This is a genomic window from Streptomyces sp. NPDC003011 (assembly GCF_053591515.1).
This window is the reverse complement of the sequence record NZ_JBSFTY010000003.1, coordinates 114742-172412: the sequence shown is the minus strand read 5'-3', so window position 1 is coordinate 172412 and position 57671 is coordinate 114742. Positions and strand designations below refer to the sequence as shown.

41 protein-coding genes and 1 pseudogene (2 of these 42 only partly in view) are annotated in these 57671 nt (G+C 72.8%); 17 read left to right on the top strand and 25 right to left on the bottom strand.

The genetic code is table 11. From position 1 onward, the window contains the following. The 12 genes from asnB to ACWD0J_RS02930 all read right to left on the bottom strand — a co-directional run. On the bottom strand, positions 1-227 hold the 5' end (the start) of the coding sequence (asnB, locus tag ACWD0J_RS02985) for an asparagine synthase (glutamine-hydrolyzing) (RefSeq protein WP_451493952.1). The gene continues 2026 nt to the left of window position 1, outside the view; only the first 227 of its 2253 coding nucleotides appear in the window; it begins with the start codon at positions 225-227; its stop codon lies off the left edge, out of view. Positions 228-609: 382 nt separating this feature from the next. After that, the gene (locus tag ACWD0J_RS02980) at positions 610-891 is read right to left on the bottom strand and encodes a PqqD family protein (RefSeq protein WP_451493951.1); all 282 of its coding nucleotides are present in this window, start codon (positions 889-891) and stop codon (positions 610-612) included. Continuing rightward, a complete protein-coding gene (locus ACWD0J_RS02975; protein WP_451493950.1) occupies positions 891-1688 on the bottom strand; it encodes a hypothetical protein in 798 nt (265 codons plus the stop codon). The genes ACWD0J_RS02980 and ACWD0J_RS02975 overlap by 1 nt, the downstream gene beginning before the upstream one ends. 55 nt (positions 1689-1743) lie before the next feature. Continuing rightward, entirely contained in the window at positions 1744-2769 is a 1026-nt protein-coding gene (locus ACWD0J_RS02970; RefSeq protein ID WP_451493949.1) for a diiron oxygenase, read from the bottom strand. Beyond that, a complete protein-coding gene (locus ACWD0J_RS02965; RefSeq protein ID WP_451493948.1) occupies positions 2687-3358 on the bottom strand; it encodes a pyridoxamine 5'-phosphate oxidase family protein in 672 nt (223 codons plus the stop codon). The genes ACWD0J_RS02970 and ACWD0J_RS02965 overlap by 83 nt, the downstream gene beginning before the upstream one ends. Further along, positions 3355-4104 carry an SDR family NAD(P)-dependent oxidoreductase gene (locus tag ACWD0J_RS02960; RefSeq protein WP_451493947.1) on the bottom strand — a complete coding sequence of 250 codons (750 nt, stop codon included), beginning with the start codon at positions 4102-4104 and terminating at the stop codon, positions 3355-3357. The genes ACWD0J_RS02965 and ACWD0J_RS02960 overlap by 4 nt, the downstream gene beginning before the upstream one ends. Next, positions 4101-5135 carry a Gfo/Idh/MocA family oxidoreductase gene (locus tag ACWD0J_RS02955; protein WP_451493946.1) on the bottom strand — a complete coding sequence of 345 codons (1035 nt, stop codon included), beginning with the start codon at positions 5133-5135 and terminating at the stop codon, positions 4101-4103. The genes ACWD0J_RS02960 and ACWD0J_RS02955 overlap by 4 nt, the downstream gene beginning before the upstream one ends. Beyond that, a complete protein-coding gene (locus ACWD0J_RS02950) occupies positions 5136-5921 on the bottom strand; it encodes a hypothetical protein (RefSeq protein ID WP_451493945.1) in 786 nt (261 codons plus the stop codon). It lies immediately after the preceding gene. A 67-nt stretch (positions 5922-5988) separates the two neighbouring features. Beyond that, positions 5989-6948: a hypothetical protein gene (locus ACWD0J_RS02945; RefSeq protein ID WP_451493944.1), complete on the bottom strand. Its 960-nt coding sequence runs from the start codon at positions 6946-6948 to the stop codon at positions 5989-5991. Next, positions 6945-7580 (bottom strand): dTMP kinase, encoded by a 636-nt coding sequence (locus tag ACWD0J_RS02940; RefSeq protein WP_451493970.1) that lies wholly within the window; start codon positions 7578-7580, stop codon positions 6945-6947. The genes ACWD0J_RS02945 and ACWD0J_RS02940 overlap by 4 nt, the downstream gene beginning before the upstream one ends. A gap of 14 nt (positions 7581-7594) precedes the next feature. Beyond that, positions 7595-8455: an HAD family hydrolase gene (locus tag ACWD0J_RS02935; RefSeq protein WP_451493943.1), complete on the bottom strand. Its 861-nt coding sequence runs from the start codon at positions 8453-8455 to the stop codon at positions 7595-7597. Further along, positions 8452-9132 carry an HAD-IA family hydrolase gene (locus ACWD0J_RS02930; RefSeq protein ID WP_451493942.1) on the bottom strand — a complete coding sequence of 227 codons (681 nt, stop codon included), beginning with the start codon at positions 9130-9132 and terminating at the stop codon, positions 8452-8454. Before ACWD0J_RS02930 ends, ACWD0J_RS02935 begins: the two co-directional genes overlap by 4 nt. A 258-nt stretch (positions 9133-9390) precedes the next feature. On the opposite strand from ACWD0J_RS02930, the gene ACWD0J_RS02925 reads away from it, so the two are divergent. The 12 genes and pseudogenes from ACWD0J_RS02925 (at position 9391) to ACWD0J_RS02870 (ending at position 19500) form a co-directional block, all read left to right on the top strand. Then, positions 9391-10572, top strand: a complete 1182-nt coding sequence (locus tag ACWD0J_RS02925; protein ID WP_451493941.1) for a hypothetical protein — start codon at positions 9391-9393, stop codon at positions 10570-10572. Between the two features lie 35 nt (positions 10573-10607). Then, on the top strand, positions 10608-11510 hold the full coding sequence (locus tag ACWD0J_RS02920) for a formyltransferase family protein (RefSeq protein WP_451493940.1): 903 nt from the start codon (positions 10608-10610) through the stop codon (positions 11508-11510). A gap of 5 nt (positions 11511-11515) precedes the next feature. Further along, a complete protein-coding gene (locus tag ACWD0J_RS02915; protein WP_451493939.1) occupies positions 11516-12484 on the top strand; it encodes a nucleoside-diphosphate kinase in 969 nt (322 codons plus the stop codon). Further along, complete coding sequence (locus ACWD0J_RS02910) at positions 12481-13809, top strand: aminotransferase class III-fold pyridoxal phosphate-dependent enzyme (protein ID WP_451493938.1); 1329 nt, start codon at positions 12481-12483, stop codon at positions 13807-13809. The genes ACWD0J_RS02915 and ACWD0J_RS02910 overlap by 4 nt, the downstream gene beginning before the upstream one ends. Next, the gene (locus ACWD0J_RS02905; protein WP_451493937.1) at positions 13806-13982 is read left to right on the top strand and encodes a (2Fe-2S)-binding protein; all 177 of its coding nucleotides are present in this window, start codon (positions 13806-13808) and stop codon (positions 13980-13982) included. Before ACWD0J_RS02910 ends, ACWD0J_RS02905 begins: the two co-directional genes overlap by 4 nt. Positions 13983-14137: 155 nt before the next feature. Beyond that, positions 14138-14515, top strand: coding sequence for a 6-pyruvoyl trahydropterin synthase family protein (locus ACWD0J_RS02900; RefSeq protein WP_451493936.1), 378 nt, complete (start codon positions 14138-14140; stop codon positions 14513-14515). A 208-nt stretch (positions 14516-14723) separates the two neighbouring features. After that, a pseudogene (locus ACWD0J_RS02895) lies at positions 14724-15335 on the top strand (7-carboxy-7-deazaguanine synthase QueE); the annotation flags it as partial. Then, on the top strand, positions 15336-15935 hold the full coding sequence (gene folE, locus ACWD0J_RS02890) for a GTP cyclohydrolase I (protein ID WP_451493935.1): 600 nt from the start codon (positions 15336-15338) through the stop codon (positions 15933-15935). 14 nt (positions 15936-15949) lie between these two features. Beyond that, complete coding sequence (locus ACWD0J_RS02885) at positions 15950-17107, top strand: IMP dehydrogenase (protein ID WP_451493934.1); 1158 nt, start codon at positions 15950-15952, stop codon at positions 17105-17107. Further along, the gene (locus ACWD0J_RS02880) at positions 17104-17688 is read left to right on the top strand and encodes a phosphoribosyltransferase (protein ID WP_451493933.1); all 585 of its coding nucleotides are present in this window, start codon (positions 17104-17106) and stop codon (positions 17686-17688) included. The genes ACWD0J_RS02885 and ACWD0J_RS02880 overlap by 4 nt, the downstream gene beginning before the upstream one ends. Next, positions 17685-18953: a UbiD family decarboxylase gene (locus ACWD0J_RS02875; RefSeq protein WP_451493932.1), complete on the top strand. Its 1269-nt coding sequence runs from the start codon at positions 17685-17687 to the stop codon at positions 18951-18953. Before ACWD0J_RS02880 ends, ACWD0J_RS02875 begins: the two co-directional genes overlap by 4 nt. A gap of 40 nt (positions 18954-18993) precedes the next feature. Continuing rightward, complete coding sequence (locus tag ACWD0J_RS02870; RefSeq protein ID WP_451493931.1) at positions 18994-19500, top strand: NUDIX domain-containing protein; 507 nt, start codon at positions 18994-18996, stop codon at positions 19498-19500. On the opposite strand, the gene ACWD0J_RS02865 is transcribed toward ACWD0J_RS02870, so the two are convergent. Further along, positions 19448-20374: a PfkB family carbohydrate kinase gene (locus tag ACWD0J_RS02865; RefSeq protein ID WP_451493930.1), complete on the bottom strand. Its 927-nt coding sequence runs from the start codon at positions 20372-20374 to the stop codon at positions 19448-19450. The genes ACWD0J_RS02870 and ACWD0J_RS02865 overlap by 53 nt on opposite strands. A 52-nt stretch (positions 20375-20426) precedes the next feature. On the opposite strand from ACWD0J_RS02865, the gene ACWD0J_RS02860 reads away from it, so the two are divergent. After that, positions 20427-21707: an MFS transporter gene (locus ACWD0J_RS02860; RefSeq protein WP_451493929.1), complete on the top strand. Its 1281-nt coding sequence runs from the start codon at positions 20427-20429 to the stop codon at positions 21705-21707. Then, positions 21704-22420: an HAD family hydrolase gene (locus ACWD0J_RS02855; RefSeq protein ID WP_451493928.1), complete on the top strand. Its 717-nt coding sequence runs from the start codon at positions 21704-21706 to the stop codon at positions 22418-22420. Before ACWD0J_RS02860 ends, ACWD0J_RS02855 begins: the two co-directional genes overlap by 4 nt. Before the next feature lie 70 nt (positions 22421-22490). On the opposite strand, the gene ACWD0J_RS02850 is transcribed toward ACWD0J_RS02855, so the two are convergent. The 12 genes from ACWD0J_RS02850 to ACWD0J_RS02795 all read right to left on the bottom strand — a co-directional run bounded on the left by ACWD0J_RS02850 (position 22491) and on the right by ACWD0J_RS02795 (position 55290). Further along, positions 22491-23078 carry an LOG family protein gene (locus ACWD0J_RS02850; protein ID WP_451493927.1) on the bottom strand — a complete coding sequence of 196 codons (588 nt, stop codon included), beginning with the start codon at positions 23076-23078 and terminating at the stop codon, positions 22491-22493. A gap of 83 nt (positions 23079-23161) precedes the next feature. After that, a complete protein-coding gene (locus ACWD0J_RS02845; protein ID WP_451493926.1) occupies positions 23162-24439 on the bottom strand; it encodes an allantoate amidohydrolase in 1278 nt (425 codons plus the stop codon). After that, a complete protein-coding gene (locus tag ACWD0J_RS02840) occupies positions 24436-27729 on the bottom strand; it encodes a non-ribosomal peptide synthetase (RefSeq protein ID WP_451493925.1) in 3294 nt (1097 codons plus the stop codon). Before ACWD0J_RS02840 ends, ACWD0J_RS02845 begins: the two co-directional genes overlap by 4 nt. An 83-nt stretch (positions 27730-27812) precedes the next feature. After that, the gene (locus ACWD0J_RS02835; protein ID WP_451493924.1) at positions 27813-28028 is read right to left on the bottom strand and encodes an MbtH family protein; all 216 of its coding nucleotides are present in this window, start codon (positions 28026-28028) and stop codon (positions 27813-27815) included. Beyond that, positions 28025-28834, bottom strand: a complete 810-nt coding sequence (locus tag ACWD0J_RS02830) for a thioesterase II family protein (RefSeq protein WP_451493923.1) — start codon at positions 28832-28834, stop codon at positions 28025-28027. The genes ACWD0J_RS02835 and ACWD0J_RS02830 overlap by 4 nt, the downstream gene beginning before the upstream one ends. An 82-nt stretch (positions 28835-28916) precedes the next feature. Further along, entirely contained in the window at positions 28917-36152 is a 7236-nt protein-coding gene (locus tag ACWD0J_RS02825) for a hybrid non-ribosomal peptide synthetase/type I polyketide synthase (protein ID WP_451493922.1), read from the bottom strand. Beyond that, positions 36149-41800, bottom strand: coding sequence for an amino acid adenylation domain-containing protein (locus ACWD0J_RS02820; protein WP_451493921.1), 5652 nt, complete (start codon positions 41798-41800; stop codon positions 36149-36151). The genes ACWD0J_RS02825 and ACWD0J_RS02820 overlap by 4 nt, the downstream gene beginning before the upstream one ends. Further along, positions 41797-45441 carry an ATP-binding cassette domain-containing protein gene (locus ACWD0J_RS02815; protein WP_451493920.1) on the bottom strand — a complete coding sequence of 1215 codons (3645 nt, stop codon included), beginning with the start codon at positions 45439-45441 and terminating at the stop codon, positions 41797-41799. Before ACWD0J_RS02815 ends, ACWD0J_RS02820 begins: the two co-directional genes overlap by 4 nt. Positions 45442-45453: 12 nt before the next feature. Beyond that, positions 45454-46992 (bottom strand): TauD/TfdA family dioxygenase, encoded by a 1539-nt coding sequence (locus ACWD0J_RS02810; RefSeq protein WP_451493919.1) that lies wholly within the window; start codon positions 46990-46992, stop codon positions 45454-45456. A 105-nt stretch (positions 46993-47097) separates the two neighbouring features. Then, entirely contained in the window at positions 47098-54840 is a 7743-nt protein-coding gene (locus tag ACWD0J_RS02805) for an amino acid adenylation domain-containing protein (protein WP_451493918.1), read from the bottom strand. Next, the gene (locus ACWD0J_RS02800; protein WP_451493969.1) at positions 54837-55076 is read right to left on the bottom strand and encodes an MbtH family protein; all 240 of its coding nucleotides are present in this window, start codon (positions 55074-55076) and stop codon (positions 54837-54839) included. The genes ACWD0J_RS02805 and ACWD0J_RS02800 overlap by 4 nt, the downstream gene beginning before the upstream one ends. A gap of 88 nt (positions 55077-55164) precedes the next feature. Then, a complete protein-coding gene (locus ACWD0J_RS02795; protein ID WP_451493917.1) occupies positions 55165-55290 on the bottom strand; it encodes a hypothetical protein in 126 nt (41 codons plus the stop codon). Positions 55291-55728: 438 nt separating this feature from the next. Here ACWD0J_RS02795 and ACWD0J_RS02790 point away from each other — a divergent pair, with 438 nt between their 5' ends. The 3 genes in view from ACWD0J_RS02790 to ACWD0J_RS02780 are tightly spaced (at most 14 nt apart) and all read left to right on the top strand, a layout consistent with a single transcriptional unit that may run on beyond the window. Then, positions 55729-55983, top strand: a complete 255-nt coding sequence (locus tag ACWD0J_RS02790; protein WP_451493916.1) for an acyl carrier protein — start codon at positions 55729-55731, stop codon at positions 55981-55983. A 14-nt stretch (positions 55984-55997) separates the two neighbouring features. After that, positions 55998-57551, top strand: a complete 1554-nt coding sequence (locus ACWD0J_RS02785; protein WP_451493915.1) for an amino acid adenylation domain-containing protein — start codon at positions 55998-56000, stop codon at positions 57549-57551. After that, positions 57551-57671, top strand: partial view of a non-ribosomal peptide synthetase gene (locus ACWD0J_RS02780; RefSeq protein ID WP_451493914.1) — the 5' end (the start) only. 4226 nt of this gene lie beyond the right edge of the window; 121 of the gene's 4347 nt are visible here — the first part of the coding sequence; it begins with the start codon at positions 57551-57553; its stop codon lies off the right edge, out of view. Before ACWD0J_RS02785 ends, ACWD0J_RS02780 begins: the two co-directional genes overlap by 1 nt.

The window sequence follows — 57671 nt, the reverse complement described above, 5'->3', positions numbered from 1 at the left end:
GCGATGAGGACGACCGACCGGTCCTCGCTGTAGAGGGGCTGTCCGCCGTTCTCCGGGTCCACCAGGGACAGCCGCGTGAACGCCATGCCGACCGGCCCCTGACGCAGGAGTTCCTCCGCGTCGGGTCCGCGGTGCGCGAGCGTGCGGGCCATGGTCGTGAGGATTGCGTCGGCTTCGACACCGAGGTCGTGCGCGTCGATGCGGGCCAGACCGCCGAGTCCGCACATGCTCCCGTTCCTTTCCGGATGGGTTCTGTTTCTGGGAATGGGGAAGGGCGCCCCTCGACAAGTGGAGGAGAGGCGCCCTTGGTCCGCTTGTGGTTAGCGGACGACCATCATGACGCGGCCGAAATCGATCTTCTTGGCCTCGGGCTTGTTGTACTGCTTCATATTGATACACCTCTTCATTGGTCAATTCACCGCTCCGGCTCGTCCGGCCCGGCGTGCTGAATTGATAGTAGGGACACCGCGAACCATTCCGCAAGCTCCGGCGGTACATTCGAAGAAATCCCTCGGGAAGCATTTTCGATAAACGCCTCCAAGCCGTCCGCGAATTGCGCGAACGGCTTTCCGGCATGCCATAAGGAGGCCGGATTTAAGGAGAAAGAATTCAGGCGGCCAAATTCACCAGCTTCTCCTCGAGAAGCCACCCGAGCATTTCCGCGGTGTCGTCGAGTGCCGTGCCGGCGTCGATTCCGTACTCCTCGGCCACCGAGACGGCGATGTCGTCGACGGTGTCGGTGCCGTTGATGCGCCGCCAGATGAACGCCGCCACCTCGGGCAGTTCGTAGGCCTGGTCGTAGCGGGCGAGCAGGATCGCGCCCCCGGAGGTCCTGATGCGGACCTCCAGACTGTGCCTGGGGACGCTGCGCGCCCCGATGTTCGTGGGCATCAGACCTCCGCCTCCATCGAGATGCGCCGGACGCAGCCGATGACGTCCTCGATCCACCGGCCGGGATCGGCCGGGTCGTAGTCGCGCATGGTCTCGATCGCCCAGTACCGCTCGAAGGGCAGCACCACGGGCGCGGCGGCCCGGTACTTCCTGGACCGCCACTTGGCGGTGGTGCCGAACTCCCCGTGGTGCGCCAGCAGCGCGTCCGCCGCGTATCCGAAGGCGAGCTTCGCCGTGAGCAGCGCGCTCTCGGCGTCGCCCGAGCCGAGCTGGCCCAGGGCGTCCTCGGCGAAGGTGTCCGCGAGGTCGAGGCTGTGCGCGGTGATCGTCCGGCCGAAGGCGGACACCCGCAGCCGGCGCTGCTGCTCCGCCAGCCAGTCCGCGCCGTCGAGGGCGACGGCGTGCCCCAGCTTGACCAGGCAGTCGCGCTCGAACTGGCTCACGGTGGCCCCGATGTCCCGCTCGCTGCGGTACGCCTCCCAGGAGACCTTCTCGCCGAGTTGCGCGTACTGGCCGGTCAGCCAGTACTCGACGTCCCCGCGCCGTCCGTCCAGGGTGGGGACCGCCACCGGGACACGGTCCGGGACCAGACCCACCGGGTGGAAGTCGCCCGCGTCGTGGGCCGGGAAGGGCTCGTCGGTGACCACGTAGAGGTCCAGGTCGCTCGTTTCGTTGCCCCACCCGCGCACCAGGGAGCCGGCCGCGTACACACACCGGTACGCGTCCGGCAGGAGGCCCTGCTCCCGGAGGTGGCCCAGGAGACGCGGGCCGTCCTCTGCGGTGATCGTCTGCATCATGGATATGTCCTTCGGTCCGTGCTGTCTGAGGGCGTGCATCACATGCGTGCGTGCTTCACATCAGTCCGTGCGTCGTGAATTCCGCACGCACCTGTTCGTCGTCCAGCGCCCCGACCGAGGCGAAATGCCGGACAGTCTGCTGCGCGACGCCCTTCGCGTACGCCGAGACGGCCGCGTCCGGAAACAGCTCGGCCACAATGCGTTTCGCGTCGTCGCGGGAGAGTCCGTAACCGGTGATCTCCCTTTCCACCGACGGCACGTCGGGGTCGGTGAAGATACGGATCAGCCGGGGCACCTGAAGTGCGGCGCGCCGTCGGGTGGCGGGGGTCAGCTGTCCCCACAGGTGACGCAGCAGAATGGCGAAATAGGCGTGGTGGCGGCCCTCGTCCTGGGCATGGTCGCGGACGGTCTCGCGGACCGCCGGAGCCACACTCCGGTCGTTCCACAGGTCCGACAGCTGCGCCGTGATGAGCGTCTCCGACACGATGACGAAAAGGACTTCGGTGAGTGCCGCCAGGTCGTCCGGCGTCTCCTCCAGGAAGCGCTCCAGACGCGTGATGAAGTAGGGGACCTGCAGCAGCTGCGGTCCCACGTCGGTCAGGTCGCGGACCTGTCGCGCGAGGTCCGCCGAGAACAGCGCGTGGTACGCCTCGTCGCAGTAGATCCTGAAGGCGTCCAGCCGCATCGCGTCCGGCAGCCGGACGCCGATGGTGCCGTGTGCGATGCCGAGCACGGTGCGGTTGACCACCAGGTGCTCCAGCTTCGCGGTGAAGTCCAGGTAGCGGTACAGATGCTGGATCAGCACATCGCGGTAGACGTCGGGCCGCTCGTCGCGCAGCGCCGCGATCAGCGGGTGGGAGGCGAGCGGCACCAGCTCGGGTGCGAAGAAGCCCTGTCCGGCCGTGAGGGGGGCGAGTGTGCGGCGCTCGGCGACACGAACGGTGGCGCGCTCGTCCCAGTTGCGGAACGGGCTGACGTAGTCGCTCCGTGCGTCCTGGTCAGCCCGGTGGTCGAACAGCGCCTGCTTGGGGCACAGGCTCACTGCCGAGCACCCCATGAACAGGCCGACTGTGCCGCACATGCTTCTCCCCCACTCCTGTTGCGGCCGGCCTCTTGGGCAACGGCGGGTCCGACTGATGGCGGTTGATCCGGCTGGTGTCCCACAGATCGGCGAAGCGGCCTGCGCGCCCGCAGTGGTAGTACGCCTCCTCGACGTGCACGAGCGACCCCCACAGCAGCCGCTCCCGCTCCTCCTCGTCGAGCGGGAGCGCCGGCCAGCGCGGATCACTGCGCGACACCGGTTCGGCGCGCCCGTTGACCCGGGCGGTCTCCCGCATGCCGGGGATGAGGAAGAGCAGGCCGACACCGGGGCTCTCCTCCAGGTTGTGCAGGGTCTGCAGGAGCCTGTTGCCGGATTCCTCCGGCACGAACAGCGTCCGCTCGTCGAGAATCCGTACGAAGCCGGGAGCGCCGCCGCGGGGCGAGGCGTCACAGCGCCCCTGCCCGTCGGCGCTCGCCAGCACCACGTACGGGGACAGCGAGATGAACTCGCGCAGCCACGCGTGCACCACCGGCGAGAGCTTGGCCTCCACCCGGGCGAGCGGGCGGCCCCACCGCTGTGCCAGCTCCTCGCGCAGCGAGCCGTCGGCCGGAACGCCGGACGGGCTCACGGCACCATCACCGCGCCTCCGTTGACGCCCAGCGTCTGCCCGGTCAGATAGCCGCCCAGGTCGCCGACGAGGAAGGCCACCGTGTTCGCCACGTCCTGCGGCCGCGCGACCCTGCCCAGCGGGATCTTCAGGCCCTCAGCCGCGAACCCCTCGTCGTCCAGGCCCGGTTGGGCGGTCCGTGTCACGCCTGGGGCGACCGTGTTCACGGTGATGCCGTGCCCGGCCAGGGCGCGGGCCAGCGACTTGCCCAGGGCGACGAGGCCGGCCTTGCTCGCGGCGTAGTGCGCCCCCTTCGGCGAGCCGGTGAACGCCGCGCTCGACGACACGTTCACGATCCGTCCGCCACCCTGCGGGATCATCAGCGCGGCCGCCTGCTGGGCGCAGAGGAACGCGCCCTTCAGGTTGGTGTCGAGGACGAGGTCCCACAGGGCCTCGTCGAGGTCCAGGACCTGCGCGCGCGGGAACACGCCGGCGTTGTTGACGAGGACGTCGAGCCGGCCGAACCTGCGGCCGACCGTCTCGAACATGGCGGCGACCTGCTGCCGGTCACGGACGTCCGCCGCCACCGGGAAGCAGCCCTCGGGCAGCTGCCCGCCGTCTCCCTCCGGCGGCGTGCCGGGCGGGTGGTTGACCGCGACCCGTGCGCCCAGCGCGGCGAGTGTCTCCACCACGGCGCGGCCGATGCCGCTGCCGCCGCCCGTGACGAGCACCGTGCGCCCCTCCAGGGACACCGACACGGCGTTCACGGCCGTGCTCCCGTCTGCCGCCGCACCTCGTCGAGGACGCGGTAGACCTCCAGGCACGCCGACAGCGGCGAGCCGCTGGGCTCACCGTTCCGGACGCTGCTCTGGAAGCTCTCCAGTTCGGTCGAGTAGCCGGTGCGGCCGTAACCGCCCCGGCGGCCCGGCCAGTCGTGGCGCAGCGTCTCCTTGCCGTCGAGGACACCCGCGCCGGGCGCGCTCGCCGGACGGCTCAGGGTCAGCGTGTCGAAGTGGTCCAGGACTCCGACGACGGCCTCGTCGGTGACCAGCTCGCACCGGTACTCCAGGCGGTTGGACCAGTTGCCCAGCAGCAGGGTGGCCAGCCGGCCGTCGGCGTACTCCAGGAAGATCCGCAGCGCCAGGCGCTGTGCGTCGATGCCGGCGCGCCGGGCCGTGATCCGGTCCGGGACGCCGAGTTCACGCAGCGCCATGTCGACCGCGTGGGTGCCGAGTCCCTGGATCAGGCTGTCCTGCACCGTGGCGCAGCCCCACACCGGTGACGTCGGCTTGGCCGAGACCATGCGGAGGTCGAAGGTGCGCAGCGTGCCGTGGGAGCGCAGGGTGTCCCGGAGTGTGCGGTACGGCTGTCCGTGGGGGAAGTTGAAGCCGACGAACGCCACCGTGCCGGGCGGCGCGTCGCGTTCGTCCACGACGAGCTTGTCGAGCGTCTCGGTGTCGGGGGCGGGGGGCTTCTCGACGAAGACGCTGATGCCGCGGGCCAGGGCCCGCCGTACGACCTCGGCGTGCAGTTGAGGGGAACCGGCGACGACCAGGGCGTCGATCTCGGCCGCGCCCTCACCGTCGACCAGTTCCGTCCAGTCGTCGGTCCACAGATCCGCGCCCCAGCGTCGTGCCGCCTCCTCGGCGGCCTCGGGCCGGCGGGCGGCGACGGCGGTCAGCCGGGCACCGTCCAGCGCCGACAGGGCGGGCAGCAGATTCTCCTGAGCGTGCGTGCCGGGGCCGATGAGCCCGTAGCGCAGTGCTGCTCGCCCGCGCGTGATCCGTCGGATGGACATTCAGATGATCCCTATTTCTTCCAGCCGGCGGCACCAGAAGTGGTACTTCTCCTTGGTCATCTGCCGCTCGGCGCGGCGCTCGGCGGACTCGCGGTCCTCGCCGACCCGCCAGAACATGGTGCCGACGGCCGCCTCCTCCGGCTCCACCTCGGACAGCTCGCCGGGAGTGTCCTGCCGGCCCTGCCGCAGTCGGCCCAGGGCCTCCTCGCGGCCCCGGGACTCCTTGAACATGACGGGCGCCCGCTCCTTGACCGGGTTGCCGCGCAGCACCAGGGAGATGGTGCCCAATTCGGTGAACGGCGTGGAGTGCAGGGCGTTGTGGTGGATGGTGAAGCACTCGTCGGCTCGGTCCACGTGCAGCATCACCGGCCGCACGTCGTCCGGCAGGGTGTTCTCGTCGAAGCCGTTGCGCGCCACGTAGTTGCGGTGCAGGTAGGTGCCGCGCAGCACGAGGTTGGTGAAGGAGAAGCGGTGGTTGTGGGCGAGCTGCTGCTGGTGGTCGGTGGACATGCGGAGCCTGATGCGCAGGCCCTTCTCCACGTCGTCCCAGAGCACGATCTTGTCCTCGACCACGTCCTCCTCGCACTTGGCCCACAGATAGGGGTCGTGCTCGACGGCGAACAGCAGTCGGCGGAAGAGGGCCTTGTCGGCGGCGAACTCGCGGATGAGCCGCTGCGTCAGCTCGGCCGCCGCGGGCAGGTCGTCCCAGTCGATGGGCCCGACGTCCTCGAAGAGTGCGACTGCGGTGTTGTTGACGTGTACCCGGTCTGCCGTCTCGATGCTCATGTCGGGGTGTTCTCCTCAGAAGGGCACCGGTGGACCGGTGCGGAACGGAACGGGACCGCGCGGGCGGTCAGACGACACCGAGCCGCTCCAGGCGCTCGCGGATCTGCCGGTAGGCGTCGAGGCCCATGACCTTCTGCCGACGGCGCTCCTCGGGCTCGTCCTGGTGACCGAAGCGCCACCAGAGGGTGTCCTCCTGCTTGTCCATGATCACGGAGCGGTCCTTCTCGGCCGGCCCGCGCAGGAAGAGGGAGACGGTGTCGGGGGTGGTGAACGTGGTGTGGATGGCGCTGTGGTGCAGCGTGTAGCAGCTGCCCGGCGCCTCCCAGCGGACGATGTGCGGCGTCAGCTTCTCCAGCTTGCCCCGGGCCCGTGGGTCCGGGTGGTGACGGTCGAGGTACTGGCGCGCCTCCGGGTCGGGGCCGTCGCCGTAGATGTCGTCGCCCATGTGGTACAAGGTGTGCGTGTAACCGCCCGTCACGATGCGGCTGGAGAAGGAGAACCGGTGGTCGTGCGGGCGGTCGAAGTGATCGTCGGTGGAGATGTGCAGGCGCAGCCGGACGCCCCGGTCGAGCGCGTCGTACAGGACGATGTAGTCGAGCAGCTGATGGCGCTCGCACATGGCGAGGAGCTCCGGCTTGTTCTCCACGTCGTAGACGAGTTTGCGCAGGGACTCCTTGTCGTCCGCGAGGCGCTGGACGAGGTCGCGGGTGATTTCACCCGCCGCTTCGAAGTCGGTCCAGTCGACAGTGAGCCGGTCGAGTTGGTCGATCACGGTTTCTCCTTGGGGCGGCAGCGGGTCGGGCAGCGGCCCGCCGTGGGGGGCCGGCGGTTCCTGGGCGGTCCGGGCGGTCGGTGCCGTGGCGGGTGTCTTCTCGTACGCGCTGCGGATCCGCCGGGCCACCGGTGAGCCGGCGGCCGGCAGCCGGTTGAGTTCGTCCTGCGGGCACCGCCCGGCCATGACGTCGGCGAGCGTGTCGGCGAAGACATCGAGGTCGGAGGTGCCGACCACATCGCGGGTGGGGCTCACGGTGTTCTCCTCAGCGTGCGCACCGCCGCCACCACGGCGGCCGCGGTGCGCTCCGGCGGATCGGCCGGGTCCGGGGTCAGTACGAGCCAGCCGCGGGCCTTCGCCATGTGCAGCAGCTCGCGGCGTACGAGCGTCTGGTAACCGCAGAAGGACGCGCGGGGCGGGCCGGTGAACCCGTCCCAGCGGCCGATCTCGGTGTCCTTGAAGCCGTCGCGACGCGACCAGGCGATCTCGGGCGCGACGTCCAGCAGGACCGTCAGGGCGGGTTCGGGGACGGGGGCGAAGAGCGACTCGACCCAGCGCGCGTCCAGGGGTTCGCGGATCAGCGTCTTGGCGATGTTCCGGTAGTACCAGCCGTCCATCACGACCAGCGTGCCGGAGTCCGCCAGTTCGGGGCGCAGCCGGGCCAGTCCCGCGTACCAGGAGGCGATGAGCAGGATCCAGTGCGCGGCCCCGTAGGTGTCGCCCTGCTTCTCGGGCGAGGACCAGATGAGCTCGCGCAGCAGGGCGGCCCGCGCCTCGGTTCCCGGGTCGGCCGCCGCGATGTCCTTCTTGCCCGCGGGGATGGTGCCGCCCGGGTCGAGCTCCCGTGCGACGAGGCGCGCGACCGTGGACTTCCCGCTGCCGTCGATGCCCTCCGTGACGATCAGCAGGGCCCGGCCCCGTCCAGCAGGTGACGGACGATGCCGTCCTCGTCGTTGGCGGCCGTGACGGCGGTGGCCCGCGCGAGGACCTCCGGGTGGGCGTTGGCGGGGGCGACGGCTCGGTCGGCGACGGCGAACATGGGCAGGTCGTTGAGGTGGTCGCCGTACACGGTCAGAGGCAGGTGTCCGAGGCCCGCGGTGCGCGCCAGCTCGCACACGGCCAGGCCCTTCTCGGCCTCGGGGTGCGCGACCTGGACCTCGGTCCAGCCGGGTACGTAGCGGTTGGCGGCGGCCAGGACGGCGGCCGTGGCGCCGAGGGCCTGCTCGAGAAACGTGACGGCGGCCTTCGCCTCCTCGTCGGGGACGAAGGCGATCACCGCGGCGGTGTGCGTGGAGGCGACCGCGGCGTACGGGTCCTGGTAGGCGCCGAGCCGTGGATCGCCGTACGCGCGCTTCTCCTGCGTGTACCAGGCGGTGGCCGGGTTGGAGCAGGGTCCGTGCAGGACGCGGTCGTGGCTGCCGTCCCAGGTGGTCAGCACGGGTTCGGCGGCGAGGTGCGCGAGCGCGTCCAGCGCGGTGGCCGCCGTCTCGGGGCCGAGGGTGCGGTGGGTTAGGTGCCGGTTGGATGCGAGGTCGGTGAGGAACGCGCCGTTGAGCTCGATGACGGGCAGTGTCAGCCGCACGCCGGCGAGCAGACTGCGCATGGCGACGGCGCTGCGCGCGCTGGCCACGGTCAGCGAAGTGCCCGCGTCCAGCAGCGCGTTGAGTCCGTCGCGGGCGTACGCGCTGAGTGTGGCGTCGGAACGCAGCAGCGTTCCGTCGAGATCGAGGACGTGCAGTCCGGGGCGTCGGTCGTCGGTCATCGGCGGGTCTCCTCCAGGAGCCGGTCGGGAAAGAGCGCGGGAATCAGTTCACGCAACTCCCCCATACAACCGAGGACACGGTGGGCGGCGCCGAGCCGGGTGCGCGGTGTGAGTGTCGCGAGGCCGAACACGGTCATGCCGGCCGCCCTGGCGGCGGCGACTCCCCGTGCGCTGTCCTCGACGACCAGGCAGGCCCGGGGGTCCACGCCGAGGCTGCGTGCCGCGTGGAGGAAGAGGTCGGGGGCGGGCTTGGGGCGGTCGACCTGGTCGGCGCCGAAGATCCGGCCGTGCAGCCGGACGGCGAGGCCGGTCAGGCCCAGTGAGACGGCGACCCGCTCGGCGGTGTCGTTGGAGGCGACGCAGTAGGGGATGGAGCGGGCGTCGAGGTCGTCCAGCACCTCACGCACTCCGTCCACCGCCGTGAGTTCCTGCGCGAAGGTGTCGAAGAGCCGGGCGTGGAAGCGGGGTTGGAAGTCGTCGGGGACCGTCGTGCCGGTTCGCCGGCAAACGGTTTCGGCCATGTCCGCGAAGGACTTCCCCAGGTAGTGCTCGACGGCCTCGGCGAACGTCGTCGGCGCCACCTCGTCCGTGAGCATCGAGGCCAGCAGACGGTTGCCCAGGGCCTCGCTGTCCACGAGGACACCGCTGTTGTCGAAGACGACCAGTTCGTGGCCCACCTGCCGCCCCCTTGGCTCGTCTGACGGTGATCTCGGATCAACCTAGGACCGTCTTGACAGTTGAGTCAAGCCCGGGAGGTCATAACTTGACAGCTCTTGGCAACGCCCAGCCCACCGGGACCCGGGCGCCTACCTCTTCAACTGCCTCTTGATTCAGGCGCTTCCGGTGGTAGGGTCAACGACCGCCGACCCCATCTGTCAAGTATTGTCAAACCGATGTTGACAACAATCAGCAGGAATCGCGAAGAGGGATGAATGATGGAGAACCTGTCTGGCCCGGCCGAGCAGACCCATGACCCGCTGCTTCCGGTGGAGGTCCACTGCCACGGCTTTGCCGGCGTGGACTTCTCCGAGTTCTCCCTGCTCGACCTCGAACTCCTCGAGCACGTCTGCGCACGGGAAGGGGTCCTCAGCATCCCGACCCTGTACCTGCACCACCACCGGCTGGGCGAGTTCGAGACGTTCATGCGCCGCTACGACGCCATGAGGCGCGCCGGACGCATCCCGCACGTCGTCGGCGTCGCCCTGGAGGGCCCGCTGCTCTCCAGCCACGGCGGCACGCCGGCCGACACCGTGTGGGCGCCGACGCGTGCGGAGTGGGAGCGGCTGGCCCGCCTCGGTGACCACGGCCTGTGCTACATGGTCCTCTCCCCCGACGCCTTCTCCCCCGCCTCGGACTTCCACGGCCAGACCTTCGACCGCCACCCCGGCTTCGACTGGATCGTCCCGATGCTGCTCGGCCACGGAGTGCGGCCCGCCCTGGGGCACTTCACGCGCTCCGACCCCGGGCTCAGCGCCCGGCTGGTCAAGGACATCGTCGACATCGCCTGGGCCACGGAGTGGAACGGCGAGGGCGCCCGTGTGGTGACCGACCACCTGTTCAACGACATGCCGCTGACCATCCGGCACGCCTTCCGCACCACCCGGGCCCGCGCGACCCGTGACGCGACGCTGGCCTCGTACGACCTGCCGGGGTGGACGCTGGACGCCATGGACGAGATCGCCGGCCCGGTGCCGGCGGCCATCATGCGCGAGGCCGCCACGGGCCGGATCGCCGCGTGCATCAACTTCGACGGCGAGCACGTCGACCTGGCCATCGCCGGCCGCGCGGTCAGCCTCATGGGCCTGGAGAACTCAATGATGATGACCGACCGCTGCGACTCCGCGCGGCTCGGCGGCCAGGACCTGACCCAGGGCGCGGAGAACGGCCTGTGGTACCAGGCCGGCGGCGTCGTCGCCGCCGGATCCCAGCCGCTGGCCCAGCAGATGCGCAACGCGATGGGCCGTGACATCAAGGGCCCCCAGCTGTGGGACCTGGCCGCCGGCACGGCCCACCGCGCCTTCGGGCTCACCGCCCTGGAGTCGGGCCAGCTCCCCGACGGCATGCTCGCGGCGACCCACGAGCGGTGGGCGTCCCTCGACGTCGCGGACGCCGCCTGATGACCGGCACCGGCCTCATGAAGGACACCAGTCGCGTGACGGACGCCGCTTACGTGCCGGACGCCGCTCACGTGACGGACACCGCTTACGTGACGGACACCAACGTCACGAAGGACACCGGCCCCGCTCCGCTTCCCCTGGGCCGGGCCGGCTCCGGCGCACCGCTGCGGATCGGTGTCCTCGTCTCGGCCACCGGCGCCAATCTGCGCACACTGATCGACATGCGGCGCGCGGAGCCGGCCCGCTACGAGGTCGCCCTCGTCGCCTCGCACGGCACCCGGTCCGCAGCACTGGACGTGGCCCGGGAGCACGGAATCGAAGCCTGGCCGGGCGACTTCGACGCACACTGCGGAACGGCCTCACGGGCGACCGGCCCCGCCGAACGTGCCGCGTACCGGCGCCGTGCCCGGCAGTGGCACGACGGGCTCGACGCCCGGATCGCCGCCTGGGAGACGGACAACGGTCCACTGGACCTCGTCGTGCTGGCGTACCACCGCTGGATCGAGGGCGACCTGCTCACCCGCTACCACGGCCGGATGATCAATCAGCACCCCGGGGACCTCGCGGTGCTCGACGACACGCACCGCCGGGCGCTGACCGGCAACGACCCGGTGGCCGTGGCGATGGACCTCGGGCACAGCACCACCCGGACCTCCTGCTTCCTCGTCGACGAGAGCCACGACGGCGGAGCCGTGCTGTGCCAGGGCCCGCCCGTCCCCGTTCGGGCCGGCACGGGCCCCGCGGCACAGGAACGGGAACAGAAGCGCCTCAGCGACCGCCCCTGCCTGGAGTGGACCGTACGCGCCTTCGCCTCCGGCTCACTCGCCCTGTCCGCGAGCACGCACCCCGACGGCAGCCGGGTCGTCCTGGTCGACGGCGTCGCCACGCCGCTGGGCGGCAGACGACTGACCGCGGCCGACACACGCGAGGGGATGTGAAGCAGGTGACGTACACCGCGATCGACGCCCGAGCCCTGGATCCGCTGACACGCGATGCCGACAAGGCCGAGGCCTACCGCCGCGACCCCTACATGCGCGAAGCGCTCACCTCGCTGGCCCCGATGCGCGACCCGCAGGTGCCCGACCGTCACACCTTCGTCGTGCTGAAGCCCGACGCCGTGGCCGGACGGCGCGGCGAACGGATCCTCGGCCTCCTGCGGTCGCGGGGCTGGCATCCGGTCGCGGCGACCACCGTGCGCTTCGACCCGCTGCTCGTCCGCGAACTGTGGCGCTACCAGTTCAACGCCGCCTCCGCGCAGCGCATCGCCGTGGTGGACCCGTTGCTGTCCTCGGGCCGCAGCCTGCTCGTGCTGCTCGAGGACCGCGACCGGCCGGCGTGGCTGCCCGCCAGCGTCCGGCTGACCGCGGCCAAGGGTTCGGCGGATCCCTCGGCCGCACGCGGCACCGACCTGCGCACCAGGATCGGCCGGGTCAACGGCCTGTTCAACTTCATGCACACCGCCGACGAACCCGCGGACGTGATGCGGGAGTTGCAGCTCTTCTCGTACCAGACGGGCTGGGACTGGTGCGCGGGTCCGCTGTTCGGCACCGCGGCGGACAGCGGCGCCGACCCTGAGAGGACAGTGACGACGCTGCTCGCAGAGCTGGCGGCCGAGATCCCCGCGCACGACCTGGACGTCGCCGCCAGCATCCGCCGCCTGGCCGGGCGGAGCGGACCGTGGGGCGACTGCGCCCGCGACCGGCCGCAGCCCGGACGCGTCGAGGACTGGCTCGGCGTGCTGCGTCACGCCCCCCTTCCCGACGGCGGCGGCCGCTGGGACGTCCTGACCGTCCTCACCAGCTGGATCGACTGCAACGAAGCGGGGGTCCTGCCGATCATCGCCACCGCGACCGCCGAGGCCTGGCGCCCCGCGCCGGCGGACGAGGCGACCAGAGAGGTGACCTACGCATGAGCACCGCCGTCCCCCCGTTCGCCGGAGCGGGCAACCTCATCTACCGCGCCGAGCACGTGCCGCGCTTCGTACGCGCCGAGGGGTGCTACCTCCAGGCCGCCGACGGGCGCCGCTATCTCGACGCCGAGGCCGCCAACGGCACCGTCGCCTGGGGCTACGACAAGCAGATCCTGCGTGACGCCCTCGCCTACTGCGAGGACCTGCCGGCGCTGCCGTCCTTCTGCGAGTCCGACCTGCGGCTGGACGTGCTGCGGCGGCTGGAGCGGCTCTTCGGTGACGCCGTCGGGGCCCCGGGCCGCGTCGAGTTGGACCTCGGCGGCGCCCAGGGCATGGAGACCGCCCTGCGCATCGCGTTCAGCGCCGTCGGGCCGGGCACGGTCGTGGTGTTCGAGGGCGCGTTCCACGGCAGGTCCGGAGTGACCAGCATGCTCAGTTCCAGTCCCCGGTACCGCGAACTGCTCGCGGCGTGGGGGCTCGAAGTGGTCCGGCTGCCCAGCCCCGACTGCAGCCGCTGCCCGCACGCCGCGGTGTCGGCCCCGGCCTGCGGGAAGGGATGCGTCGCCGCGGCCACCCGGTGGGGCTCCGAGCTCTCCGGCGTCGGTGGCGCGGGCTTCTCCCGCAAGGTGAGTGCCTTCGTCTTCGAGTCCGTGCAGAACGTGGGCGGCATGGCCGAGCCCGATCACACGCTGCTGCGGGCGGCGGTGGACCATGCGCGCGCCAACGGTGCGGTGGTCATCGCCGACGAGATATTCACCGGCATGCACAGGACCGGCCCGCGCTGGGGCTTCCAGCGCTCGGGGGTCACCCCCGACGTGGTCGTCGCCAGCAAGGCCCTCACCAACGGCGCGGCGGCCCTGAGTGCCGTGTGGGCACGTGAACCGCTCGCGGCTCCCCAGACGTACCGGCCCGGCAGCCACTCCTCGACCTACATCGGCATCCCGCACGCCCTGGGGGTCACGCGGGCGGTCCTGGACCGCTGGGACGCCTGGGCGGAGCCGGCCGCGGACATGGCGGGGCTCGCGGCCCGGCTGACGGACCGACTGAAGCGGCTCCAGGCCGCCCATCCGGACCTGGTGAGGGACTGCCAGGCCTTCGGCGGCACCGCCCGCCTCGTGCTGACCGGTGACCACGCTCCCGCGCTGCGGCGGCTGTGCCTGTCGGCCGACCCGCGGACCGGGCTCGTCGTCGCCTCGACCGGAATGGCCCCGGACGTGATCAACATCCATCCCCCGCTGGTCATCGCGGACAGTGATCTGGACGTCATGACGGACGTCCTCGACCGCGCCCTGACCCTGCTGGGCGAGACCGCGGGGAGCGACGCATGATGTCGCGCCTGCCCGAGGACCCGCTGGTCTGCCTGTGCGCACGCGTCCCGGAGAGCGTCATCCTGGCCGCCCGGGCCTCGGGCATCCGCGACGTGCCCGCCCTGCGACAGGCCACCGCCGCCAACACGGGCTGCGGAGACTGCCTGACCGACCTCGAGGAACTCCTGGAGTGACCGGCCCGCGCGAGCGGCCCGCCGGTCGCGTCTGGCCACTGGCGGTCATGGCCGCCAGCGGCCACCGGCACCTCATGACACCGGACCCTCGCAGCCCTCAGGATCTGTGCAGGCACTCGACACCATCCGAGCACCACGGGAGAGAGGACCGGACCGTGCTGTCCATCACCAAGGAGTTCCACTTCTCCGCGAGCCACCGACTGGCCGGCCTTCCACCGGACCACCAGTGCGGCCGACTGCACGGCCACAACTACGTGGTGCTGCTCGAACTGAGCGGACACCCCGACCGGTTGGCCGAAGCCGGCTTCGTACGCGACTACGGCGAACTGGGCGTCGTCAAGAAGTGGCTCGACGACACCGTCGATCACCGGCATCTCAACGACGTGCTGCCCGACGTGAATCCGACGGCCGAGCACCTTGCCATGTGGATCTACCGGACGTGGGCTGCGGACTTCCCGGAGCTGACCGCCGTACGGGTCTCCGAAACGCCCAGGACCTGGGCGACGTACCGGCCCGCCGGCCCCGCCGACTGACCGCGTACGCGACCGGGTCACCGCACGAGTTCCCAGACGATCACCCGGACACCGTTCCGGTCGACGAGCCCGGTCGGGCTCAAGGGGGTGGTGAAGATGGCGGTTCCGAAACTCGTGGTGAACGAGATGTTCGGACCCACCTAGCGCCGTACAGGGCGAAGGGCCTTCCACCGGAAGGTCGTGTGCGTTCCTCCGTCTCGGCGGCTGCAATCTGACCTGCCGCTGGTGCGACACACCGTACACGTGGGACTGGAAGGGCGAGTCGGACACCGGCATCGCCTACCGTGCGGCGGACGAGCTGCACGCGCTGACCGTCACCGAGGTCACCGAGCGGCTGCTCGGCTTCGGTGTCGACCTGATCGTGATCTCGGGCGGTGAACCGCTCAGCCAGCAGGACCGGGTACTGCCCGTGATCCAAGCCCTCGGGGAACACCGGGTGGCGGTCGAGTTCGAGACCAACGGCACCGTGGAGCCGCGCGACGCGCTGGTGGCGGCCGGGGCCCGGTTCAACGTGTCTCCGAAGCTCGCGCACTCGGGGGTCGCCGAGGACCGGCGCATCGTTCCGCAGGCTCTGCGGCGGTTCGCCCAACTACGCGGCGTCTCCTTCAAGTTCGTGTGCGGCGACACCGCCGATCTGGCGGAGGTCGATGAACTGGTGCGCCGGTTCGATCTCAAGAACGTGTGGGTCATGCCCAGGGGGCAGTCCCCCGAGGAGATCGACTCGGGCATGCGCGCGCTCGTCGAGGAAGTGACGGCACGCAAGTGGAATCTGTCCGGACGACTGCATGTCAACGTGTGGGGAAACAAGCGGGGTGTCTGAGTGAGCAGCAGCATCGAAGTGTTGACCGAGGACCTGGCACTGCTGGAAGGGGAGGACAGAGACCCGTTGGAGTTGATCGCCCGCCAACTGCTGGTGGCGATCGGCGAGGATCCGGACCGTGAGGGGCTCCAGGAGACGCCGGCCCGATACGCGCGCTGGTGGCGCGAGTTCACCGGGTACGACCCCGGGACCGTGGACACCCTCTTCGAGACCACGGCGACCGGCAGCCTGGTCGCCGTCTCCGGCATCAACGTGTGGTCGCTGTGCGAGCACCACCTGCTGCCGTTCTCCTGCCGGATCACCATCGGCTACCTGCCGCGGCAGAAGATGCTGGGCCTCAGCAAGTTCGCCCGGATCGCGCACCAGCACGCCCACAAGCTGCAGTCGCAGGAGCAGCTGTCGCAGCAGATCGCCGACGACATCGAGCGGCTCACCGGCTCCCCCGACGTGGCGGTCGTCGGCCGCGGCGAGCACCTGTGCATGGCGATGCGCGGCATCCGTACGCCCGCCACCATGACGACCGCCGTGTGGCGGGGCGCGCTCCAGGACGCCGCGCTGCGCAGCGAGCTCATCGCGCTCACCAACGACCGCACCTGCTGAGGAGAGGACACGGCATGCGGATCTCCGAACCCCGGCGGACCGGACTGAGCTTCGACGACGTCCTGTTCGTGCCCCGGCGCACCTCGCTGACCAGCAGGCGGCAGGCCGACACCCGCAGCGAGCTGCTGCCCGGGCTGACCCTGAGGGTGCCCGTCGTCTCGGCCAACACCCAGTGGTGCACCGGCGACCGGATGGCGGCGGCGATGGCGCGGCGGGGCGGCCTCGGCATCCTGCACCGGATGCAGACCGTCGAGCAGCAGGTCGCCCAGCTGGACGCGGTCAAGGCCGTACAGGTGGACGGCGAGCAGGGCGACAGTGCCACCCTCGACGCCGCGGGGCGGCTGCTGGCCGGTGCGGCCGTCGGCGTCACCGGCGACTGGCGTGAGCGCGCGGCCCAACTGGTCGCGCACGGCGCGGACATCCTGCTGGTGGATGTCGCGCACGGGCACAGCGACCCGGTCATCGACACCGTCAAGGAACTGCGCTCCGCGTACCCCGGCACCCCGCTCATCGCGGGCAACGTGGCCACGGCGGAGGGCGTGCGGGACCTGGCGGCGGCCGGTGCCCAGTCGGTGAAGGTGGGGATCGGGCCGGGCGGTGTGTGCACCACCCGGCTGGTCGCGGGCACCGGCGTGCCGCAGCTGACCGCCGTCATGGACTGTGCCGACGCGGCCGCGGAGGCCGGGGTGACGATCATCGCCGACGGCGGCATCCGGCAGGCCGGTGACATCGCCAAGGCCCTCGCGGCCGGGGCGCACGCGGTGATGCTGGGCTCGGCGCTCGCGGGCGCCGACGAGAGCGAGGCCACCCCGGTGGAGCGGGACGGCCGCCACTACCGGGTCAGCAACGGCTTCGTCTCGCTCGGCATGGAGCTCACCCTGCGCAGGGCGGCCGGTGGCACGGTCACCCGGGAGGAGCTGGACGACTACGTGCCGGAGGGCGTCGAGGCGACCTTCCCGGCCTCCGGGTCACTGGCCCGTACGCTGCGGCAGCTGGTCGGCGGCGTGCAGTCCGCGATGAGCTACTCGGGCGCCCGCGACCTGGACGCCTTCCGCGCGCAGGCCGAGTTCATCCGGGTGACCGCCGCGGGCCGCGCGGAGAACGTGCCGCATGCACGCGAACGCTCGGTGCAGATCGACACCGACCATGCCGCGAAGGCGGTGGCGGGATGAGCGGGACACAGGCCGCCGCTGAGGACGCCGTGGCGGGCGAGCGGCCCGGTATGTGGACCCGGCAGGGTCCCTACCTGCTCGACATGGCGACCTTCGGGCAACTGCTGGAGGACATCGCGGACGAGGTGCGGGCCGCCGGCTTCGTGCCGGACGCCGTGCTCGCCGTGGCCCGCGGCGGCCTCGCGGCGGGCGGGTATCTGACCTGCGCGCTGGATGTGCCGGTGATGCACACCGTGCGGGTGCGCCGAACGGCCGACGACAGCCGGTACGCCGCCAAGCAGCGGCCCGTCGTCGACGGCTCGGCGCCCGTCGGACTGGGCCCCGGCGACAAGGTGCTGGTCGTCGACGACATCGTGGGCACGGGCGCCACCGCCGACACGGTCCTGGCGTTCCTGGCCGACGCCGGGGTCGCCCGGCAGGACGTGCGGTTCGCCGCGGTCGTACGCAACCACCGCAGCGGCTACGAGCCCGATCACTGCCCGGCGGTCGTCGACGACTGGATCGTCTTCCCGTGGGAGACGGCCCGGGAGGCCACGGACGACTGCCGTCCGTTCCCGGCCACGGCACGGGTGCGCCGGTGAGCCGCCGACCGGGCGGCGGCTTCCCGGGCAGTGGGCTGGCCCGGGCGGCGGACGCCGCCACGCTCGGGCTGCCCGGCTGCTACGACGCCGTCGACCTGTACACGTACGGCCGGCGGATCAGCAGCCGCGTCGAGGTGGCGCAGACGCTCGCCGGGATCGAGAAGGAGCACGGGGCCCGGCCGACGGTGGTGTTCACGGACATCGCCGAGCGGCCGGGGTCCCGGGTGCTGTGCCACCCGTATCCGAGGGAGGTGCTCCTGGCCGCGCTGGACACGACGGAGGAGAAGCACCTCGCGGAGATGTCCCGGCGGCTCGCCGGGCCCGTCCCGCCACCCGGCACCGCCGCCCGGCCCGCCGTGGCGCGGCGGGAGTCGCCCGGACTGCTGGACGACCTGCCGATCCTCCAGCACCGGCCCGCCGACGCGGGGCCGTACATCACGGCCGGGGTCGGCGTGACCACGCGGCCCGACGGCAGCGGCGTCAACCTGGGCTTCTACCGCACCCAGGTGGTCGGCCCCGACGAGGCGCGGATCTTCCTGGACCCGCGCACCGACGGGCACCGCAATCTGCTCGCCTGGCTGGAGACCGGCCGTCCCATGCCGATCTCGCTGTTCCTCGGCGCCGACCCGGCGCTGACCGTGGTGGCCGCCTCGCGGCTGCCGGCCGAGGGCGACGACTACGAGATCGCGGCGCGGCTCCTCGGCCGCTCGCTGGGCGTGGGCGGATTTCCGCCGGTGCCGGACGACGCCACCCACGTCGTGACCGGGTTCGTCGAGGAGCGGGACGAGGTCGAGGGGCCGTTCGGCGAGTTCAAGGGCTACTACGCCGAGGCGCGGCGCAGCAACGTCCTCACCGTCACCGGGGTGTCCGCCACACCGGGCGCGCCGTGGCCGACGATCGTGGCAGGAGCCCGGTCGGGGCTGACCCTGATGAGCTTCCAGAACGAGTACCTGATGTACGCCCATCTGCAGGGCCTCGGGTATCCGATCAGGTCGGTGCACTACTCGGTCAGGGCGCGGGGCGAGTTCGTGGCGTACATCGAGACGGACGCGCCGAGCCAGGAACTGGTACGCGAGGCGATGGCCTTCGACGTACGCTCCAAGGTGGTCATCTGCGGTCCCGACCTCGCCAACCCGGGTCAGGCACTGGCCACTTACGGCTTCACCACCCGGACCGAGCCCTACTATCGCAAGGGCCGGGTGGAGGGGGAACGGATCGGGCTGGCCCTGGTGATCCCGCCGGACGGCTGGCCGACCGAGTACTGAACCACGCACCGACACCGCACCGAGCGAGGACTGCACGACGATGGACCGATTCGCACGAGCGCTGCCCGCCGCCCTGATGGTGATCCCGGGGCCGGACGCCACCGTGACCTTCATCCGCCAGCTCAAGGGGCCGTACGCGAACAACTGGCTGCTGCCCGGGGGCGGCATCGAGCCGGGCGAGCCGGCGGAGGCGGCGGCGCTGCGGGAGGCGCGCGAGGAGACCGGGATCGCCGTGCGGTCCTGTTCGCTGTTCGCCGTCTACGAGTTCACCGGCGTCTGGGAGCAGGGGGGCTATCACCTGCTGATGTTCGCCTTCCTGGCCGACGGCGCCTACGCGCTGCGGCCCGGATTCGCCGGGGACAACGTGGGCGCGATCCGGCAGGCCCGGATCGGTGAGATCGACATGCACTCCACGGATCTGCAGATCCTCACCGACGCCGGGCTGGCCTCCTACGACGAGCAGACCATTGCCCGGGCGCTGGCCGCGGACGGCATCACGATGCACGCGCACCGGGTGGCGTCCACCGCCCGGTGCGGTGCGCCGTGAGCGCCGGATCCGCAGCCAGGGTCCGGCAGGTGCTCTGTCGGCAGCCGATCGTCAGCCGCGCCGCACGCAGCCCCAGGGCCAATGCCGCCCTGGGGCTCGCACCCCGTACGAGGTGGACGACGAACGCGGACGCCAGGGCGTCGCCGGCCCCGGTGTCGTCGGCGCAGGTCCCGGCCTCGGCGGGCAGGGTCAGCGGCGCGGGCTGCCCGGCGGAGGCGACGGTGGCGCCGGCCGCGCCCGCGGTCACCACGACGACGCGGGGCCCGAGCCCGAGCAGGTGCTGCGCCTGCTCGGCCGGGGTGGCCCGCCGTCCGGTGAGAGCCTCGGCCTCACGGACGTTGAGCAGCAGCACGTCGTACAGCGGCAGCAGATGGGCGCGCGGGCCGAAGTCCTGTTGCCGGGTGGGCAGACAGCACATCGGTGTCCCGTTGTTCCTGGCCTCCCGCGACACCCAGGTGAGCAGGTCCTCGTCGAGCCCGCCCTCGGCGACCACGGCCTTCGCCGCCGCGACGGTCCCGGCCAGGGCGGGTCCGGCCAGGGCCTTGGCGGCGGCCGGGTCGGGCAGCGCTATGCGGGAGGTGATCTGCCCTCCCTCCGCGTCGAGCAGGACGTCGAAGCGGCCTGTCCCGTCGGCGGTGCGCAGCACATGGAGTCCGACGCCGAGGCCGGTCAGCTCCGCCTCGATGTCCGCGGCGTCCTGCCCGAACCCGGACAGGCCGGCGAAGACCGCACGGGCGCCGAGCCGGGCCGCGTTGACCCCGACGTTGCGGCCGACGCCGCCGTAGTGCCGCTGCAGGCCCCAGAGTTCGGCCCCGCCCAGCGTGCCGGCGGCGAAGTACTTGCGGTCCATCACGAGCGAGCCCAGCACGAGCACGTCGCACTCCACGGAATGACCCCCGGAGATCGAAGAGAGAGGAAAGCAACTGATGGCAGAGGAGACCGAAGTCGCCAGTGGAGGCGAGGGATTCGAATCGGGCTCGGAAGAACTCACTCAGAGGCGCGAGAGTCGCGCGTTCCGGTGGAAGTTCTGCCTAATTTATCTGGCCGGTGTCTTCGCCGCCACAAGTATGGGGAAAATGACGCCGATATCTGTGGCGCTGCGCGCGGACCTCTCTCTTTCCCTGGCCCAGGTGGCGCTGCTCACCTCGCTGGTCACCGCGGTCGCCGCCGTACTGGGTCTGTTCGTCAGCTATCTGCTCCGGCCGCTGCCGCCGCACCACATGCTGGTCGCCGGGCTCGTGGTGATGGGTCTCGCCGGACTGTTCTGCGCCCGGACCGACAGCTTCGGCGCGATGCTGGGCGGCCGGCTGGCGGAGAGCGTGGGGTACGTCGTCGTGGTGATCGTCGCCCCGGTCATGCTGTTCGCGCTGGGCGACGGGAGGCGGCTGACCGGCGCGCTGGCGATCTGGGGGACGTTCATGCCGGTGGGTCTGGCGCTCGGCTCCTTCGCGGGCGGGGTGCTGTCCGCGTGGCTCGACTGGCGGGGGTGGCTGACGGTGGCCGCGGCGGCGACGCTGGTGGTCGCGGCGGGTGCCACTCGGCTGCCGGCGGTGCCGGCGGCGGCGCGGACGGACGCGACGGGACCGGGGAGCCCGGACCGGGCGGCGCGGGTGCGCCGGCTCGCGCCTCCCTTCTCGCTGGCCGCCGGGTTCGCGACGATCAGCGGGTCGATCGTCGCCTGCGTCACCCTCTACCCCACGTATCTGCACGAGGAGTTCGGCCTGTCCACCGAGTCGGCCGGCACGCTCACCGGGGTGGTGTCGCTGGCCGGGGTGGCGGGTGGGTTCCTGGCGAGCTGGCTGCTGGTGCGGGGCGTCGGGGTGACGTATCTGTTCCTGGTCGCGCTGCTGATGCCGGCGGGGGCGTTCGCCGCCTTCGCCGGGACGGGGGGACTCGGGCTGTCGCTGGGCAGCGCGCTGGTCGTCGCGCTCGCCAACGAACTGGTGGTGGCCACGGTGTTCGCGGCGGTGCCGCTGGCCGTGCGTGCCACCTCCGACCTCGGTGCCGCCAACGGCCTGGTGGCGCAGCTGGGAAGTATCGGCGCACTGGCCACACCGCCTCTGGTGGGGCTCGCGGTGACGGCGGTCGACGGCTGGTGGGTCGTGGGCCCCTGTCTGCTGGCGGTGTGCGTGGCGGGCCTGGTGCTGTTGCAGATCGCCGTGCGGCAGCCGGCGCACGGGAACACGAACGTGAAGGAGGCGGTATGACCGTCGAGTACGTGATCTTCGACTGGGCGGGCACCCTCACGCCGTGGCACACGGTGGACCTGCCGGGCATCTGGCAGCAGACCGCGGCCTCGCTGGACGGGGTCGGCGCGCGGGAGGCGCCCGAGGTGGGCGAGAGGCTGCTGCGGGCGGAGGGGGAGCTGATGGCGCGCTGCCGCGAGACGCAGTACTCGGCCCGGCTCGACGAGGTCTTCGAACGCGCCGGGGTGACGCCCACACCACGGGCCCTGTCGGCCTACCGGCGGGCCTGGGAGGCACACACCCTGATCGACCCGCAGGCCCCGGAGATGCTGCAGGGGCTGCGCGAGCGGGGCCTGGGCATCGGCGTCCTCTCCAACACCCTGTGGCCGGCCGGCTGGCACGACGAGATCTTCGAGCGGGACGGTGTGCTCGGCCATGTCGACGCCACCGTCTACTCCAGCGAGGTGGCGTGGACCAAGCCGCACCCGGACATCTTCGCGGCGATGATGGCGAAGCTGGGCGCGGCGTCGGCGAGGGCCTGCGCATTCGTCGGGGACCGGGCCTTCGAGGACGTGTACGGGGCGCAGCAGGCCGGGATGCGGACCATTCTGGTGCCGCACAGCAGCATTCCGAAACAGGAATGGGGCACGCGGGACGCGGTCCCGGACGCGGTGGTCACAACGCTGAAGGACGTATTGACCGTGGTGGACGAATGGAACCGGTCCGAGCGGTGAATGCGGGAATTCTCTGAAGCCGGTCGATGTCCGTCGCGGTCCCGTCCGGACCGCGACGGACATCACCGTGTCAGACGCCGGCCGGCACCTCCATGCGCGTCGGCACACCGACCGCGTCCAGCGCGGTGCGCGCGTCGGGGACCACCCGGATCAGGGCGCGGTCGCGGGCCGAGAGGAAACCCTCTTCCAGCATCCGGTCGAACAGGGCGACCAACGGGTCGAAGAAGCCCCGGACGTCGACGAGGGCGATGGGCTTGTCGTGGTAGCCGAGCTGGTTCCAGGTGGCCACCTCCATCAGCTCGTCGAGCGTGCCGTATCCGCCGGGCAGCACGACGAAGGCGTCCGACATCCGGTACATCAGGGCCTTGCGCTCGTGCATGCCGCCCACCACGAAGATCTCGCCGCAGGCGCTGTCGAGCCGCTCCCGCTCGTGCAGCGCGTGCGGGATCACTCCGGTCACCGTCGCACCGCCCGCCAGGGCCGCGCTCGACACGCCTCCCATGATGCCGGCACCACCGGCGCCGTAGACCAGCCCGGCGTCCCGGGCGGCCAGTTCACGGCCCAGCTCGGTGGCCGCCTGCGTGTGTTCCGGGTGGCGGCCGGAGCGCGAGCCGCAGAACACGCCGATGTTCTTGCGTGCGGAAGGTGCAGGGGTCACTGGTCTTCTCCTGGAGGGGGACGGTTCCGTCGTATCCGGACAGGCGTGGGTCCCTGGCCGCCGCGTGGCGGCGTCTTCGCCGGTCACAGGCGCAGCGCGGTGCGCAGCAGCACGTCCGCTCCGGCGACGAGGTCGCCGCTCTTCGTGTCCTCCTCGGGCACATGGCTCACCCCGCCGATGCTCGGGACGAAGATCATGCCCATCGGGGCGATGTCCGCCACGATCTGCGCGTCGTGGCCGGCGCCGCTGGGCAGCAGCTGGTAGCGGTGGCCGAGTTCGGCGGCGCTGTCGGCGATCGCGTCCCGCAGGGTGCGGTCCGCCTGCGCCGGTTCGGTCCTGGTGCCCACCTCCACGTCGATCTCCAGGCGGCGCTCCTGGGCGACCGTGGCCACCAGATTGCGCACGGCCTGCTCCGCCAGTTCCAGCCGGACCGGGTTGCCGTCCCGCAGATCGACCGTCAGCTGCACCTCCTTGGCGATGGTGTTGGGCGAGTTCGGGCGGATGTCGAGCCGCCCGACCGTCGCCACGCGGCACAGCTGCTGCTCCTTGGCCAGCCCTTCGACCGCCAGCAGGATGCGGGCCGCGGCGGCCAGCGGGTCGCGCCGCATCTCCATGGGGGTGGTGCCGGCGTGTCCCGCCTCGCCGCGCACCACGACCGTCAGCACGGTGCGCCCGGTGATGCCGGTCACCACGCCGATGGGGTCGCCGCTGCTCTCCAGCACCGGCCCCTGCTCCACGTGGAGTTCGAGGTACGCGGCGACGGATCCCTTCGGCCAGACGGCGGTTTCGAGCGCGTCGAGGTCGCCGCCGGCCCGGGCGAGCGCGTCCCGCAGGGGCGTTCCGTCGTGGGCCAGCGGCTCGTCGGGCAGCTCGGCCAGGCGGCCGGCCAGCACCTTCGAGCCCCAGAACGGCTGCGGGAAGCGGGCGCCCTCCTCGTTGGCGAAGGCGACGGCGACCGGCTCGTGGGCCGGATCGACACCCGCCTCGAACACGGTCTGCAGTACTTCCAGCGCGGCGAGCACGCCGTATGTGCCGTCCAGGCGGCCGCCGTTGACCACGGTGTCGAGGTGCGAACCGATGAGCAGCGTCGGCCGCTCGGTACACGCGGCCCCCTCGGGCCTGCGCATCAGGATGTTCCCGGCGGCGTCCACGCCGGCGGTGAGGCCGGCGGCCTCGGCCTCACGGATCAGTTCGGCCCGCGCCTCGCGGTCCGCGTCGCTGAACCCCTCGCGGTCGATGCCTCCGGCGGCGACGCGGCCGATGCTCGCGAACTTCTCGATCCGGCCCAGCAGCCGGGCCGCGTCGATCGCAAGGACCGGCAGGCCGGGGGCGGGCGGCGAGGCAACCAGGTTCCTGGTCATCGCTTTCCCTCACTCTCAGAGCCGTCGTGACTGACCGAGCCATTCGGTCCGTCGGGGCCGTCGGGGCCGTTGAAGCCGTTGGAGCCGTCGTGCGTGGCGGGGTGCGCCAGGGCGGCGCCCGCCGCCAGGTCCGCGAGTGTCACCGGGCGCATGACGTCGGCGAGACTCACCTCGACGCCCTGCCGGCGCAGCCGGAAGACCACCTGCAGGGCCAGCAGCGAGTTGCCGCCCAGCGACACGAAGTCGTCGGTGCGCCAGACCCGGTCGAGGTAGAGCAGGTCCTGCCAGGCGGCGGCGATGGTCCGTTCCCGTTCGCCGCGCGGCATCGCACGGTCGTCGTACGCGTCCGCGGCGAGGGCGCGCGGGGTGGGCAGGGCCTTGCGGTCGACCTTGCCGTTGGCGTTGAGCGGCAGTGTGGCGATGCGCGTCACGATGCTTGGCACCATGTACGCCGGCAGCCGCTCGGCGAGGTGGGCGAGCACCTCCTGCTCGGGAATGTCCTCGTCGGACATGTAGTAGCCGACCAGGCGCGGGACCTTCTGGTCCCGGCCGATCACCGCCGCGACGGACTGCTTGACCGCCGGGTGCGCGACGAGAGCGGCCTCGATCTCTCCGAGTTCGACGCGGTATCCGTTCACCTTCAGCTGGTCGTCGTCGCGTCCCAGGAATTCCAGGGCGCCGCCGGGCAGCCAGCGGCCCAGGTCCCCGGTGCGGTACATGCGGGCGCCCGGAGCCGCGCCGAACGGGTCCGGCATGAAACGGTCGGCGGTCAGCCGGGGCCGGTTCGCGTAGCCGCGGACCACGCAGTCGCCGCCGATGTAGAGCTCGCCGGTGACGCCCAGTGGCACCGGGTTCAGGGCGTGGTCCAGCACGTACATGGTCGTGTTGGGGATGGCCCGGCCGATGGGCACCTGCTCCGCGGTGACCGGTCCGTCGACGACGTGGACCGTGTTGCCCACCGACGCCTCGGTGGGACCGTACTCGTTGAGGACCACGCTCTCGCGGTCCTTGCGCCGCCAGGAGTCGAGGATCCGGGTGGGGAAGGCGTCCGCGCCCACCGCGAGCGTGGTGGCCAGGCGCCGGGCCCGCTCGGGCGGCAGCAGCTGGTCCAGCAGGTCGAGGTGGCCGGGTGTCATCTTGATGAAGGTGAACGGGGCCAGCTCGTCCAGCCGGTCGGCCAGCGCCACCGAGTCCAGCGAGTCGTCCAGCATGCACAGCCGCTCGCCGGTCAGCAGCGGCGTGTACAGATTGGGGACGATCATGTCGAAGGCGATGGAGGAGAAGACCGGTGCTCCGCCGTGACCGCGCGCGGCGTAGCCCTCCTTGCACCAGCCCAGGTAGTTGACGACGCCGAAGTGCGGCACCAGGACGCCCTTGGGCAGCCCCGTGGAGCCCGAGGTGTAGATGACGTACATCAAGTTGTCCGGGGCGCTGGTGGGGCCGAGGTCGCCGTCGGGCAGGGCGGCTGCTTCCTCGGCCGCCCGCGCGGTGTGCCACACCGTCCACGGCCCCTCCGGGAGGCGCTGCGCGAACCGCTCCTCGGCCAGTACCAGTCGGGCGCCGGAGTCCTCCAGGAGGTACCGCAGTCGCTCGGCCGGGTACTGCGGCTCCAGCGGCAGGTAGGCGCCGCCGGCCTTGAGGACGGCCAGCAGGAGCACGACGAGTTCGGTGGTGCGTCCGGCCAGTACGGCGACCACGGTCTCCGGGCCGACGCCCTGCCGCACGAGCCGCCGGGCGAGACGGTTGGCCCGCCGGTTCAGCTCCGCGTAGCTCAGCTCGGTGGTGCCGTCGGTCACCGCGAGGGCGTCCGGGACCCGGCGCACCTGCTCCTCGAACAGCTCGTGCACGCAGCGGTCCACCGGGTAGGGGCGGTCCGGTCCGTTCCACTCCTTCAGCATCCGCCGGTAGGCGGGTCCGGTCAGCGGGCAGAGGTGCTCGTGGCGGGCGTCGGTGTCGGGCAGTGCGCCGAGGACCGTGAGGTAGCCGTCGCGGATGTCCTCGGCCTGCTCCCGGCAGAGCCGGTCGGTGGCGTGGTCGAGGCGGAGCCGCAGGCCCCCCTGCCGGGTGTGCAGGAAGGTGGTCGACAGGGCGTGGCTGGTCGGTTCGGACCGCAGTACGGTGTCCGGCTCGTACGGGGCGAAGTCGACGACGTGGTCGAAGAGTTCGCCGGCCTCCAGGTCCCACTGGATGCCGGCCAGCGGGTAGCGGCGGTGCGGCCGGGCCGCCTCCTCGGTGTCGTGCACCTGGCGCACCAGCCGGCCCCAGGTGGAGCCGGTCAGGTCCGCCCGCAGCGGGGTGACGTTGGCGTACATGCCGAGCGCGCCGGTGCCGTCCGTGCCCTCGGGGCGACCGTCGGTGACGACGCCGGTGATGACGGCCGCGCGGCCGGTGGCGACGCCGATGGCCTTGGCGTGGGCCGCCAGGAGGAGGCTGCGCAGCGGTACGCCCAGCTGCCCGGCGGTGGCGCGCAGGCGCTCGACGGTCTCCTCGGGGACCTCGCACTCGATCGTGCCGTGCGGGGCCGCGGGGTGCTGCTCGGGGCGGTGCGGCAGGGTGCAGGGCTCGCAGCCGGCGAGGGCGTCGGCCCAGAAGCGCTGGACCTCCTCGCAGGCGTCGGTGTGGCGTTCGAGGTCGACGAACTCCCGGAAGGCGGCGGTGAGGGCGGGCTCCTTCGGCGCCCGCGGGTCGTCGAGCAGACGGTGGTAGCGGTCGAGCACCTCGGTGCGGAAGGCGGTCCGGCCCGGGCCGTCGAGGAGCGCGTGGTGCTCGGTCTGCGTCCAGCGGAAGGTGTCGGCGGTGAGCCGGTGGACGAACAGGCGCACCAGCGGCGGACGTGTGACGTCGAAGGGCCGACCGCGCTCCGCCGCCGCCAGCTCGCGCAGCACGCGCTCCTGCCTCTCGGGCGCGATGCCGCGCAGGTCCGCGTATCGCAGGGGCAGTTCGACATCCTTGTGGACCAGTTGCTGCGGCTCCTCGCGGTCGCTGAGGTCGAAGCCGGTGCGCAGCACCGGGTGCCGCTCGGCGACGTCCTGGACGGCGCGGCGCAGCAGGGCCGGGTCGAGGGGCGCGTGGACGACGAGGCTGTGGACATTGTGGTAGGGCAGGGCCCGCGGATCGAGCTCCTGGTGGAAGACCATGCCGGTCTGCAGGACGGTCAGAGGGTAGGCGTCCACGACGGCGGCCTCGTCCTCGTCGCAGCCGGGGCGGTCTCCGGGCGCGGGGCCGGTCTCCGGGGCCGGGGGCCCCGTGCGATCCCGGGCGCCGTCCGGCGCGAGGGTCCAGTTGTTCATGACGGAAGTCGCTGACCTTTCGTGTTCGCTTGGACTGCTGCGGAGGGCGTGCCGGGCCGGCCCGGCACCGCGGGCGGGTCCGCTCACGCCACGGCGGCGGAGGCCCGCCGGCGGACGCCGCGAGGCCGCAGGTCCGTCCACACGGCCTCGATGCGGTCGAGGCACTCCTCACGCGTGCCGGTGGTGCCCTCGTCGCGCCACCCGGACGGGTTGGCGCGCGGCAGGGGCCAGATGGAGTACTGCTCCTCGTCGTTGAGGACGACCTTGTAGGAGGCCGCAGGGGTGGTGTGGGCGCTCATCGGTGCTCCCGTCGGGCGTGCGGGGTCGGGCAGGGGGTCAGGGCGGCGCGGACGGTGTCCAGCAGCGCGGTCTGAGCGGGGCGCAGGAAGAAGTGGTCGCCGGGCAGCACGTACCGGACGAACGGGCCGGTGGTCTCCTCGGCCCAAGGCGCCATGCGCTCGGCCGGCACCTCGCGGTCCTCGGTTCCGGCGAAGGCGACGACCGGGCAGGTCAGCGGGGCTTCGGGGCGGTACGTGTACGTCTCGCAGACGCCGAAGTCGGCGCGGATGGCGGGCATCAGCAGATCGAGGAGTTCCGGCTCGTCGTAGACCTCGTCGGGCAGGCCGCCCAGGCGGCGCAGCCGGTCGGTCACGGCCTCGTCCGGCTGGTCGTGGATCCGCGGCTGCTCGTGGCGCAGCCGGGGTGCCCGCCCGCCGGAGACGAACAGCGCGTGCGGTTCGCCCGCACCGCGCCGGCGCAGCTCCCGGGCCAGCTCGAAGGCGACGAGCGAGCCCATGCTGTGGCCGAACAGCGCGTAGGGGACGTCGAGTTCGCCGGTCAGCGCCGAGGACAGCGCGTCCACGAGCGGTGCCAGTCGCGTGTGCGGGCTCTCCCGCCAGCGGGTCTGGCGGCCGGGGTACTCGACCGGGCAGACCTCGATCTGCTCGCCGAGGGTGCCGCACCAGCCGGCGTAGACCGAGGCGGCTCCGGCCGCGTACGGGAGGCAGAACAGCCGGAGTGCGGGCACCGTCCGCCGCGGCGGCGCGACGATCCAGCCGCCGGCGCGCACGGCGGGCGCCGACCGGGATACAGCGGTTTCGTTCACGTGTGGGGCTCCGTGGTTCGTGGCTCGGTGGGCTGAGGGGCGTGGGGCCGCGTGGGCCGCTACGCCCGGACGGTCCGTCCGCTCAGTGGGACAGGAGCGCCTCGGCTTCGGCCTCGGACATGTCCTCCAGTTCCGCGAGGAGCTGGTCCTCGACGACCGCGGCGACATCGCGCAGGGTGGGGCTGTCGAACAGGACCCGGATCGGGATCTCGACGTCGAGTTCCTTGCGCAGGCGGATCACCGAGCGCATCGCGAGAAGCGAATCGCCGCCGAGGGTGAAGAAGTTGTCGCGCAGCCCGACGCGCTCGGCGCCCAGCATGCTCGCCCACACCCGCGCGACGGTCTGCTCGACCGGCGTCTCGGGTGCTTCGTAGCGCGGCCCGTCGTCGTCGGCCAGGTCCTCCGGCACGACGAGCGCCCGCCGGTCGACCTTGCCGTTCGCGGTGAGGGGCAGGCAGTCCAGTTCGAGGTAGACCCCGGGCACCATGTAGGCGGGGAGCTTGGCCCCGAGGAACTCGATGACGTCCTCGGGCACCCGGCTGCCCTCCTGCGGGACGACGAACGCGATCAACCGCTTCGCGCCGCGCTGTTCCCCCTGGACGACGACCACCGCGGCCCGCACCCGCGGGTGCTGCGTGAGCGCCGCCTCGATCTCACCGAGTTCGATGCGGTAACCCTGCACCTTGACCTGGAAGTCCTCACGGCCCAGGAACTCGATCTCGCCGCTGGGCAGGAAGCGCCCGAGGTCTCCGGTGCGGTAGAGGCGCCGGCCGGTCCGCGGGTGGACGATGAAGCTCGCGTCGGTCTTCACCTGGTCCCCCAGGTATCCGCAGGCCAGGCCGGCACCGCCGATGTACAGCTGTCCGGGGACGTTCGTGGGGCGCGGCCGCAGCGCCTCGTCGAGCACGTGGAAGGTCTGGTTGCGCATCGGCCGGCCGTACGGGACGCTCGCCCATTCCTCGGGCACCTCGCCGATCGGGTAGAGGATCGACCAGATCGACGCCTCCGTCGCCCCGCCGAGGCTGATGACCTCGGGCGAGCCGAGCGTGCGCCGGATGCGGTCGGGCAGCGTGACCGGGATCCAGTCGCCGCTGAGCATCACCGTCCGCAGCGGGCTGCCGGTGACCTCCTTGACGCTCATGTGCTCCACGAGCAGCTCCATCAGCGCCGGCACCGAGTTCCACAGGGTGACTTCGGCCCTGGTCACGAGGTCGAGCCAGGCCGCCGGGTCGCGGTGCGCGCCGGCGTCCGGCACGACGACCGCGCCGCCGACGGCGAGCGGGCCGAAGACGTCGTACACCGACAGGTCGAAGCTGAGCGAGGAGAGCGCGAGGACGCGGTCCTCGGCCCCCACCGAGAAGCGCTCGTTGATGTCGACGACGGTGTTGAGCGCCCCCCGGTGGTTGATCATCACGCCCTTGGGCAGACCGGTGGAGCCCGAGGTGAAGATGACGTACGCGAGGTCCTCCGCGGTGGTGTCGGTCCCGGGCAGCGGCAGGGCCGCGGCGGAGGCGTCGTACGGCAGCTCGTCCACGTGCAGGACCGTGCTCACGCCGGCGAACCGGTCCTCGCCGCTGGCCGCGACGTGTGCCTGGGTCAGGACGGCGCGCGCCCGGCTGTGTTCGAGAAGGAGACGAATCCGCTCGTCGGGCAGTTCGGGGTCGATCGGCAGATACGCGGCGCCCGCGGCGAGGATGCCCAGGACGGCGGCGGACTGCTCCCAGCCCTTCTCCATGACGACGGCGACCAGGTCGTTCGGCCGCGGGCCGAGCACGGCGAGGCGGCCGGCGATGTCCCGGGCGCGGGCGGCCAGTTCACCGTAGCTCAGCTCCCGGCCGGGGGTGATGACGGCGGGACGCTCGGGCGTGCGGGCCGCGTGCGCGAAGAACGGCTCGTGCAGGAGACCGGCCGGCTGCGGTCCCGCGGTGCCGTTGTACTCGTCCTGCGCGGCCAGCTCGGCCGCCGGGACGAGCAGCGGCGCGGGACGGCCCCAGTTGGCCTCGTCCTCGGCGAGCCCGCGCAGCAGGCGCAGGGTCGCGGCGTGGATCGCGGCCACCATGCCGTCGGGGAACAGGTCCTCGACGGCGTCGATGTCCAGCACGAGGGCGCCGTCCAGCTCGTAGACCTGCGCGTCGATCCACACCTGCGGGGTCTGCGAGATGCTGTACGCCACCTCGCCGAGCCGGCCCTCCTCGGCGTCGTTGGCGAGGAGGCTGGTGAACACGGCGGGCATGGCCGCCGCCGACTCGCCGCGCACCTTCTTCATCTCGCGCAGCACCCGGACGCCGCTGAACAGCCGGTGGTCCAGGTCGGTCACGAGCCGGTCGCGCACCGCGGCCACCCGCTCCTGGAACGGGACCGGGACGGTGGTGTCCAGTTCCAGCAGCGTCAGCGAGGTGAAGTCGCCGATGACGGCGTCGACCTCGGGGTGCAGCGGGAGCCGGTTGGCCAGCGGGAGGTTGAGGGTGAAGCGGCGGTTCTTCGACCAGGTGCCGAGCGCCTCGGCGTACGCCGCGAGCAGCAGGGCGGTGGGCGTGACGGCGCGCCGCGAGGCCGCCGTCTTCACCGACTCCCACAGGTCGCGCGGCAGCGCGCCGGCGGTGCGGGCGAAGCGCGGGGTGTCGATGGTGCGCGGGTCACGGGCGAGCGGCAGTCCGGGGGCGAGGGCGAGCTCCGGGACGCGCTCCTGCCAGTACCGCTCGGCGCGGCGGAAACGGTCGGTCCTCTCCAGGCTCCGCTCGGCCAGCACGTAGTCGCGGAAGGAGAGTGCGAGCTCGGGCAGTTCCGCGTCCGGGTCGGTGTAGAGGTGGGCGAGCTCGCTCATCAGCAGGTTGTACGCCCAGGCGTCGGTGATCAGTCCGTCGACGCTGAGGTGCAGCCGGCCGACGTCACCGGGCATGACGGTGGCCCGCAGCTCGAACAGCGGCCAGATGTCCGGTGTGAAGACCTGGTGGGACATCGCCTCGCGGGTGGTGTCCAGCGCGGTGCCCACCTCGTCGTCGGTCAGTCCGCGCAGGTCCTCGGTCGCGATGACGTAGTCGGGGACCTCGGCGAGGATCTGCTGCTCGCCGTGCTGGTGGACGACCGCCCGGAGCATGCCGTGCCGCTGGATGAGCCGGCGGAACGCCCGCTGCATGCGCGGCACGTCCAGGCCGGGGACGTCGAACTCCTCGTAGGCGTGCATGCCGACGTTGCCGAGCTCGAAGACGCCGGTGCGGCCGACGAGGTACGCCTGCTGGACGTCGGTCAGCGGGAAGGGGGCGCCGGCGTGGTCCGGGTCGGGGACGGCGACGGGCAGCGCCTCGGGGGCGGACCCGGCGGTGCCTTCGGCGCGGGCCGCGCGGACGGCGGCGGCGATGCCCCGGACGGTCGGATCGGCGACGAAGGTGCGCAGCGGCAGCTCGACGTCGCAGACCTTTCGGATCCGGCCGATGACCTGGGCGGCCAGCAGGGAGTGGCCGCCGAGTTCGAAGAAGCCCGCGGTGGGGTCGATGCCGGGCACGCCGAGCAGGTCGGACAGGACAGCGGCCACCTGGCGCTCGATGTCGTCCCGGTAGCGGGGGGCGTCCTCGGCGGCGGGCGGCTCGGCGGGCGTGTCGTCCTCGGGCGGGTCCAGCGGTGCGACCACGGCGTGGCAGCCGCCGGGTGCGGCACCGACGACACGGGGGACCGCCGCCTCCACGGCGGCGGGGCCGGTGTCGGCGGGCCAGCCGATGGTGGTCAGGGGCGTCGTGGACTGCCGTGCGTGGAGGGCGGCATGGGACTCGACGACGCGGGCGGCCGGCGCGTCACCCAGCAGGTGCACCTCGCAGGCGCGCACGCCGGGCGTCCGGTCGGCATGGGCGACGGCCGCGGCCAGCCGCTCGAGGACGCCGGCCTGCGGCGCGGTGGTGTCGAGCACGACGAGTGCGGTGGCCGGGCCGTCGGGCTGCTCCACGACGGTGGCTCCGGCGCGGGTCAGGGCCCGGCGGAACGCGCCGGTGAGCCGCTCGTCGCCGAGAAGCGTGTAGCGCGCGTCGCGGTGCCGGTCCGCAGTGGTGGCCGGGTGGAGGGGTTCGAGGGTCGGCAGGTAGCGGTGGCGGCCGCGGATCGCGACCACGGACTCCGGCGCCGGTCCCGTGAGCTCGGCGTGGAGGGCGGCGGTCAGGTGCCGCAGGGTCTGCGGGGACGAGGGCGTGGTGATGTCGAGCAGGGTCCGGGATCCGGGCCGGCCCGCGGCCGCCCAGTCGGTCAGCACAGCGAGCCGGGGCGTGAGGTGTTCCTCGCCGGTGACGTCGAGGACACCGCCGGCGACGACGGTCACGCGCGGTGCGTGCTCTGCTCGCCGCGCGAGCTCCTCGCACAGCGTGTCCAGCGCCGCCAGGGCGTCCGTGCCGCCGCCGGGCAGCCCGAAGAGCACCCCGGCGACGCTCTCCTCGCCGGCCGGCAGCGCGGCGGCGCACTCCTCGGGTGCGGCCAGGGCGCCGACCGGTATCTCCGTCACCTGCCCCCGCTCCGCGCGCAGTCGCTCCACGAGGCCGTCCAGCACCTCGCACGGCCCGTCGGTGACGACGAGCCAGCGGCCGGCGCCGTCCGGTCCCGGGGTGGCCGGTGCGGACCGGCGGACGCCGCGCACCGACAGCCCGTCCGCGCCGGACCGTGCCACCCGGCGGCCGCGCGGGGCGTCGACCCAGTGGCGGCGGCGCTCGAAGGGGTACGTCGGCAGGACGGTGCGGCGCGGGACGGCCCCGCCGTGCGGCACGGGCCGGTCGGCGGACACGCCCCGGCACCACAGCTCGCCCCGTGCGGTGAGGACGTCCCGGCGGGCGTCGCCGTCCTCGCCGGCCGTCGGCAGCGAGGCGACGGCGTCCCGGCCCTCGGAGCCGACCCGGGCGAGACCGGTGAGGACCTGGCCGGGGCCGATCTCCAGCAGGACGGCGGCACGCTCGCGGACGGTGCGCAGGCAGTCGTCGAAGCGGACGGTGGACGTCAGCTGACGGGACCAGTAGGCCGGGCTGGTGGCCTCCTCGTCGGTGATCCAGGTGCCGGTGACGTTGGAGAGGAACGGGATGCCCGGTGCCGACAGCGGCACCTCGGCGACCGCGCGCTCGAACGCGGTGGCCGCGTCCGCCATCATCGTGGAGTGGAAGGCGTGCGAGGTCCGCAGCCGCTTGGTGCGCACCTCGCGCCCGGTGAGCAGCGCCGTGAAGTCCTCGATCGCGGTGACGGGCCCGGACACCACGCACTCACGCGGCCCGTTGACCGCCGCCAGGGCCAGGCCGCCGGGGAGCAGCGGCAGCAGTTCGGCCTCCGGCAGGGGCACCGCCAGCATCGCGCCGGGCGGCGCCTCCTGCATCAGGCGCCCGCGCTCGGCGACCAGCCGCAGCGCGTCCTCAAGCGTCAGCACCCCGGCGAGGCACGCGGCGACCAGCTCCCCAAGGCTGTGCCCGAGCATGGCCGACGGCCGCACGCCCCAGGACATCCACAGCTTGGCCAGCGCGAACTCGACGACGAACAGTGCCGGTTGGGCGTAGCGGGTGGTGCCGATCGCCTCGCGTGCGGCGTCGCGCTCCGCGTCGGCCGGGTGGAGCAGCTCACGGAGGTCGCGGCCGAGGCACGGCAGCAGGATCTCGGCGGCACGGTCGACCTCGGTGCGGAACACCGGCTCGCACGCGTACAGGGCGTGGCCCATGCGGATGCGCTGGGTGCCCTGCCCGGAGAAGGCGAAGACGGTCTCGCGGCCGGTGTCGGTGACGTGCGCGCCGGGCCCGGGCAGCAGGGCCGCCGCGGCCTCGGCGACGCTGTCGGCGACGACGAACCGCCGGTACGGCAGCGCGCGACGGCCGCTCCGCAGCGTGTGGGCGACGTCGCCGAGCCGCTCTTCGGGGTGGGCGCGCAGGTGCGCGGCAAGGCCGGCCGCGAGGGCGTCCAGCGCGGTGGGGGTGGCGGCGGACAGCGGCAGCAGCCGCGGACCGTCCTCGGGGGTGGCGTCGGCCGCGCGCTCCGGTGCCCGCTCCAGCACGACGTGGGCGTTGGTGCCGCCGATGCCGAAGGAGCTCACCCCGGCGCGCAGCACGTCGCCCTGCCACGGCGTCAGGGCCGTGTTCACGTGGAACGGGCCGTCGTCCAGGGCGAGCCGGGGGTTCGGCGCGGTGTGGTGCAGCGTCGGCGGAAGCTCGCGGGCCTTCAGGGCGAGCACCGTCTTGATCAGCCCGACCACGCCGGCGGCGGTGTCCAGGTGACCGATGTTGGTCTTCACCGAACCCAGCGCGCAGCGGTGGCCCTGGCCCGCGGAGGCGAACACGCTCCGCAGCGCGGTCACCTCGATGGGGTCGCCGAGCGTGGTGCCGGTGCCGTGCGCCTCGACGTACGAGACGGTGACCGGGTCGGTTTCCGACACCGCGAGCGCCTCCGCGACGACGTCGGCCTGTCCGTCGACGCTCGGCGCGGTGAAGCCGACCTTCCGGGCGCCGTCGTTGTTGACGGCCGATCCGCGGATCACCGCGTGGATCACGTCGCCGTCGGCGAGCGCGTCGTCGAGGCGCTTGAGCACCACCACGCCGGCGCCGCTGCCCGGCACCGTGCCCGAGGCCCCCTGGTCGAAGGCCCGGCAGTGCCCGTCCGGCGAGACGACACCGCCCTCCTCGTACCGGTAGCCCCTGTCCTGGCCGGCGACGACGGTCGCGCCGCCGGCCAGCGCGACGTCGCACTCGCCGCTGCTCAGCGCCTGGCACGCCATGTGGACGGCGACCAGTGAGGTGGAGCAGCCGGTCTGCACGCTGACGCTCGGGCCGCGCAGGTTGAGCTTGTAGGACACCCGGGTCGGCATGAAGTCCTTGTCGTTGCCGAGCGAGGTCTGGAACGCGCCGATCCGCTCCACCAGGCCGTCGTCGGCGAGGAGGTTCTGCAGCAGGTAGGAGCTCTCCCCGACACCGGCGTAGACACCGGTCACCGTCTCGTCGCCGTCGCCCGGACACCCCGCGTGCTCCAGCGCCTCCCAGGCGCACTCCAGGAAGATCCGGTGCTGCGGGTCCAGCATCTGCGCCTCGCGCGGCGAGAAGCCGAAGAAGGCGGCGTCGAACCCGGCGATGTCGTCGAGCGCGCCGAACGCCCGTACCAGACCGGGCCGGGCCAGTTCCTCGGGGGTGACGCCGGCGGCGAGCAGTTCCTCGTCGGTGAAGGTCCGGATGGACTCCACGCCGTCGCGCAGGTTGCGCCAGAAGTCGTCCGGGGTGCGGGCCCCGGGTACGCGCAGGGACATTCCGACGACGGCCACGGCGCCCGCGGGCATCCGGTTGTCGTCAGTGGTCCCGGTGGTCCCGGTGGTCTCGATGGTCACTGTGTGTCTCCTGACTCTCGGGTCTCGTTCGCCCGCCGTCGTGTCGCTCGCGCGCCCTGGTGCTGTCTGCGCGCCTCCGCCCTGCGGCGCCCCCGGGTCCCCATGGGCCCGCCGGGCTCCTCGGCCCCGGCCAGGTGCCGGGCGAGGGTGCGCACGGTCGGGTGGCGGAACAGCTCCACGACCGGGACCTGCCGGCCGAGCGCATCGGCCAGCCGGGACTGCACCCTGACGACCAGCAGCGAATGGCCGCCGATCTCGAAGAAGTTGTCGTCGGCGCCCACGTGGTCCCGGACGAGCACCTCGCACCAGACCGCCGCGACCGCGCGTTCGGTCTCGCTCGCGGGCGCGCCGCGTCCGGCGGCGGACGCCGGGCCGGCGGGGGGCGGCAGGGCCCGCCGGTCGGTCTTGCCGCTCTCACCGCGCGGCAGCCGGTCCAGGACGACGATCGCGGCCGGCACCATGTACGGCGGCACCCGCTGCGCCAGGTGCGCCCGCAGCCGATCCGTCGGCACGGGCCCGGCGACGGCGGCGTACCCGACGAGCATCGGCTGTCCGGGGGTGTCCTCGCGCAGCAGCACCGCCGCGTCGCGCACCTCGGGATGCGCGGCGAGGGCCGCCTCGATCTCGCCGAGCTCGATGCGGAAGCCGCGCAGCTTGACCTGGTCGTCCCCGCGGCCGAGGAACTCCAGCACCCCGTCCGCCGTACGCCGGGCGCGGTCCCCCGTCGCGTACATCCGTTCGCCGGGGCCGCCCCATGGATCGGGCAGGAAGTGCCCGGCGGTGCGGGCGGGGTCGCCCACGTAGCCGTGCGAGACGCCCGGCCCGGCGAGGTACAGCTCGCCGGGGACACCGGGCGGCACGGGGCCGAGGGCCGTGTCCAGCACGTAGGCGCGCACCCCGGGCAGCGGGCGGCCGATCGGGACGGTCGAACCGGAGACGTCACCCGCGCCGGGCTCGTGGACGGTGGCGGTGATGGTCGTCTCCGTCGGACCGTACGCGTTCAGCCAGCGCGGGTGCGCGGGTGCCGCGGCCCGCCACACGGCGAGCCGGCCGGCGTCGACCCGCTCGCTGCCGACGACGACCAGGCGCAGCTGTGGACACGCCGACGGCGGGTGCCGGTCCAGGGCGGACACCCACTCGTGCCAGTACGAGGCGGGCAGGTTGAGCACCGACAGCCGTTCGCGGCGGGCCAGCGACACCATGTCGCCGATCCCGGGCACCGGCCCGGCGGGCGGCAGGACGACGGCGCCGCCGCGCAGCAGCGTGGCGAACAGTTCCTCGGCCGCCACGTCGAAGGTGGGCGACGCGAACTGCAGGACCCGGTCGTCGGGTCGGAGCGCGTACCGCTCCGCGACCGCCGCGAGGGTGTGCACGAGGTTCGCGTGGCTGACGCGGACGCCCTTGGGACGGCCGGTCGTGCCGGAGGTGTAGAGGATGTAGGCCGGTGCGGCCGGATGGACGTCGACCGGCTGCGGTGCCCGGTCCGGTACGGGTGTGTCGAAGGCGTCCTCGACCGGCGCGTAGGGGGTGTCGCCGCAGGGCGGTACCGCCGAGGTGCGCGAGCCGAGGACCAGAACGGCCCGGGCGTCGGCGAGGACGTGCGCGAGGCGTTCGCGCGGGGCGCGGGCGTCCATGGGGACGTAGGCCGCGCCCGTCTTGAGGATCCCGAGCAGTGCCGTCGGCCAGTCCAGGCAGCGGTCCATGGCGACCACGACGGTGTCCCCCGGGTGCACGCCCCGCGCCCGCAGGTACCGGCACACGGCGTCGGAGCGCTCCTCCAGCCGGGCGTAGCTGACGGTGTGCCCGTCCTGGCTGAGCGCGGTCCGCTCGGGCATGCGCCGGGCGACGGCGCCGACCAGCGCGTGCAGCGTGGTCCCCGCCGGCACCGGCGTGCGGGCCGGCCCGGCTGCCGGGACGCCGAGTTCGTCCGCGCTCAGCATCCCCAGCGCCGACACCCGGGCGGCGGGCTCCGCGAGCGCCGACCGGAGCAGGCTCAGGTAGTGCCGCATCATCCGCTCGACCGTCGCCCGGTCGAACAGGTCCACGTCGTACTCCACGTGCCCGCACAGCTCACCGGCCGCCGTCGGGGCCTCGTCCCAGGCGACCGTGAGGTCGAACTTCGCTATGCCGCACGGCACTTCCCGCACCGCGACCGACAGGCCGGGCAGGGCCGTCGTGGTCCGCGCCACGTTCTGCTGGGAGAACATCACCTGGAACAGCGGCGGCCGGCCCGGGTCGCGGGGCGGCCGTACGGCCTCCACGACCTGCTCGAAGGGCACGTCCTGGTGGTCGTAGGCGCCGAGGAGGGTCTCCCTGACGCGCTCCAGCAGTTCGGCGAAGGTCGGTTCGTCCTCCCAACGGGTGCGCAGTACCAGGGTGTTGACGAAGAAGCCGATGAGCTGTTCCAGTTCGGGGCGGGTCCGCCCGGAGACCGGCGAGCCGACGCTGACGTCCCGGACGCCCGCGTACCGGCCGAGCAGCAGCTGGAAGACGGCCAGCAGCGCCATGAACGCGGTCACCCCGTGGGCGCGGCTCACCTCGGCGAGCCGCGCGGCCAGCGGTGCCGGCAGCCGCAGCGGGAGCACCTCGCCGGTGTACCGGGGCACGGCCGGGCGCACGCGGTCGGTCGGCAGGTCCAGGGTGGGCGGAGCGCCCCGCAGGCGCTCGGTCCAGTAGGCCCGTTGCCGGTCGCCGACGCCCGCGTCGAGGAAGCGGCGCTGCCACTCGGCGTAGTCCGCGTAGCCCACCGCGAGCGGGGCCGGCGGCTGCGCGTCGGCGTCGGTCGCCGCTGCGTACAGGGCGCCGAGGTCGCGCAGGAGGACGTCCACGGACCAGCCGTCGGAGGCGGCGTGGTGCAGGGTGAGCAGCAGTTCGTGCCGGTCGTCGGCCGACCTGAGCAGCCGGGCCCGCAGCAGCGGCCCCCGCTCCAGGTCGAACGGCCTGCGGGCTTCGAGCGACGCGGCCTCCTCGACGGCGGCGTCCCGTTCGCGTCCGGTCAGGTGGCTCAGGTCCTCGATGTGCAGGCGGACGTCCGGGTCGGCCACGATCACCTGCCGCGGTTCGCCCGCCGCGTCCGCGACGAGCCGGGTGCGCAGGGAGGCGTGGCGTGCCACCAGCCCGCGCAGCGCCGCGGCGAGCGCCGGCACGTCGAGCGGGCCCTCGACGGACAGCGCCAGCGGCACGTTGTAGAGCGCGCCGCCCGGGGCGAGCCGGTCGAGGAACCACAGGCGCTGCTGGGCGTACGACAGTCGGTGCGGGCCCTCGCCGGCCGGTGTCAGCGGCGGGTGGTCCCGCACGCCGCCCGCGGTGGCCAGCCGGGCGGCGAGCCGTTCGACGGTGGGCGCCTCGAACACGTCCCGCACCCGGGTCCGGGCGCCGAGCCCGGCCTCGATGCGGGACGCGGCCCGCGCCGCCAGCAGGGAGTGCCCGCCGAGGGCGAAGAAGTCGTCGTGGGCGCCGATGTCCCGGACGCCGAGCAGTTCCTCCCAGATCCCCGCGATGAGTTCCTGCCGTGGACCGGCCGGTGCCACCCGGTTCGCGGCCTGCACGGCGTGCTCGTCGCGGACGTCGGGCAGGGCCCGCAGGTCCACTTTGCCGTTCGGGGTGATGGGCAGCGCGGGCAGCGTGACGTACCGGGCGGGCACCATCGCGCCGGGAAGCCGCTCGGCCAGGTGGGCGCGCAGCTCGCGCGGTTCGGCCGGGCGGCCGTCCTCGGGGACGACGTACGCCACCAGCTCTCGCCCGTCACCCTCTCCGCGCACGGCGACCACGGCCGCCCCCACGCCGGGGTGGGCGGCGAGCACGCTCGCGATCTCGTCCGGTTCGATGCGGACGCCGCGGATCTTCACCTGCGAGTCGGCCCGGCCCAGGCATTCGAGCACGCCGTCCTCACGCCAGCGCGCCACGTCTCCGGTCCGGTAGAGGCGTTCGCCGACGCCGAACGGGCTCGGCACGAAGCGCTCCGCGGTGAGGTCCGGGCGGCCCACGTAGCCGCGTGCGAGACCGGCACCCGCGAGGAAGAGCTCACCGGGGACGCCGATGCCCGTCTCACGGCCGGACTCGTCGAGCACGTGCAGCCGGGTCTGTGCGATGGGCCGGCCGATGGGGACGCGGGCCGCGCCGGGATCCGGGTCCACGGGGTCGTGGGTGCTCGCGAAGGTGGTGCCCTCGGTGGGACCGTAGCCGTTGACGAGGCGGACCGCGGGCGTGGCCCGGCGTACGGCGGCGACCCGCCGGGCGTCCGCCGGCTCGCCCCCGAAGAGCAGGGTCCGCAGTGACCCGAACATGGCCGGTCCGGCGTCCGCGCACTGGTGGAAGAGGGCGGTGGTGAGGAACATGACGCTCACGCCGGCCGCCTCGATCCGCGCCCTCAGCAGCTCCGGCGAGAGCACGTCGTCCTTGCGGATCCCCACGAGGCGAGCGCCGTTCAGGAGAGCACCCCAGACTTCGAGCGAGGCCGCGTCGAAGGAGACGTTCGCCGCCTGGGCCACGACGTCGTCGGGTCCCAGCGGGAGATACGCGGCGTCGCACACGAGGCGCACGATCCCTCGGTGGGTGGTCTCGACGCCCTTGGGCCGGCCGGTGGAGCCGGACGTGTAGAGCACACAGGCCCGCTGCTCGGGGTGCACGGCGGGCAGCGGCGCCCGCGCGGTGCAGCGGGCCAGCTCCTCGACCTGGACGACGGGAACGGTGCCCGCGAAGGCGACGTCCCGGTCGGCGAGTACGACGCACGCTCCACTGTCCTCCACCATGTACGCCAGCCGCGACGCCGGATGCCCCGTGTCGAGCGGCAGGAAGGCGGCGCCGGCGGTGACGACCGCGAGCATGGCGACGACGAGGGACGCGGACTGCTCCATCGCCAGCCCGACCACGGCCTCCGGGGCGACACCGCGCGCCACCAGGGCGTGTGCCAGCCGTTCGGAGCGCGCGGCGAGTTCGCCGTAGGTGAGGGTCTCGTCGGTGAAGTCCAGGGCCACGGCGTCGGGGGTCAGCCCGGCCTGTGCGCGGAATGCCGCCACCAGGTGCCCGGCCCGCGGTTCGCCGCCCTCGGTCCCCCACACGGCCAGCAGGTCCCGCTCCTCGGGTGTGGTGTGCACGAGCCGGGACACCTGGGTGGCGGGAGCGTCGAGCGCGGCGGTGAGCAGGGTCACGCAGTGGCCGGCCGTCCGCTCGGCCGTGTCCCGGTCGAACAGGTCGGTGTCGTAGGTGAGAGCGCCGCACCACTCGCCCGACTCCAGCGGAGCGCTGTCCCAGGCGACGGTCAGGTCGTAGCCGTCGAGGGGTGCGTTCTCCAGGGCGAGCGCGACCCGCAGCCCGTCGGTCTGCGGTGTTTCCCGGGTCCGGTGCAACAGGGTGCCGAAGTCCGGGTCGTCCTCCCAGTGGGTGCGGTACGCCCGTGTGCCGTCGGGTCCCGGAGAGGCGACGGCGACGTCCTTGACGCCGGCACAGCGGCCCATCATCAGCTGGAACGCCGTCAGCAGCGGGACGAGGACGGGCACTTCCCGCTCCCGGCTCACCTCGGTGAGGAGCCGGGCGGTGGCCGCGTCCAGCCGGAGGGGGATCGCGGCGCCGGGGTTCCCGCCGCGCCGCGCCGCACGGGGCCGGTCGGTCACCAGGTCCAGCACGGGCGCCTGGGGTTCGCGCGTCATCGTGCCCCCTCCCCCACCAGGGCGCCGGGCTCTCCGGCCGTGACACCCGTCACGCGCCCGGCGTCGAGGGTCACGACCCGGTCGGCGTCCGCGAGGGTGTCGCGCCGGTGGGCGATGGTGAGGACCGTCGTGCCGGCCAGCTCGCTCGCGAGGATGCGCTGGATACGGGCGTCGGTCTCCGCGTCCAGGTTCGAGGTCGCCTCGTCGATCAGGACGATCCGCACCTGGTCGAGCAACGCCCGGGCCAGGCAGAGCAGTTGGCGTTCACCCGCGCTGAACTGCGTCCCACCGCCGACGACGGCGCGGTCGAGCCCGCCGGGGAGCCGGAGGAACCGGTCGGCGAGGCCGACCTTGTCGAGCACGGCCTCGATGTCGGCGTCGGTGAAGGCCCGGCGCGGGTCGAGGTTCTCGCGCAGGCTGCCCGGCAGCAGCACCGGCTCCTGGGGGACGACCGCGACGGCGGAGCGCAGGTCCCGCAGACGGAGGGCGGAGATGTCCACGCCGTCGACGACGATCCGGCCGCCCTCGATGTCGACGAACCGCAGCACGGCGGCGAACAGGCTCGACTTGCCGCTGCCGGTGCGGCCGACGACGCCGACCTTCTCGCCCGCGGGGGCGTGGAAGGAGACGGCGTCCAGGGCGGCGGGGCCGCCGTCCTCGTAGCGCAGGGTGACGCCCTCGAAGCGGATGTCACCGGTGGCGGGCCAGCCCTCGGGGGCACGGTCGCCGTCCGCCGGTTCGGTCGGCAGCCGCGTGTAGTCGTGGACGCGTTCGAAGCTCGCGAGTGCCAGGTCCATCGTCTGGACGGTCATCAGGCTCATGGCGAGCGTTTCGATCAGCATGTACACGAAGCTGATGCCGACACCGGTGGTGCTCGCGCGGACGCCGCTCTGCAGGACCATCAGCGCGGCGAAGCCGAACAGGACGGCCGCGCCGACCAGGTCGAGGCGCAGGTTGAAGTACCGGCTCAGTGAGTTGACGGTGTAGTCGGCGTAGTGGGCGGTGCGCACCCGCTCCCGGAAGGCCGCCTCGTAGCCCGCCACGCGGGTGGCGCGGCCCTCGATCGTCGTGACGCCCTCGACCGCCTCGGCGACCAGGGAGAGCACCGGCTCCCTCGCCTGCTTCGACAGCCGGGACGCCTCGACCGTGCTGGACCTGGTGCGGCGCTGCCAGCGCAGGTACACCAGCAGCACGAGGGGGGTGAAGACGAGGGTGACGGGGCTGGTGACGGCGAGCGCGAGCAGCGGGACCACCATGCCGACGGCGATCTTGAGGGTGTCCATGGTGTATTCGGGCAGTTCGAGGTCGATCGTCTCGGTGTCCGCGGAGAAGCGGCTGAGCACCCGGCCCGAGGGGTTCTTGTCGAAGAACGGCATCGGCGCGCGCAGCACCTTCTCCAGCATTCCCTTGTGCAGGCTCTGCCCGGCCTTGACGCCCCGCGAGAAGCCGAAGCTGAACAGGCCGCGGTCCAGCCACAGCGTGAGCAGGCCGATCCCGGCGAACACACCGGCGTACAGCGCGGTGTCCTCGCCCGCCCGGTCGGTCCACAGGCCGAGCCAGAAGGACGAGGCGCCCAGCGCGCTCTGTCCGGCGACGGCCAGCCCGATCAGTGCCACGAGCAGCAGTCCCGGCGTCAGCACGCGCAGGTAGCCGCGGTAGGTGTCGGCGAGGACCTTGCCGCCCTTGACCGGCGGCTCGGCCTCGGGCCCGGCGCCGGCGGCGGGCTCGGCGTCGGCGTCCGTGGCCTCAATGGCCTCGGTGTCGCGGGCGCCGGCGGCCTCGGCGATGACCGGCAGCAGCTCCGGCATGCCCGCGGCGACCTCGTCGAAGGCGCCCGACGCGACCACGCGGCCCTCGTCCACGACGACGACCCGGTCGGCGCGGCGCGCGAAGTCCAGGCGGTGGGTGACCACGATCCGGGTGCGCCCGGCGAGCACGCCGAGGAACAGCTCGTCCAGGATGGTGCCGGCCACCGTGTCGTCGACGGCGCTGGTCGGGTCGTCCACGAGGTAGACGTCGGCGTCTTCGTAGGCGGCGCGGGCGAGCGCGATGCGCTGGCGCTGGCCGCCGGAGAGGTTGGTGCCGCGCTCGCCGATCACCGTGGCGTCCCGCAGCGGCATGGCGGCCAGGTCGGCCTCCAGGGCGGTGGCCCGCACCACGGCGGCGTACCGCTCGGGGTTCTCGGGTGAGAAGCAGCGGATGTTCTCCGCGACCGTGCCCTGCATGATCCATGCCTTCTGCGGCAGGTGGACGACGCTGCCCGCCACGTCGGCGGTGCCGGACACCGGCCGCAGGGTCCTGGCGAGCGCCCCGAGCAGCGCGGACTTGCCGCTGCCGACCCGGCCGAGGACACAGACCAGTTCGCCCGGCGCGATCCGCAGGTCGACGTCGTGCAGGCAGGGCGTCTCCTCCTCGGCCGCGGGCCACGCGAAGGACGCGTCCGACAACTCGACGCTCCCCGCGGGCGCCGCGCTCGCGGGGACGGGCGCGGCGTCGGGCGCCGTCAGGAACGTCGTCATCCTGCCGAGAGCGACCCGCCACTCGTTGCGCATGTCGAGGTAGCGGACCAGTTCGGGCAACTGGGAGCGCAGCACGGTGAGGACGGCGACGGCGGAGAACACGTCGGCCGCGCGCAGCTGGTGCCCGAGGGCCACGTAGGTGATCAGGGTGATGCTGACCATCAGCACCGGTACGGCCGAGTTGACCAGGTAGAGCGTCGCGAGCCGCTTCTGCCGGCGCACCAGCAGCTCACCGAGCACCGTGCGCTCCCTGGTGACCGCCCGCTCCGCGACGTCCTCCCAGCCGTGGGCGCGCAGGGTGCGCACAGCGCCGAGGAACTCGCCGACCAGCCCGATCCGTACGCCGTTGACGTCGCGGATCGCCGGCACCAGCGCGTAGACCCGTTCGTTGGCGACGTGCGACAGGGCGAGCCCGGCGACCAGGACGACGATGCCGACGAGGCCGGCCCAGCCCAGCAGGACGCACAGGATCACGCTGGACCCGGCGATGCCCAGCGGCACCGCCCATGCCATGTGGATGAACGACATCTGCCCGACCCGCATCGAGTCCGACGAGACAAGGGTGATCATCTCGCCCGCCGGGTGGCCGGCCCGGGCGCCGCGGTCCATGCGCAGGTACTTGCGCAGGACCTGGGTGCGCAGCAGCGCGTTGACGGCGTGCGTGTTCTTCCACGCCTCGGACCACTGGTGCTTGTGCGCCAGGGAGTCCAGGAGGTGGAAGCCGCCCAGGCTGGCCGCGACGAGCAGTCCCTGCGCCACCGCGCCCCGCCGGTCCTGCTCGAACCACTGGATCATCTCCCGCACCAGCAGCGGACCGAGGGTCGCGCACAGCTGGTAGGCGAGGAAGATCAGTGCCGCGCCCCAGAAGCGCCGCCGGCAGGTCCGGTACAGCGCGCCGCGCAGACCGTCCGGGCGGGCGCGGCGCTCGGCGTAGGCCCGTTCGAACTCCGGCGTCAGACGCTCGATGTGGTCGTACGACGGGGGCGTCAGGCTGTCGGAGATCGTCAGGGACCGCCGCATCCCCGTCTTCACCAGTGGCCCGGGCCAGCTGATGAAGAGGCGGGAGAGGAATCCCGCGCCGCCCTCCTCACTCGGGCGGCTCGGGGTGTCGTTCTGTGCCACGTCGGACTCGTCTCAGTTCGCGGGTCGGGACAGGGGGGCGAACCCGTACGCCTGCTCCAGGGCATGCCGGGCGGTCTCGGGCAGATACCGGCGCATCTCGTCGAACTCGCGGGACCGGCCCAGCCGCGTCGACTCGGGGAACCGCGGCCGCTGTTCGAGCCAGTTGGCCACGGTGAGCGTCGCCAGGCCGGCGTACTGCGCGTCCGTGACACCGACGTGCTCGCCCGTGCGGGTCTCCAGCAGGAACGGCGCCCCGTCGAAGGCGGCGTCGAAGATGCTGGTGCGGGCGACGGTGCCGAAGAGGTGGACCAGCAGCTCGGCCTCGTCGCCGATCAGTTCGCGGACCTCGGGACGGAGTTCCAGGGGTACGGCGCCGGTGGGGAAAATCTCCGTGCCGTACACCGAGTGGAACAGACCGGCGTCGCACAGCGCGTCCCCGCAGTCCCAGGCGCGCAGCAGGTCGTGGACGCCCTGCAGATGCGCCAGGAGGTCGGTGCCGGAGTGCTGGAGGACGTCGGTGCCGTGCTGTTCCAGGAACGCGATCTTGTCGGCGTGGCCGACGGCGGCAGTGACGCCGGCCTGCGCGGCGGCGAGGGTGTCGTGGGTGCCGGTCATGGCCACGAGGATCGTGCGGGGACCCTCGAAACTCGAACGGCCGTGTGCCATGGCCATGTTGTCCACCATCAGCAGGTCCCCGCGCTGCCAGGGGAAGGCCAGCGTCTCCGCGTCGTAGGCGGCGCGTACGGCGGCCAGGTCGGCCTCGGGGATCGGGCTGCCGTCGCCGTAGTAGGCGTTGCGCGGCAGGTCGGCCTCGGGCATGAGGTCCAGCAGCGCCAGGCGGGTGGACTCCTTGAGGTTGGAGACATGGAACAGGTGCGCCTGGTTCATCCAGCCGGGCCGGCCGGTCACGGGGTGGGTGGCGACGGCCTGGCAGACCTCGGTGGTGCGCAGCGCGCCGTCGTCGAGCCACTCGTAGGAGATGCCGCGCTCACGGCAGAAGCGCTCCACGGCCGAGCGGTCGGAGGTGGCGAACGCGTCCTCCCACGAAATGCCCAGGCCGGCGCGGTAGTTGCGCACATAGCGCACCCCGTGGCGCTCGAACCGCTCGCGCACGTCCTCGGGGATGCGCCGGTAGACGGCGTGGCTGTCGGAGAGCGGGGTCTCGCCGCCCACGGGCGCGGCGACGGCGGCGTAGAACCAGATCCGCTCCGGCCAGAAGCTGGTGTAGCTCATCTCGTTGTGGAGCGGGATCACCTCGCTCGCCGGGTACTCGGTGGACGTGTAGACGTCGCCCACCTTGCTGCGCGGCGTGGAACCGTAGGTGTACTCCCCGAGCTCCTCGCCGAACACCCGGACGAACCGGGAGAACGCGGCGGCGTCCGGCGCGTCGAAGCCGCGCAGCAGGCAGGCGCCCGCGCTCAGCAGCCGCTCGTCGAGCCGCTCGGCGTTCGCTGCGGCCCAGGTGGCGGGAGAGACGCCCGGCTCGGCCGCTTCGTAGACGGCGACCCGGTCCCGGTCGGGGAACAGGCACCATTCCTTGACGTCAGGCATGTGACAGGTCTTCCAATCTCTCGCGTCGGATGGCTCCGTCGGGGTGCGGTCGCTGCCGGCGTCCGCCGGCGTGGGGCCCGTCGTGGTGCGGTCCCGCGGCCCGGATCACCCGCCCTCCGGCCGGACGAACGTCCGCAGGGTGGCCTCCACCACGCCGGCGAGGCGCTCGATGCCCGCCCGCTCGTTGAGGTTCCGGCTGAAGCGGAAGCCGACTCTCAGGGCGCCGCTGTAGACCCGGCAGTCGATCATGAGCCGGTGCATGCGCTGCAGTTCCGGCATCGGCCACGCGTCCTCGATGGGCGGGCCGAGCACCGGGGACTCCTCCACGACGTTGTCGAAGTCGCCCCAGTTGTTGAGCAGGATGTGCGGCTTGCCCAGCGGCGCCAGCGCCTCGGCGACCTCCGGCCGGGCACCGATGTAGCGCAGCAGGCCGAAGCCGAGCCCCTTGCGCGGCACCGCCTTCAGCTGCGCGGCCACCGAGTCGAGCAGCGCGCGGGCGCCGCCCTCCTCGGGCACTTCGAGCAACCTCGGCGAGGTCATGGAGAACCGGCCGATGGCGCGCGAGAGGTCGAGCTCGTCGCCACCGAGCTCCCGGCCGCGGGCGACCAGGTCGACGATGACCGAACTCTGGCCCGACCACTCGGTGAAGCCGCGGAGCGTGGCGGCGAGCAGGGCCTCGTTGACCGAGAGGCCGTACCCGCGGCGCATCGCCAGCCGCAGCGCCGTCGTCTCCTCGACGCCGAGTCCGATGACCACCGACTCCTCGGTGGACATGCAGTCGTCTCCGCCCTCGTGGTCGAGGGGCCAGTGCGGCACGGGCCGCTTCGCCAGCGCGGTCCAGTACGCGGCGTCCTCGTCGAGTTCCGGGGAGCGCGCGAGCCTGTCGAGGTTGCGGGCCCACGCCGCGAAGGACGAGGTCGGTGGCTCCAGTCGCGGCTGCTGCCCGGCGGCGAGGGACGTGTAGGCGGCCTGGAGGTCCTCCATCAGGACGTCCCAGGAGCTGTTGTCCATCAGCTGGTGGTGGACGACGACGATGAGCGTGTCCGGCCGGCCGGACCCGAACTTCACCAGTGCGACGTGCAGCAGCGGCCCGTTGGAGAAGTCGAGCTTGCGGTGCAGTGCCGCGTCGAGCCGCTGGAAGGCCACCTTCTGGGCCGCCGGATCGAGGGCGGACAGGTCGACGCTGGTGAACGGTGTGCGGTCGAAGCCCTCCTGGACCTGGACCCGGTAGGTGCCCTGGTCCTCGGGGAAGCAGATGCGCAGCGAGTCGTGGTGCTCCAGCACGCACTGCACGGCGCGCTCCACCAGCTTCGGGTCGAGGGGGGCGACCGCCTCGAAGATGAACGGATGGGTGTAGGTCTCCTTGTCCGGGAAGTCCCGCTCCAGGAAGGCGAGGTGCGAGGGCACCAGCGGCACCGGTCCGCTGTCCGCGCCCTGCCCGGCGCTCTTCGCCGGTGCGCCCGCGACCTGTGCCAGCCCGGCGATCGTGGGGTGCTCTATGAACTGCGCCGGCGTCACCGAGACCCCCGCCTTGCGCGCACGGTCCACCACACGAATCACATGCAGCGAATCACCGCCCAACGCGAAGAAGTCGTCGTCCGGCCCCACCTCGGACAACCGCAGCACATCCCGCCAGATCCCGGCCAGCGTCTCCTCGGCGCGCTCACGCCGCCCGCCACCGGCCACCTTCGCCAGCCCGGCGATCGTGGGATGCTCGATGAACTGCGCCGGCGTCACCGAGACCCCCGCCTTGCGCGCGCGGTCCACCACACGAATCACATGCAGCGAATCACCGCCCAACGCGAAGAAGTCGTCGTCCGGCCCCACCTCGGACAACCGCAGCACATCCCGCCAGATCCCGGCCAGCGTCTCCTCGGCGCGGGTGCGCGGGGCCGTGGTGCGTGCGGTGACCGCGGGTGCCGTGGTCGTGGCCAGCGCGCCGCGGTCGACCTTCCCGTTGGGCAGCCGGGGCAGGGCGTCGAGCAGGACCAGTGCCGGAATCATGTAGTCGGGGAGCTTCTCGCGCAGCGCGGCCCGCAGGCTCTCCGCCGTCGCGCCGCTGCCGGGGCGCAGCGCCACGTGACCGACCAGCCGACGCTCGTCCGCGCCGTCCGCCACGCACAGCACGGCGCACTCGGCGACCCCGTCGCACGCGGACAGCACCGAGGTGACCTCGGCCGGCTCCACCCGGTGACCGCGGATCTTCACCTGGTCGCCGATCCTGCCGAGGAACTCCACCTTGCCGTCGGGCAGCAGCCGCCCCCGGTCGCCGGTGCGGTAGAGCCGGCTGCCCTCGGGCCCGAAGGGGTCGGCGACGAAACGCTCGGCCGTGAGCGCCGGGTCGCCGAGGTACCCGAGCGCGAGGCCGGTCCCGCCGATGCCGATCTCGCCCTCGTGCCCGACGGGCACCGGCCGCAGCCGTTCGTCCAGGACGTGCACCCGCGCACCGGCGATGGGCCGTCCGAGCGGCACCACCGCGCCCCGGCCCTCGCGCGCGTGGGCGACCGGCGCGGCCAGGACGATGCCGGTGGTCTCGGTCTGGCCGTACATGTTGACCAGCCGCGGCGTGCCGCCCGGCGCCGCGCGCAGCGCCTCGGGCAGGTCGTACAGCAGCGGTTCGCTCGCGGTGACCACGAGTTCGGGCCGCCACCCCTCGTGCCGCGCCAGCGCCGGCTGGACGACCCGCAGGTAGGACGGGACGAGGTCGAGCACCTGCACGCCGTGTCGGGCGGCGTACGTCAGCAGCGTCTCGGGCGAGGCGATGACGTCGCGGTCGGCGACGACGACATGGCCGCCGTGCGCGAGGGGCACCGCGAACTGCCGTACGGACGACGAGAAGGCGAAGGACGCGGTGTGCAGGTACACCGGTTCCGCGGGCAGCCCCAAGGAGTGCGGCAGTGACTGCACGTACCCGGCCAGGCCTCGGTGGGACAGCACGACGCCCTTGGGCAGGCCCTTCGTGCCGGAGGTGTAGACGACGTAGGCGGGCAGATCGGGTGAGAGGTCCACCAGCGGCGCCGGGTCGGTGAGGGCCGGCGTCCCGGTCTCCGCGTCCTCCACGTCCTCCAGTACCAGCAGCCCGCCCGGTGCCTCGCCCGCCGAACCGGCCAGCGCCCGGGAGGTGACGGTGAGCGCGGGCCGCGCGTCGGCGACGATGGCCGCGCGGCGCTGCGCCGGATACGCCGGGTCCAGCGGCACGTACGCGCCGCCCGCCTCCATCACGGCCAGTGCCGCGACCAGGCACTCCACGCCCCGGTCGAGGTACACGGCCGCGGTCGCCCCGGGCCCGACGCCGGCGGCGGCGAGCACCCGCGCCAGCGCCCCGGACCGGCGCCGCAGCTCCCCGTAGGTGAGGGTGGTGTCGCCGCAGGTGACGGCCGGCGCGTCGGGCCGCAGGGCGGCCTGTTCGACGAAGCGCGCGACGAACGTGCGCGTCTCGGCGCCCGCCGGCAGCTCCGGTCCCCGGCTCAGCGCGTCGATACGGCGCCGCTCCTCCTCGGTGAGAAGGTCCAGGTCGCCGAAGACCCTCTGCCGTGGATCGGCGACGAGCCGTCCGAGGAGCGACTCGAAGCGGTCCATCATCCGGGCGACAGTGTCCGCGTCGAACAGGTCCGTGCTGTACTCCACATGGCCTTCGAGTCCGCGTTCCGTCTGCCACAGGTCGACGACCAGGTCGAAGCGGGCGGTGTGCTGCTCGGCCTCCAGCTCGGTGAGCGTCAGCCCGTCGCCGGGGTCGGGCAGGACGTCGTTCTGGTTCTGCAGGGCGAAGCGGACCTGGAACAGCGGCGAACGGCTCAGGCTGCGCCGCGGCGCGACGGCGTCCACCACCATCTCGAACGGCACGTCCTGATGGGCGTACGCACCGTGCGCCACCTCCCGCACCCGCTCCAGCAGTTCGGCGAAGGTCGGATCGCCGGACAGGTCGACGCGCAGGGCGAGGGTGTTGGCGAAGAAGCCGACCAGCGGCTCCAGTTCGGTCATGGTGCGGCCCGCGACAGGGGTGCCGACGGTGATGTCCTGCTGTCCGCCGGCGTGCGCCATCAGCACGTCGAACCCGGCGAGCAGCACCATGAACGGCGTCACGCCCTCGCGGCGGGCGAGTTCGGTGACGGACCGCGACAACTCAGCGCTCCAGCGCATCTCGTGGCGTGCGCCCCGGAAGCTCTGCGCCGCCGGCCGCGGCCGGTCGGTCGGCAGCTCCAGCACGGGTACGTCCGCGAGCGTCCGCTTCCAGTAGCCGAGCTGGGAGTCCAGCTCCGCGCCCTTGAGCCACGAGCGCTGCCAGCGCGTGTAGTCGACGTAGGTGAGCGGGACCGGCTTCAGCGGCGAGGGCTCGCCCTCGCGGAAGGCGCGGTAGAGGGCGACGAGTTCGTCGAGCACGATGGCGACCGACCAGCCGTCCGAGACCGCGTGGTGCAGGGTCATCACCAGCACGTGCGCGTCCGGCGCGAGGCACAGCAGCCTGCCGCGCAACAGGGGTCCCTCGCTCAGGTCGAAGGGGGTACGGGCCTCCCGGTCCATGAGTTCGTCGACGAGCGCCCGCTGCTCCGCCTCCCCCTCCAGGTTCACCTCCTCGAAGGGCACCTTGCGGGCCGGCAGGATCGCCTGCATCGGCTCGCCGTCCAGCGAGGGGAAGTAGGTGCGCAGCCCGTCGTGGCGGGCCCACAGCGCCGCGAACGCCTGGCGCAGCGCGGCCCGGTCGAGCGCGCCGTCCAGCCGCAGGGCGATGGGCACGTTGTAGAACGAGCTGTCCTGAGCGAGCCGGCTCAGGAAATAGAGCCTGCCCTGCGCGTACGACAGGGGCGCGGGTGTGGTGCGCGGTGTGGGCACGACCCGCGGCCGCTGCGGCTCGCCGCCCAGGCCCTCGATCCGGGCCGCGAGGTCCGCCAGGGACGACGCCCGCAGGAAGATCCGCAGGGGGATGTCCGTTCCGAGCGCGTCCCGCAGCCGGGCGACGGCCTGTGTCGCCAGCAGCGAATGCCCGCCGAGTGCGAGGAAGTCGGCGTCCCTCGCGACCTCGGGCAGTCCGAGCACCTGGCTCCAGACGTCGGCGACGGTCCGCTCCAGCGGTGTCCTGGGCGGGTTCGCCGCGCCGTCCGGTACGGCGCTGCCGGCGCCCGTGGGGTGGGGGAAGGCGGGCCAGTCGATCTCGCCGTCGGAGGTACGCGGCAGGGCGTTCAGTACGACGAGGTGCTCCGGCACCGTGCGGGCGGGGAGTTCGCGGGCCAGGGCGGCGCGCAGGACGTCCGCCGTGGTGGCAGCGGTGCCGGTTCCGCGACCCGCGTCATGGGCCGCGGTGTCCGGCACGGCGGCGTAGGCGACGAGCGCGGTCCCGCCGGGCAGGTCGGTGCGTGGCACCACGACGGCCTCGCGCACCTCCGGGAGCCGCTCCAGCACCGCCTGGGCCTGCGCCGGTTCCGTGAGCTGCCCGGCGACGCGTACCCGGTCGTCCACGCGCCCGACGTACGCGAGGGCGCCGTCCGGGCCGACCCGGACGAGATCACCGGTGCGGTGCAGCCGGGCGCCCGGTGCCTCGCTGAACGGGTCGGGCAGGAACCGCCGCGCCGTCAGGTCCGGCCGGTTCCAGTAGCCGAGGGCGACACCGGCACCGCCCAGCCAGAGCTCTCCGACGGTCCCGGGGGCGGCGGGCCTGAGGGCCGCGTCCAGGACGTGGCAGCGGGTGCCGGGGGCGGGGGTGCCGCCGGTCCCGTCCGCGGCGGGCGCCTCGGCCGTGATGTGTGCCGTACGGCCCGAGAGCAGCGTGCCGAGGACATCGGCGACGGTCAGGACGGAGCCCGCCGGGGCGCCGCCCCCGGCACAGTGCCGGGCGAGGTTGCGGTGGGTGACGACGAGCCCTTCGGGCCGCGACGTGACACCGGGGTCGTACAGGACGCAGCTCGCGCTCCCGGGAAGCGGCCGTGCCGAGCCGCCCGCCGGGGCCGGCCCGCCGGGATCCTCCTCGACCAGCACCCGGGCCCGCCCCTCGGGCAGTGCGCCGGCGTGGCGCGCGCTCGTCAGGACGGCCGTCACGCCGGCGTCGTCCAGCAGGCGTGCGATCGCGCCGCGCGGGTGGGCCGGGTCGACGGGCACGCACACAGCACCGGTCTTCAGCGTCGCGAGTACGCCGGCGACGAGGTCGACGCCCCGCTCCAGGCAGAGCGCCACGCGCGCCCCGGTCCCGGCGCCCGCCCCGCCCAGCAGCCCCGCGAGCCGGTCCGCCCGCTCGTCCAGCTCGCCGAAGGTGAGGGTGTGCTCAGGGCCGACGAGTGCGGGCAGGTCGGGCGTGCGGCGTGCCTGCCGCTCGAACTCCTCGTGCACGCACCGCCCGCCGAACGGCACCGGCTCCTCGGCGGTGCGCCAGGCCTCCTCGATCCGCCGGGTCTCCTCGTCGGACAGGAGACGGCCCTGTCCGAGGGCCGTGCCGGGCTCATCGGCGAGGTGTCCGAGCAGCGTGCCGAAGCGCCGGACCAGCTCGGTGACGGTCGTCGGGGCGAAGAGGTCGGTGGCGTACTCGAGTGTGCCGTGCAGTTCGCCCGCGCTGTCCGGCCACAGCTCCAGCGTCAGGTCGTACTTCGCCGTACCGGTGTGGTGGTCGACGGTGGTGACCTGGAGTCCGCCCATCGCGTCGTCCATGGCCTGGTCGTCCAGCAGCGCGAAGCTCACCTGGGCTATCGGCGCATGGGCGAGACTGCGCGCCGGGTCGACCGCCTCGACGACGCGGTCGAAGGGGACGCCGCTGCGGGCGAGGCCCTCCTGGGTCGCGTCGCGGACCCGGCCGACGAGTTCGCGGAAGGCGGGGTCGCCCGAGGTGTCCACCCTGAGGGCGATGGAGTTCGCGAAGAAGCCGACCACGTTCTGGATCTCGTCCTGCGGCCGGTTCGCGACGGGCGTCGCGACCGTGACCTCGCCCTGCGTGGAACACCGGGACAGCAGCGTGGAGAAGGCCGCGAGCAGCACCATGAACGGGGTCGCCTGCTCGGCGCGGGCGACCTTGTGCACGGCCGGCCAGATCCCCGAGGGCAGCGTGAACCGGTGCAGCGCGCCGCGGAAGCTCTGCACCGCGGCCCTGGGCCAGTCGATCGGCAGGTCGACGGTCGCGGGCGCCCCCCGCAGCGTCCGCCGCCAGTAGTCGAGCTGCGGAGCGAGTTCGTCCTCGCGCTTCGGCCCGGCCTCCCAGGCCGTGTAGTCGGCGTACTGCACCCGCAGCGGTTCGAGTCCGGCCTCGCCGCCCCGGACACCGGCCGCGTAGAGCTTCATCAGCTCGTCGATCACGATGCTCATCGACCAGCCGTCGCACACACTGTGGTGGATGACGAGGAGCAGGACGTGCTCCGCGGGGTCGCACTGGAAGAGCCGGACGCGGGCGAGCGGCCCGTGCTCGAGCGAGAACGGCCGGGCGGCCTCCGCCTCCAGCGCCGCGACGAGTCCCGCTGCGGCGTCCGCGTCCTCCATCAGGACGACGGGGGTGAGGCGTGCCTCGATCTCCGGCAGGATCCGCTGCTCCGGGCTGCCGCCGGGGGCCGGGAACACGGTCCGCAGCGACTCGTGCCGTGCGAACACCTGGCGCACCGCCGTCTGCAGCACCTCGGTCTTGAGCGGACCGGTGAGCCGCAGCGCCACGGACAGGTTGAAGACCGCACTGCCCGGGCTGAGCTGGTCCATGTACCACAGGCGTCGCTGTGCGGCGGACACCGCGAGCCGGCCGTCGCGGGGCACGGGGACGACGGAGTCGGCGGTCCGGGCGCCGCGTCCGCCGAGGCGCTTGGCGAGAAGCGCCCGCTTCGCGGGGGACATGGCATCGAGACGTGCCTGCGAGACGGCCTGCCGCGCAGGGCCGGTGGCGCTCATCGGGCGGATTCCTTGCCGGACGACGCGGTCCGCGCCATGTGGGCGACCAGGCTCAGCGGTCGCATGTCCGTCCAGTTCGCGTTGATGAAGTCAATGCAGGACGCACGGTCGGCGGCACCGTGGGAGACCGTCCAGCCGGCCGGGACCTGAGCGAACTCGGGCCACAGCGAATGCTGGCCTTCGGCGTTCACCACCACGAAGAAACGCCCATTCGGGTCGTCGAGGGAATTCGACATCACGCCTCACTCTTTGAACTGGGTTCTTTTCTCGATGAGCAGCACGTCGACCGATTGCGGGGAAGGGCCCCGAGCGGAGTCCGCAGGCTCAGTCCCACGCCCAGTTGTCGGGCGCCGACGGCGTGGTGTCCTGAACGGACAATTCCCGGCCGGTCGAGGCGGAGTCGGCTTCGGTCGCCTGCGCGGCGGACACCGCGGGAAGGGTGAAAAGCACGGAGAGGACCGTCGCTCCGAAGGCCTTCTTGATACAACAACTCATCTCAACCTCACAGTTTCGGGCGTGCCGGAGCAGCGCGGACGGGAGCGCGACATCACAGAGAGGGAATTGCGTGTTCCGGAAGGCCCCCGGCTTCGTGGAGGAAGGCAGCTCCGGTCGACTCGCTGAAGCCTGGCGCAGAGCAGGCCCCGTGTCAGCGATCCCGGATGGCAGGTGGCGGACATGGCCTACAGAGGCCAGCCGGGGGCACTGAACGTACGCCTGGCCGCTCCGTGTCATGACCTCAAGCGGCCCGGTCCGTCCGACTCCGCCGGCTGGGCCCGGCGCCTATGTTCGGCCCCTGGGGGCGGGCCGGCCGGTTCTTCCCGCGGCCATGCCTCGCCCACCCACTCAGGTTCCCTTGTCGATGCTTCACGAACCTTCGGGAGTAAGCCGATGTCCATCTCAAGAGACCTGTCCGAGAAAGCTGTCACGTCCTGGGTCGTGAGTGTCGTGGAGGAGGCGTTGCGGGCGGGTCCCGTCACGCCCGCGGACAGTTTTTACGACTTCGGCGGCTCGTCGCTGACAGCCATGCGGATCTGTATCCGCATTCACAAGGAGACGGGTGTGGACATCGCCCCCGAGGCACTGCTCGACAGCGACACGATCGGCCAGTTCGCCGACGAGGTAGCCGCCCGGAAAACCAGTTGACCGCACACCGGTCGATGAGGGAAGTCGCCCTGATCCACGAGGCGGTGAGCCACCACGCACGGCTCACCCCCGACGCCGTCGCCCTGATCGACGGGGACGAACGCGTCAGTTACGCGGACCTCGACGCGGCGTCCGACGTCCTCGCCCTGAGCTTGCGTGACCAGGGCGCCGGCCCGGGACACCTGATCCCGGTCGTCCTGCCGCGGTCGGCACAGCTCGTCGCCGTACTGCTCGGGATCCTCAAGTGCGGGGCCGCCTACGCCGCGTTCGACGTCCGCTGGCCACGGGCCCGGGTGCGCGCTCTGCTGGACCTCCTCGATCCGCCCGTGGTCGTCACCCGCGACCCGCTGCCGGGTGCCTCGCCGCCCGCCTGGGCGCCTGTGGCCGGTCCGCCTCGACGGCCGGCGGGCACCTGTGCGGACGTCCTTGCGCGCATCGACGTCACGCCGGACGATCCGGCCACGGTCTTCTTCACGTCGGGTACGTCCGGCCGGCCCAAGGCCGTGGTCTCCCCGCACCGGGCGACCACCCGGCTGACCCCGACGACGGCCCTCTGGTCGGGGCCCGGCCGCGTGATGACGCAAGCTGCGCCGGTCTCCTGGGACGCCTTCTCGCTGGAGGTGTGGGGGACGCTCACCGCGGGCGGGACCTGCGTCGTGGTCCCGTCCGCCCGCCTTCTGCCGTCCACGCTCCGCGCCCTGGTACGCGAGGCCGGCGTCAGCACCGTCTTCCTGACCACGTCCCTGTTCCACCTCTTCGTGGAGGAGGACCTCGGAGCCTTCCAAGGGCTGAGCGACGTCCTCACCGGTGGCGAACGCCTGTCGGCCGGCCCGGCCCGCCGCTTCCTGAACGCGTATCCCGACCTGCCTCTGACCAACTGCTACGGGCCGGTGGAGAGTTGCGTGTTCGTCTCCGTCCACAGGGTGACTCCCGAGGACTGCGCGGCCCCGGACGGTGTCCCGCTGGGCACCGCGATACCCGGAACGCAAGTCCACGTCCTGTCCGGGGACACCCCGGCGGCTCCCGGCGCCACGGGGGAGATCTGCATCTCGGGCGACGGTCTGGCACGGGAGTACCTGGGAGCCCCCGAGCTCAGCGCACGCGGCTTTCCCGTCGTCCCGGTCGCGGGCCGTCCGACGAGGATCTACCGGACCGGGGATCTCGGGCGGACGGACCACCGGGGCGTGCTCCACTTCCGCGGCCGGTCCGATCGCCAGGTGAAGATCGCAGGCCACCGCGTCGACCCCCAGGAGATCGAGGAAACGGCCCGGCGCATCCCCGGCGTGCGCGAGTGCGTCGTCGTAGCCACCGCGGACCACCTCGGAAGCGGCACCCGACTGGCCGTGTTCTACACCGTCGACCCGGCACCCGCTCCCGGCGGCCGGGACCTGCGGCCGTCCGCACTCCGCAGCGAGCTGGCGGCACGGCTTCCGGCCCATCTCGTGCCGCACGTGGCCCGCCCCGTGCCGGAACTCCCCCTCACCCCGAACGGGAAGACCGATCACGCGGCCCTTGAGGCGTACCTGGCCGCCCCCGCCACCACCGGCACCGTGAACAGGAACTCGTGATGACCACCAGCCTCCCCGGGCACGCACACCCCGAGCCCTCCGCAGTCACCTATCCGATGTCGTACGAGCAGGAGTCGATCTGGCTCACCGACGCGTTCGGCAACGGCAGCGGGCAGTACG

Coding starts and splice junctions, on each gene's coding strand:
- ACWD0J_RS02980 (WP_451493951.1), bottom strand. CDS start 891: ATGCCCACGAACATCGGGGCGCGCAGCGTCCCCAGGCACAGTCTGGAG.
- ACWD0J_RS02975 (WP_451493950.1), bottom strand. CDS start 1,688: ATGATGCAGACGATCACCGCAGAGGACGGCCCGCGTCTCCTGGGCCAC.
- ACWD0J_RS02970 (WP_451493949.1), bottom strand. CDS start 2,769: ATGTGCGGCACAGTCGGCCTGTTCATGGGGTGCTCGGCAGTGAGCCTG.
- ACWD0J_RS02955 (WP_451493946.1), bottom strand. CDS start 5,135: ATGTCCATCCGACGGATCACGCGCGGGCGAGCAGCACTGCGCTACGGG.
- ACWD0J_RS02950 (WP_451493945.1), bottom strand. CDS start 5,921: ATGAGCATCGAGACGGCAGACCGGGTACACGTCAACAACACCGCAGTC.
- ACWD0J_RS02935 (WP_451493943.1), bottom strand. CDS start 8,455: ATGACCGACGACCGACGCCCCGGACTGCACGTCCTCGATCTCGACGGA.
- ACWD0J_RS02925 (WP_451493941.1), top strand. CDS start 9,391: ATGGAGAACCTGTCTGGCCCGGCCGAGCAGACCCATGACCCGCTGCTT.
- ACWD0J_RS02910 (WP_451493938.1), top strand. CDS start 12,481: ATGAGCACCGCCGTCCCCCCGTTCGCCGGAGCGGGCAACCTCATCTAC.
- ACWD0J_RS02905 (WP_451493937.1), top strand. CDS start 13,806: ATGATGTCGCGCCTGCCCGAGGACCCGCTGGTCTGCCTGTGCGCACGC.
- ACWD0J_RS02885 (WP_451493934.1), top strand. CDS start 15,950: ATGCGGATCTCCGAACCCCGGCGGACCGGACTGAGCTTCGACGACGTC.
- ACWD0J_RS02880 (WP_451493933.1), top strand. CDS start 17,104: ATGAGCGGGACACAGGCCGCCGCTGAGGACGCCGTGGCGGGCGAGCGG.
- ACWD0J_RS02870 (WP_451493931.1), top strand. CDS start 18,994: ATGGACCGATTCGCACGAGCGCTGCCCGCCGCCCTGATGGTGATCCCG.
- ACWD0J_RS02860 (WP_451493929.1), top strand. CDS start 20,427: ATGGCAGAGGAGACCGAAGTCGCCAGTGGAGGCGAGGGATTCGAATCG.
- ACWD0J_RS02855 (WP_451493928.1), top strand. CDS start 21,704: ATGACCGTCGAGTACGTGATCTTCGACTGGGCGGGCACCCTCACGCCG.
- ACWD0J_RS02845 (WP_451493926.1), bottom strand. CDS start 24,439: ATGACCAGGAACCTGGTTGCCTCGCCGCCCGCCCCCGGCCTGCCGGTC.
- ACWD0J_RS02840 (WP_451493925.1), bottom strand. CDS start 27,729: ATGAACAACTGGACCCTCGCGCCGGACGGCGCCCGGGATCGCACGGGG.
- ACWD0J_RS02835 (WP_451493924.1), bottom strand. CDS start 28,028: ATGAGCGCCCACACCACCCCTGCGGCCTCCTACAAGGTCGTCCTCAAC.
- ACWD0J_RS02820 (WP_451493921.1), bottom strand. CDS start 41,800: ATGACGCGCGAACCCCAGGCGCCCGTGCTGGACCTGGTGACCGACCGG.
- ACWD0J_RS02810 (WP_451493919.1), bottom strand. CDS start 46,992: ATGCCTGACGTCAAGGAATGGTGCCTGTTCCCCGACCGGGACCGGGTC.
- ACWD0J_RS02805 (WP_451493918.1), bottom strand. CDS start 54,840: ATGAGCGCCACCGGCCCTGCGCGGCAGGCCGTCTCGCAGGCACGTCTC.
- ACWD0J_RS02800 (WP_451493969.1), bottom strand. CDS start 55,076: ATGTCGAATTCCCTCGACGACCCGAATGGGCGTTTCTTCGTGGTGGTG.
- ACWD0J_RS02790 (WP_451493916.1), top strand. CDS start 55,729: ATGTCCATCTCAAGAGACCTGTCCGAGAAAGCTGTCACGTCCTGGGTC.
- ACWD0J_RS02785 (WP_451493915.1), top strand. CDS start 55,998: ATGAGGGAAGTCGCCCTGATCCACGAGGCGGTGAGCCACCACGCACGG.